General features: G+C 68.0%; 59 protein-coding genes and 1 tRNA gene (1 of these 60 only partly in view). 18 read left to right on the plus strand and 42 right to left on the minus strand.

What is annotated here, in order from left to right:
- Positions 1–175: 175 nt before the first annotated feature.
- The 3 genes from FOF45_RS03605 to FOF45_RS03615 all read right to left on the minus strand — a co-directional run bounded on the left by FOF45_RS03605 (position 176) and on the right by FOF45_RS03615 (position 2047).
- Entirely contained in the window at positions 176–394 is a 219-nt protein-coding gene (locus tag FOF45_RS03605) for an HP1242/YdcH family protein (RefSeq protein WP_158982642.1), read from the minus strand.
- Positions 395–776: 382 nt separating this feature from the next.
- Positions 777–1670, minus strand: a complete 894-nt coding sequence (locus FOF45_RS03610) for an OmpA family protein (RefSeq protein ID WP_158982643.1) — start codon at positions 1668–1670, stop codon at positions 777–779.
- Entirely contained in the window at positions 1667–2047 is a 381-nt protein-coding gene (locus FOF45_RS03615) for a DUF4398 domain-containing protein (RefSeq protein ID WP_158982644.1), read from the minus strand. The genes FOF45_RS03610 and FOF45_RS03615 overlap by 4 nt, the downstream gene beginning before the upstream one ends.
- Before the next feature lie 108 nt (positions 2048–2155).
- Here FOF45_RS03615 and FOF45_RS03620 point away from each other — a divergent pair, with 108 nt between their 5' ends.
- Positions 2156–3265 carry a PilT/PilU family type 4a pilus ATPase gene (locus tag FOF45_RS03620; protein ID WP_158982645.1) on the plus strand — a complete coding sequence of 370 codons (1110 nt, stop codon included), beginning with the start codon at positions 2156–2158 and terminating at the stop codon, positions 3263–3265.
- 79 nt (positions 3266–3344) lie between these two features.
- Here FOF45_RS03620 and maiA read toward each other — a convergent pair whose 3' ends face one another.
- The 5 genes from maiA to rplM all read right to left on the minus strand — a co-directional run bounded on the left by maiA (position 3345) and on the right by rplM (position 6239).
- Positions 3345–4013, minus strand: coding sequence for a maleylacetoacetate isomerase (gene maiA, locus FOF45_RS03625; protein ID WP_158982646.1), 669 nt, complete (start codon positions 4011–4013; stop codon positions 3345–3347).
- A 69-nt stretch (positions 4014–4082) separates the two neighbouring features.
- The gene (locus tag FOF45_RS03630; RefSeq protein WP_158982647.1) at positions 4083–5072 is read right to left on the minus strand and encodes a fumarylacetoacetate hydrolase family protein; all 990 of its coding nucleotides are present in this window, start codon (positions 5070–5072) and stop codon (positions 4083–4085) included.
- Positions 5073–5287: 215 nt separating this feature from the next.
- Positions 5288–5362 (minus strand) — tRNA-Gln (locus FOF45_RS03635).
- A gap of 27 nt (positions 5363–5389) precedes the next feature.
- Positions 5390–5782 (minus strand): 30S ribosomal protein S9, encoded by a 393-nt coding sequence (rpsI, locus tag FOF45_RS03640; protein ID WP_158982648.1) that lies wholly within the window; start codon positions 5780–5782, stop codon positions 5390–5392.
- 28 nt (positions 5783–5810) lie between these two features.
- Positions 5811–6239, minus strand: coding sequence for a 50S ribosomal protein L13 (gene rplM, locus FOF45_RS03645; RefSeq protein WP_158982649.1), 429 nt, complete (start codon positions 6237–6239; stop codon positions 5811–5813).
- Positions 6240–6321: 82 nt separating this feature from the next.
- Between rplM and FOF45_RS03650 the strand changes: the two genes are divergently transcribed.
- On the plus strand, positions 6322–7599 hold the full coding sequence (locus FOF45_RS03650) for a (Fe-S)-binding protein (RefSeq protein ID WP_158982650.1): 1278 nt from the start codon (positions 6322–6324) through the stop codon (positions 7597–7599).
- 9 nt (positions 7600–7608) lie between these two features.
- Positions 7609–8253: a 2-polyprenyl-3-methyl-6-methoxy-1,4-benzoquinone monooxygenase gene (coq7, locus tag FOF45_RS03655; RefSeq protein WP_158982651.1), complete on the plus strand. Its 645-nt coding sequence runs from the start codon at positions 7609–7611 to the stop codon at positions 8251–8253.
- Positions 8254–8317: 64 nt separating this feature from the next.
- On the opposite strand, the gene speD is transcribed toward coq7, so the two are convergent.
- A complete protein-coding gene (gene speD / locus FOF45_RS03660; protein WP_064747203.1) occupies positions 8318–9112 on the minus strand; it encodes an adenosylmethionine decarboxylase in 795 nt (264 codons plus the stop codon).
- A 216-nt stretch (positions 9113–9328) separates the two neighbouring features.
- On the opposite strand from speD, the gene crp reads away from it, so the two are divergent.
- The 3 genes from crp to FOF45_RS03675 are packed head-to-tail and all read left to right on the plus strand — an operon-like array spanning position 9329 to position 10879.
- Positions 9329–10015: a cAMP-activated global transcriptional regulator CRP gene (crp, locus tag FOF45_RS03665; protein ID WP_158982652.1), complete on the plus strand. Its 687-nt coding sequence runs from the start codon at positions 9329–9331 to the stop codon at positions 10013–10015.
- Positions 10016–10022: 7 nt separating this feature from the next.
- Positions 10023–10484: a GNAT family N-acetyltransferase gene (locus FOF45_RS03670; protein ID WP_158982653.1), complete on the plus strand. Its 462-nt coding sequence runs from the start codon at positions 10023–10025 to the stop codon at positions 10482–10484.
- A gap of 23 nt (positions 10485–10507) precedes the next feature.
- On the plus strand, positions 10508–10879 hold the full coding sequence (locus FOF45_RS03675) for a zf-TFIIB domain-containing protein (protein WP_158982654.1): 372 nt from the start codon (positions 10508–10510) through the stop codon (positions 10877–10879).
- A gap of 15 nt (positions 10880–10894) precedes the next feature.
- Here FOF45_RS03675 and FOF45_RS03680 read toward each other — a convergent pair whose 3' ends face one another.
- The 14 genes from FOF45_RS03680 to FOF45_RS03745 all read right to left on the minus strand — a co-directional run bounded on the left by FOF45_RS03680 (position 10895) and on the right by FOF45_RS03745 (position 22614).
- On the minus strand, positions 10895–11680 hold the full coding sequence (locus FOF45_RS03680) for a haloacid dehalogenase-like hydrolase (protein ID WP_158982655.1): 786 nt from the start codon (positions 11678–11680) through the stop codon (positions 10895–10897).
- A complete protein-coding gene (gene trpC / locus FOF45_RS03685; protein WP_158982656.1) occupies positions 11677–12468 on the minus strand; it encodes an indole-3-glycerol phosphate synthase TrpC in 792 nt (263 codons plus the stop codon). Before trpC ends, FOF45_RS03680 begins: the two co-directional genes overlap by 4 nt.
- 4 nt (positions 12469–12472) lie before the next feature.
- Entirely contained in the window at positions 12473–12838 is a 366-nt protein-coding gene (locus tag FOF45_RS03690; RefSeq protein WP_158982657.1) for an antibiotic biosynthesis monooxygenase family protein, read from the minus strand.
- Between the two features lies 1 nt (position 12839).
- Entirely contained in the window at positions 12840–13886 is a 1047-nt protein-coding gene (trpD, locus tag FOF45_RS03695; RefSeq protein ID WP_158982658.1) for an anthranilate phosphoribosyltransferase, read from the minus strand.
- A 39-nt stretch (positions 13887–13925) separates the two neighbouring features.
- The gene (locus FOF45_RS03700; RefSeq protein WP_158982659.1) at positions 13926–14516 is read right to left on the minus strand and encodes an anthranilate synthase component II; all 591 of its coding nucleotides are present in this window, start codon (positions 14514–14516) and stop codon (positions 13926–13928) included.
- 307 nt (positions 14517–14823) lie between these two features.
- Complete coding sequence (locus FOF45_RS03705) at positions 14824–16173, minus strand: sensor histidine kinase (RefSeq protein WP_158982660.1); 1350 nt, start codon at positions 16171–16173, stop codon at positions 14824–14826.
- Positions 16170–16844 (minus strand): response regulator transcription factor, encoded by a 675-nt coding sequence (locus tag FOF45_RS03710; protein ID WP_158982661.1) that lies wholly within the window; start codon positions 16842–16844, stop codon positions 16170–16172. The genes FOF45_RS03705 and FOF45_RS03710 overlap by 4 nt, the downstream gene beginning before the upstream one ends.
- A 146-nt stretch (positions 16845–16990) precedes the next feature.
- A complete protein-coding gene (locus tag FOF45_RS03715) occupies positions 16991–17176 on the minus strand; it encodes a hypothetical protein (RefSeq protein WP_158982662.1) in 186 nt (61 codons plus the stop codon).
- Positions 17177–17343: 167 nt separating this feature from the next.
- Positions 17344–18045 (minus strand): hypothetical protein, encoded by a 702-nt coding sequence (locus FOF45_RS03720; RefSeq protein WP_158982663.1) that lies wholly within the window; start codon positions 18043–18045, stop codon positions 17344–17346.
- Positions 18046–18244: 199 nt separating this feature from the next.
- Positions 18245–19732, minus strand: coding sequence for an anthranilate synthase component I (gene trpE / locus FOF45_RS03725; RefSeq protein WP_158982664.1), 1488 nt, complete (start codon positions 19730–19732; stop codon positions 18245–18247).
- Positions 19733–19840: 108 nt separating this feature from the next.
- Entirely contained in the window at positions 19841–20809 is a 969-nt protein-coding gene (gene yegS / locus FOF45_RS03730) for a lipid kinase YegS (protein ID WP_158982665.1), read from the minus strand.
- A gap of 231 nt (positions 20810–21040) precedes the next feature.
- Positions 21041–21514 carry a ribonuclease E activity regulator RraA gene (rraA, locus tag FOF45_RS03735; RefSeq protein ID WP_158982666.1) on the minus strand — a complete coding sequence of 158 codons (474 nt, stop codon included), beginning with the start codon at positions 21512–21514 and terminating at the stop codon, positions 21041–21043.
- Positions 21511–22185, minus strand: a complete 675-nt coding sequence (gene rpe / locus FOF45_RS03740) for a ribulose-phosphate 3-epimerase (protein ID WP_158982667.1) — start codon at positions 22183–22185, stop codon at positions 21511–21513. The genes rraA and rpe overlap by 4 nt, the downstream gene beginning before the upstream one ends.
- 93 nt (positions 22186–22278) lie before the next feature.
- Positions 22279–22614 (minus strand): J domain-containing protein, encoded by a 336-nt coding sequence (locus FOF45_RS03745; protein ID WP_158982668.1) that lies wholly within the window; start codon positions 22612–22614, stop codon positions 22279–22281.
- A gap of 159 nt (positions 22615–22773) precedes the next feature.
- On the opposite strand from FOF45_RS03745, the gene FOF45_RS03750 reads away from it, so the two are divergent.
- Together FOF45_RS03750 and FOF45_RS03755 are read left to right on the plus strand one after the other, a co-directional pair.
- Entirely contained in the window at positions 22774–23694 is a 921-nt protein-coding gene (locus FOF45_RS03750) for a phosphoribosylaminoimidazolesuccinocarboxamide synthase (protein ID WP_158982669.1), read from the plus strand.
- A 302-nt stretch (positions 23695–23996) separates the two neighbouring features.
- Positions 23997–24500 carry an Mpo1 family 2-hydroxy fatty acid dioxygenase gene (locus FOF45_RS03755; RefSeq protein ID WP_158982670.1) on the plus strand — a complete coding sequence of 168 codons (504 nt, stop codon included), beginning with the start codon at positions 23997–23999 and terminating at the stop codon, positions 24498–24500.
- A 91-nt stretch (positions 24501–24591) separates the two neighbouring features.
- On the opposite strand, the gene FOF45_RS03760 is transcribed toward FOF45_RS03755, so the two are convergent.
- The gene (locus FOF45_RS03760; RefSeq protein ID WP_158982671.1) at positions 24592–25359 is read right to left on the minus strand and encodes an oxygen-binding di-iron domain-containing protein; all 768 of its coding nucleotides are present in this window, start codon (positions 25357–25359) and stop codon (positions 24592–24594) included.
- A gap of 146 nt (positions 25360–25505) precedes the next feature.
- Between FOF45_RS03760 and FOF45_RS03765 the strand changes: the two genes are divergently transcribed.
- Complete coding sequence (locus FOF45_RS03765) at positions 25506–26393, plus strand: DMT family transporter (protein ID WP_158982672.1); 888 nt, start codon at positions 25506–25508, stop codon at positions 26391–26393.
- Here FOF45_RS03765 and FOF45_RS03770 read toward each other — a convergent pair whose 3' ends face one another.
- The 6 genes from FOF45_RS03770 to hppD form a co-directional block, all read right to left on the minus strand.
- Complete coding sequence (locus FOF45_RS03770; protein WP_158982673.1) at positions 26394–27266, minus strand: NAD-dependent epimerase/dehydratase family protein; 873 nt, start codon at positions 27264–27266, stop codon at positions 26394–26396.
- Positions 27267–27268: 2 nt separating this feature from the next.
- Complete coding sequence (nhaA, locus tag FOF45_RS03775) at positions 27269–28498, minus strand: Na+/H+ antiporter NhaA (protein WP_158982674.1); 1230 nt, start codon at positions 28496–28498, stop codon at positions 27269–27271.
- 34 nt (positions 28499–28532) lie between these two features.
- Positions 28533–29489 (minus strand): calcium/sodium antiporter, encoded by a 957-nt coding sequence (locus FOF45_RS03780; protein ID WP_158982675.1) that lies wholly within the window; start codon positions 29487–29489, stop codon positions 28533–28535.
- A 66-nt stretch (positions 29490–29555) separates the two neighbouring features.
- Positions 29556–30182 (minus strand): lectin, encoded by a 627-nt coding sequence (locus FOF45_RS03785; RefSeq protein WP_158982676.1) that lies wholly within the window; start codon positions 30180–30182, stop codon positions 29556–29558.
- Between the two features lie 86 nt (positions 30183–30268).
- Entirely contained in the window at positions 30269–31573 is a 1305-nt protein-coding gene (hmgA, locus tag FOF45_RS03790; RefSeq protein WP_158982677.1) for a homogentisate 1,2-dioxygenase, read from the minus strand.
- Between the two features lie 60 nt (positions 31574–31633).
- Positions 31634–32704, minus strand: a complete 1071-nt coding sequence (gene hppD / locus FOF45_RS03795) for a 4-hydroxyphenylpyruvate dioxygenase (protein ID WP_425481950.1) — start codon at positions 32702–32704, stop codon at positions 31634–31636.
- Positions 32705–32832: 128 nt separating this feature from the next.
- Between hppD and FOF45_RS03800 the strand changes: the two genes are divergently transcribed.
- Complete coding sequence (locus tag FOF45_RS03800; RefSeq protein ID WP_158982679.1) at positions 32833–33342, plus strand: MarR family winged helix-turn-helix transcriptional regulator; 510 nt, start codon at positions 32833–32835, stop codon at positions 33340–33342.
- 3 nt (positions 33343–33345) lie between these two features.
- On the opposite strand, the gene FOF45_RS03805 is transcribed toward FOF45_RS03800, so the two are convergent.
- From FOF45_RS03805 to FOF45_RS03820, 4 genes are all read right to left on the minus strand, one after another.
- Positions 33346–34860, minus strand: a complete 1515-nt coding sequence (locus FOF45_RS03805; RefSeq protein WP_199244423.1) for a M14 family metallopeptidase — start codon at positions 34858–34860, stop codon at positions 33346–33348.
- 137 nt (positions 34861–34997) lie between these two features.
- Entirely contained in the window at positions 34998–36500 is a 1503-nt protein-coding gene (locus FOF45_RS03810; protein ID WP_158982680.1) for a peptide MFS transporter, read from the minus strand.
- 164 nt (positions 36501–36664) lie between these two features.
- The gene (locus FOF45_RS03815) at positions 36665–37081 is read right to left on the minus strand and encodes an NUDIX domain-containing protein (protein ID WP_158982681.1); all 417 of its coding nucleotides are present in this window, start codon (positions 37079–37081) and stop codon (positions 36665–36667) included.
- 4 nt (positions 37082–37085) lie between these two features.
- Complete coding sequence (locus FOF45_RS03820) at positions 37086–37970, minus strand: tryptophan 2,3-dioxygenase (RefSeq protein ID WP_158982682.1); 885 nt, start codon at positions 37968–37970, stop codon at positions 37086–37088.
- Positions 37971–38135: 165 nt separating this feature from the next.
- On the opposite strand from FOF45_RS03820, the gene FOF45_RS03825 reads away from it, so the two are divergent.
- The 7 genes from FOF45_RS03825 (at position 38136) to FOF45_RS03855 (ending at position 46487) form a co-directional block, all read left to right on the plus strand.
- Complete coding sequence (locus tag FOF45_RS03825) at positions 38136–41390, plus strand: lamin tail domain-containing protein (RefSeq protein WP_158982683.1); 3255 nt, start codon at positions 38136–38138, stop codon at positions 41388–41390.
- Between the two features lie 325 nt (positions 41391–41715).
- The gene (gene pdhA, locus FOF45_RS03830) at positions 41716–42786 is read left to right on the plus strand and encodes a pyruvate dehydrogenase (acetyl-transferring) E1 component subunit alpha (RefSeq protein ID WP_158982684.1); all 1071 of its coding nucleotides are present in this window, start codon (positions 41716–41718) and stop codon (positions 42784–42786) included.
- Entirely contained in the window at positions 42786–43814 is a 1029-nt protein-coding gene (locus tag FOF45_RS03835; protein ID WP_158982685.1) for an alpha-ketoacid dehydrogenase subunit beta, read from the plus strand. The genes pdhA and FOF45_RS03835 overlap by 1 nt, the downstream gene beginning before the upstream one ends.
- A 3-nt stretch (positions 43815–43817) precedes the next feature.
- Positions 43818–44180, plus strand: coding sequence for an SH3 domain-containing protein (locus FOF45_RS03840; protein ID WP_158982686.1), 363 nt, complete (start codon positions 43818–43820; stop codon positions 44178–44180).
- Positions 44177–44557 (plus strand): cupin domain-containing protein, encoded by a 381-nt coding sequence (locus FOF45_RS03845; protein ID WP_158982687.1) that lies wholly within the window; start codon positions 44177–44179, stop codon positions 44555–44557. Before FOF45_RS03840 ends, FOF45_RS03845 begins: the two co-directional genes overlap by 4 nt.
- 70 nt (positions 44558–44627) lie before the next feature.
- Positions 44628–46013 carry a dihydrolipoamide acetyltransferase family protein gene (locus FOF45_RS03850; protein WP_158982688.1) on the plus strand — a complete coding sequence of 462 codons (1386 nt, stop codon included), beginning with the start codon at positions 44628–44630 and terminating at the stop codon, positions 46011–46013.
- Positions 46014–46100: 87 nt separating this feature from the next.
- Positions 46101–46487: a VOC family protein gene (locus FOF45_RS03855; protein ID WP_158982689.1), complete on the plus strand. Its 387-nt coding sequence runs from the start codon at positions 46101–46103 to the stop codon at positions 46485–46487.
- A 174-nt stretch (positions 46488–46661) separates the two neighbouring features.
- On the opposite strand, the gene FOF45_RS03860 is transcribed toward FOF45_RS03855, so the two are convergent.
- The 4 genes from FOF45_RS03860 to FOF45_RS03875 all read right to left on the minus strand — a co-directional run bounded on the left by FOF45_RS03860 (position 46662) and on the right by FOF45_RS03875 (position 50568).
- Complete coding sequence (locus tag FOF45_RS03860; RefSeq protein ID WP_158982690.1) at positions 46662–47762, minus strand: GGDEF domain-containing protein; 1101 nt, start codon at positions 47760–47762, stop codon at positions 46662–46664.
- A 109-nt stretch (positions 47763–47871) separates the two neighbouring features.
- The gene (locus FOF45_RS03865; RefSeq protein WP_158982691.1) at positions 47872–48831 is read right to left on the minus strand and encodes an MBL fold metallo-hydrolase; all 960 of its coding nucleotides are present in this window, start codon (positions 48829–48831) and stop codon (positions 47872–47874) included.
- A gap of 85 nt (positions 48832–48916) precedes the next feature.
- Positions 48917–49228, minus strand: a complete 312-nt coding sequence (locus tag FOF45_RS03870) for a hypothetical protein (RefSeq protein ID WP_158982692.1) — start codon at positions 49226–49228, stop codon at positions 48917–48919.
- Positions 49225–50568: a tryptophan--tRNA ligase gene (locus tag FOF45_RS03875; protein WP_158982693.1), complete on the minus strand. Its 1344-nt coding sequence runs from the start codon at positions 50566–50568 to the stop codon at positions 49225–49227. Before FOF45_RS03875 ends, FOF45_RS03870 begins: the two co-directional genes overlap by 4 nt.
- A gap of 107 nt (positions 50569–50675) precedes the next feature.
- Between FOF45_RS03875 and FOF45_RS03880 the strand changes: the two genes are divergently transcribed.
- On the plus strand, positions 50676–51419 hold the full coding sequence (locus tag FOF45_RS03880) for a hypothetical protein (protein ID WP_158982694.1): 744 nt from the start codon (positions 50676–50678) through the stop codon (positions 51417–51419).
- 77 nt (positions 51420–51496) lie between these two features.
- On the opposite strand, the gene FOF45_RS03885 is transcribed toward FOF45_RS03880, so the two are convergent.
- From FOF45_RS03885 to FOF45_RS03900, 4 genes are all read right to left on the minus strand, one after another.
- The gene (locus tag FOF45_RS03885; RefSeq protein ID WP_115841280.1) at positions 51497–51697 is read right to left on the minus strand and encodes a CsbD family protein; all 201 of its coding nucleotides are present in this window, start codon (positions 51695–51697) and stop codon (positions 51497–51499) included.
- Between the two features lie 214 nt (positions 51698–51911).
- Positions 51912–52064 carry an entericidin A/B family lipoprotein gene (locus tag FOF45_RS03890; RefSeq protein ID WP_158982695.1) on the minus strand — a complete coding sequence of 51 codons (153 nt, stop codon included), beginning with the start codon at positions 52062–52064 and terminating at the stop codon, positions 51912–51914.
- A 130-nt stretch (positions 52065–52194) separates the two neighbouring features.
- A complete protein-coding gene (locus tag FOF45_RS03895) occupies positions 52195–53109 on the minus strand; it encodes a DUF4097 family beta strand repeat-containing protein (RefSeq protein ID WP_158982696.1) in 915 nt (304 codons plus the stop codon).
- Between the two features lie 67 nt (positions 53110–53176).
- Positions 53177–53704, minus strand: the 3' portion of a protein-coding gene (locus tag FOF45_RS03900; protein ID WP_158982697.1) for a hypothetical protein. It continues 12 nt past the right edge of the window; 528 of the gene's 540 nt are visible here — the last part of the coding sequence; the start codon falls outside the window, past its right edge; its stop codon occupies positions 53177–53179.

The raw sequence follows: 53704 nt of genomic DNA on the forward strand, positions 1-53704 counted from the left end.
AGCCAAGGATGAGGCGCGGAAATAGGGGTTCGCGGAGGAATTCAGGATCCGCGGCAGGACGCCGGGGCCTTCGCACCGGGGCGGCTGCTGGGCGCAGCCGCCCCGGTTCCGGGAGACGCAGGCGGAGAGACCGACGAGGAAGTCGCCGCCCGCGGCGAGGAAGTCTGGGTGGGGGTCAGTGGGGTTGTGTGTCGTACATCCGGACCAGCCGGTCCTTCGCAGCCAGTTTCTCGCGCTTCATCTGCGCAAGGGTGAGGTCATCGATCGGCAACACGCCCAGCTCGGCGTCCATCACCTTCTTGTCGAGATCCTTGTGGCGCTGGTAGAGCTGGCGGAATTCCGGGTTGCTCTTCATCAGCGCTTCGATCTCGGGCTGCGGTCGTTCTTCGAACATGTAGTGCCTCCTTCAGCGGGTCGGGAAGCCCGGCCGCGAAGGCCGGACCCTTGCGGAAGGCCCCGCAGACGAAAACGCCCCGGTCGTCGGACCAGGGCGTCGTGCGGGGTCGTGGGGGATGGGCTGGTCGGAACCGGTGCCGGCATCACACAGGCCGGCCGCCAACGAACGTGGGGCGGCGGGATCCTGCGAGAGGGGCGTTGACGTCATCGACCGGGCTCATCGCCAAGCGGAAAACAGGCCGCTTGGGTATCCGACCCTACTCCTCCCTCCCCCGGTCGGCAAGGGTGATTTTGGCGAGCTGTGAGCCCCGTCGCGGACGTCGCGACGAGCGGGGACCGGCACTGGCCGGCCCCGCCCGGAGACGACGTAACTTATTGTTTTACTTCGACTGAACGACGACTTCCGTGCGATCGGCCTTGCCCGCGCGGCCGGTCACCTGGACCTTGCCCTGCGCCATGCCGCCGGCGACCAGCGCATCGCGCACAGCCTCGGCGCGACGCTGGGCGAGCTTGGCATCGGCCGCGGTCACGTCGACCTTGACGCCCGTCGCGGACGACGACGCCTGCACGTAGGCGGCGACCGTCTTCGCAGTCGATTGTGCGTCGCCGCTGAGGCTGGCCTTGCCCGCGCCGAAGCTGCCCTTGCCGAGGGTGAACACCTCGCCGCGGTTGTCGCGCTTGGACGACGGCAGCTTGCCGCCGGTGACCAGCTCGGCTTCTTCGCGGGCCAGCTTGGCCTCGCGCTCGCGCGCGGCGTTGAGGCGGGCGGCCTGTGCACCGGCCACGCCCTTCAGCGCGGTCTCCACGTCCTGCATGGCGACCGCATCGGCCTCGCTCTGCACGCGCAGGCGCTCGGCTTCCTCGGCCTGCATCTGTGCCTGCAGGCGCAAGCGCTCGGCCTCGGCGCGCGCGCGCGCGGCGTCCTGGCGACTGGCTTCGACCAGCAGTTCGCTGCGCTCGCGCTCCAGGCGATCGACCTCGCGCTGCATCGCCTGCGCGCGCGCGGTGATCTCGGCGATCTGCACGCGACGCTCGGCCACGTACAGGGCGTCGGGCCGGGCACGCCCGGAAGCCTGAGCGAGCGCATCGATGGCCTGGCGGGCCTGCAGGCGTTCGTAGGCGCCGAAGGTGTTGAGCTGGGAATCGGCCTCGAGCGTGGTCAGGCGCTGGCCGAGGCGGACCACGTCCGGGTTGTCCGCGGCGAACGCGGGCGCGACGGCGAAGGCCAGGGCCAGCGCGGCCGGAAGGAATGCGGGAAGGAGGCGACGGCTCACGGCTGGCCCTCCGTCTGCAGTCGGTTGCGCAACTCGCCGACCTCGGCCTGGCGCTGGCTCAGCTGCGCCTGGGCCAGGGCCTCGCGGCTCTTGGCGTAGGCCAGGTCCGCGTCGGCCGCGGCCGCCAGGGCCATGCGACGGGCGTCGTCCTCGTCCCCGGAGCTCATCGCGGACTGGGCGCGGGACAGCGCGTTGCGGGCCGCGTTGAGGTCCTGCAGGGCGTACTGGTCGCCGTCGGCGTCCTCGGCACGGGTCACGGCCTGGCGCGCGGCTGCCAGCTCGCCGGTCGGCGGCGGCAGGGACGCGCACGAGGAGAGTGCGGAAGCGAGAACTGCAACCAGCAGCGGAAATCGGATTTGTGCGAAGCTTGGGCGCATTGGGGAGGCCGGGCCTGAGTTGTACGCGCGGCCATTGTCGTAAAGCCGCCTGCGGGGTTGCAACGTTACCCCAAGGGCGCGCGTCGAGGTCAACAAGGGGTTTGCTGCATGGACATCGGCTATTTTCTGAAGCTGATGACGGAAAAGAACGCGTCGGACATGTTCCTGACGACCGGCGCGCCGGTGTACATCAAGGTCGAAGGCAAGCTGTATCCGCTTGGCAACACGGGCCTGCCGCCCGGCATGGTCAAGAAGATCGCCTATTCGCTGATGGACGAGGGCCAGGTTCCGCTCTTCGAGCGTGACCTCGAGCTGAACATGGCACTCGCACTGCCCGAGGCCGGCCGCTTCCGCATCAACGTGTTCAAGCAACGCGGCGAGGTCGGCATGGTGATCCGTGCGATCCGCAGCGTGATCCCATCGATCGAGGAGCTGCAGCTGCCGCAGGTGCTGAAGGACATCATCATGGCCCCGCGTGGCCTGGTGCTGATCGTCGGTTCCACCGGTTCGGGCAAGTCGACGACGCTCGCGTCGATGATCGACTACCGCAACAGCAACATCTCGGGGCACATCCTCACCATCGAGGATCCGATCGAGTACCTGCACAAGCACAAGAAGTCGATCGTGAACCAGCGCGAAGTCGGCCTGGACACGCACGCGTTCCACAACGCCCTGAAGAACGCGATGCGCGAAGCGCCCGACGTGATCCTGATCGGCGAAATCCTGGATGCGACCACGATGGAGGCGGCCATCGCCTTCGCCGAGACCGGCCACCTGTGTCTGGCGACGCTGCATTCCAACAACGCCGACCAGACGCTGGAACGCATCCTCAATTTCTTCCCGGAAGCCGCGCACAAGAACGTGCTGATGAACCTCGCGCTGAACCTGCGCGCGGTGGTCAGCCAGCGCCTGGTGGTCGGCACCGACGGTCGTCGCGTGCCTGCCGCGGAAGTGCTGATCAACACGCCGCACATCCGCGACCTGATGCGCCGCGGCCAGGTGCACGAGATCAAGCAGGCGATGGAGGAATCGCTGGAAGAAGGCATGGAGTCGTTCGACCAGTGCCTGTTCCGCCTCTACAAGGAAGGCAAGATCGACATGGAAGAGGCGCTCAAGGCCGCCGATTCGCGCGAAGGCCTGGCACTCAAGTTCCGCCTGTCCGAAGGCGCGAGCGGCGAGCACGACCCCTACGCGGACGTGTACGCGACCACGACCTGACGCTCGCCCACCGCTGAAGCTGCAAACGAACAGGCCCGCACGAAGCGGGCCTGTTTCGTTCTTGTGCGATGGTGCGCGCTCAGGTCGTTTCGGGCGCATCCGGCTGGCGCTCGGGCCGCGCCGCGTCGAAGGCCGGCAGCGCGAGGCACGCCTTCTCGATGCGCATGATCGTGGGATACGCCCCAAGGTCCACGCCGAAACGGCGCGCGTTGTAGACCTGCGGCACCAGGCAGCAGTCGGCCAGCGTCGGCGTGTCGCCTTCGCAGAACAGGCCGGTCGAAGGATGGTCGGCGAGCATCGCTTCCAGCGCGACGAAGCCTTCGTGGATCCAGTGCTGCACCCACGCGTCGCGCTCCGGCTGAGGTACGTGCCAGCTATGGCTGAAGTACTGCAGCACGCGCAGGTTGTTGAGCGGATGGATGTCGCACGCGATCGTCTGCGCGATGCCGCGCACGCGCTGACGGTCGCGCGCGGCCGCGGGCAGCAGCGGCGGCTCCGGCCAGGTTTCGTCGAGGTACTCGAGGATCGCCACCGACTGGCGCATGACGCGCTCGCCGTGCTGCAGCACCGGCACCAGTCCCTGCGGATTCACGTCGCGGAAGGATTCGGTGCGCTGTTCGCCGCCATCGCGCAGCAGGTGCACGGGCACGGTTTCGTACGGCAACGCCTTGAGGTTCAGGCCGATGCGCACGCGGTACGCCGCGCTCGAACGCCAGTACGAGTACAGCCGCAGGTGCTCAGCCGCCATCTTCCCTCTCCCCTCGCGGACGCGGTGCGTCCGGTCTGCGCGCGGCGGGATCGCCGCGCGCCTTGCCCCTCAGTTTTCCTTCGCGCGCTCGATGCGCTGCTCGATCGCGCCGAACACGTCGCTGCCATCGCGCGCGCGCATTTCGATGCGCACGGTGTCGCCGAAGCTCATGAACGGCGTGATCGGCTTGCCCTGCTCGAGCGTCTCGACCGTGCGCTTCTCTGCGAAGCACGATGCGCCCAGCGAAGTGTCCTCATTCGCCACCGTGCCGGAACCGACAATGGTGCCAGCCGACAGCGGACGCGTCTTCGCGGCGTGCGCGACGAGCTGGGCGAAATCGAACTGCATGTCCACGCCCGCTTCGGGCGCACCGAACCATTCACCGTTGATATGCGTCAGCAGCGGCAGGTGCACCTTGCTGCCCTTCCACGCATCGCCGAGTTCGTCCGGCGTCACGAACACCGGGCTCAGCGCCGAACGCGGCTTGGACTGCAGGAAGCCGAAGCCCTTGGCGAGTTCGTTTGGAATCAGATTGCGCAGCGACACGTCGTTGACCAGGCCGATCAGCTGGATGTGCGCGGCGGCCTGTTCCGGCGTGGGCGCCATCGGAACGTCGTCGGTAACGATCACGACTTCGGCCTCCAGGTCGATGCCGTAATCCTCGCTCGGCACGCGCACCGGATCGCGCGGGCCGTAGAAACCGGCGCTCACGGCCTGGTACATCAGCGGATCGGTGTAGAAGCTTTCCGGCACTTCGGCACCGCGCGCACGGCGCACGCGCTCGACGTGCGGGAGATACGCGGAGCCATCGACGAACTCGTACGCGCGCGGCAGCGGCGCGGCGAGCGCGGTCATGTCGACGTCGAACGCGTCCTGCGCGGCGCCATCGTTGAGCGCGTCGTAAAGCGCGTTCAGGCGCGGCGCGGTGTTCGACCAGTCTTCCAGCGCGCGCTGCAGCGTCTCGGCGATGCCGGTCGCGCGCACGGCGCGGCGCAGGTCACGGGAAACGACGATCAGGGTGCCGTCGCGGCCGCCTTCCTTCAGGGAACCAAGCTTCATCGAAACTCCGGAATTCAGCGCTCGCGCGCGATGGTTTCAATTGTAACGACTGCGCACGCTGCGAGGACATGGAACGTAAACGCAATGCGCGGCTGCAACCCGCCATGACGCGATCGCGGCATTGAAATGCACCGCGTCGCCGTGGACAAGCATCGTGGAATGCCTGGCGCGCGGGCAACAAAAAACCCGCCTTGCGGCGGGTTTCTTGTTTGTTCTGGCAGCCCCGGAAGGATTCGAACCTCCGAATGTCTGAGTCAGAGTCAGATGCCTTACCGCTTGGCGACGGGGCTATGGAGCAGATTGTAACCCGAAAAAGATTAGCGCTTGGAGAACTGCGTAGCGCGGCGGGCCTTGTGCAGACCGACCTTCTTACGCTCGACTTCACGCGCATCGCGGGTCATGAAGCCGGCCTTGCGCAGCTCGGACTTCAGGGTTTCGTCGTACTCGACCAGCGCGCGGGCGATGCCCAGGCGGATCGCACCGGCCTGGCCGGTGATGCCGCCGCCGGCGACGGTGACCACGACGTCGAACTTGTCGGACGACTGGGTCAGCTCGAGCGGCTGGCGCACGATCATGCGCGCGGTCTCACGACCGAAGAAGTCTTCGATCGAACGCTGGTTGATGGTGATCTTGCCGTCGCCCTTGCGCAGGAACACGCGGGCGGTGGAGGACTTGCGGCGGCCGGTGCCGTAGTTCTGCTGGAGTGCCATGGGATGTCTCTAGGAATTAGGTCCGAACTCAGAAGTCCAGCGTCTGCGGCTGCTGGGCGGCATGCGGGTGCTCGGAGCCCTTGTAGACCTTGAGCTTGCGATACATGGCGCGGCCGAGCGGATTCTTCGGCAGCATGCCCTTCACGGCGATCTCGATCACGCGCTCCGGATGGCGCTCAAGCGCCTGGGCGAGGGTCTCGGTCTTCAGGTTGCCGATGTAGCCGGTGAAGCGGTGGTACTGCTTGTCGGCCAGCTTGTTGCCGGTGACGACGATCTTCTCGGCGTTGATGACGATCAGGTAATCACCCGTATCGACGTGCGGGGTGAACACGGGCTTGTGCTTGCCACGCAGACGGCGGGCGAGTTCGGAGCACAGGCGGCCGAGGGTCTTGCCTTCGGCATTGACCACGTACCAGTCACGCTGGACGGTCTCGTTCTTGGCGGTGAAAGTCTTCATGACTGATCTGGTCTTGGTTACTCGGTCGGGTTGGTTCCGCGTCGGTTTCGGCTAGGCCGGTCCGGCGGAACTTCGCCACGCGATGTGGGAGGTGGAACGAAAGAAGCGGGATGATAACGGGGCAGCGGGGCCCGCGCAAGTCGCTGGGACGCCGCTGCTAGAATCCGGGTCCATGCCAGCCAGCACGCGTGAACCCGGACCGACCGACCCGCTGGTGGCCTTGGCCGATCGCTGCGTGCAGTGCGGCCTGTGCCTGCCGGCTTGCCCGACCTACGGGCTGGAGCGCAACGAGGCCGAATCGCCCCGCGGCCGCATCGCCCTGGCCCGCGCCTGGGCGCTGGAGACCCTGGACCCCACCGCCACCGGCGACGCCCACCTCGACCATTGCCTGGGCTGCCGCAGCTGCGAGGCGGTCTGCCCGGCGGGCGTGAAGTATGGCGCCTTGCTGGCCGCGGCACGCGAGCGCCAGCGCAAACGCCGCCCCGCCGGCTGGCGCACACGGCTCCTCGAAGGGCTGGTCACCCGGCCGGCGCTGCTCGCAGCCGCGCTGGGCCTGTATCGAACGCTCCATGCCGCCTTGCCCTCGCGCTGGAGGCCGGTGCCGCGTCCGCCGCGCGGTCCGGTTCGGCCCGCTGCGATTAACGAATCCAGCCGCGTGGCCCTTTTCACCGGCTGCGTCGCCAAGCCCTACGAAACAGGCGTACGCGATGCGGTCGTCCGCCTCTGCGGTGCGCTCGGCGTCGCGGTGGCGGAACCGAACGGTCAGGGATGCTGCGGCAGCCTCCACGCGCATGCCGGCAACAACGCTGACGCCGCGCGCCTCGCCGAACGCAATCGCACGGCCTTCGCTCGTGCGGAAACCGTGCTGACGCTCGCCAGTGGTTGCCACGAATCGGTGTCGCAATCGCTTTCCAGCTCGACGCGCACGATCGACGCCCTCGAATTCCTCGCTGAACGACTCGCCCAAGCCCCCGACACGCTACGCTGGCGCACGACCGATGAGACGATCGCGCTGCACCTGCCCTGCACCCAGCGCAACGTGGTGCGATCGGTGCCCGCGATGCGCCGCCTGCTCGCAGCCGTACCGGGCCTGCGCGTGATCGAACTCGACAGCGGATTCGGCTGCTGCGGCGCGGCCGGCCTGCAGATGATCGAAGATCCGGAGCGTGCAGCGCAGTTCCGCGAACCGCTGCTGCGCTCGCTCGATGCCAGCGGCGCGACGCGTCTACTCAGTGCGAACATCGGTTGCCGCCTCCACCTGGGCAACGGCACGACGATTCCCGTGCAGCACCCGCTGGAGTTCCTCGCCGGCTGCCTTGATCCCGAGTCTTCACCGCATCCCGGCGCGAGCGACGCGTAAACTGGGCACATGAACGCCACCCGCGAACTCACCCCGCTGGACCGTTTCCTTGCCGATACGCAGCGCGCGCTCGACACGGTATTCGGCGCACCGACCGCGGAGCGCGACAACCCGTCGGACGGCGTGGCCCAGGTCGAACTCCACGACGACGAGCGCCGCCATTCCGCCGGGCTGATGCGCATCAACCACGTCGGCGAAGTCTGCGCGCAGGCCCTGTATTGCGGCCAGGCCGCGGTCGCGCGCGATCCCGCCACGCGCGCGCACCTGCTCGAAGCCGCGCAGGAAGAGACCGACCACCTCGCCTGGTGCGCGGACCGCCTGCGCGAACTCGACAGCCGCCCCAGCCTGCTCAACCCGGTCTGGTACGCCGGCAGTTTCGCCATCGGCGCGCTCGCCGGACTGCGCGGCGATGGCTGGAACCTCGGCTTCGTGGTCGAAACCGAACGCCAGGTCGAAGCGCACATCGACGAACACCTCGACTCGCTCCCCGCCGCCGACGCGCGCAGCCGGGCGATCCTCGAAGTGATGAAGACCGACGAAGCCCGCCACGCCGACCACGCCGAAGCGGCCGGCGCGCGCATCCTGCCGCCGCCGGTACCGTCGCTGATGGCGGCCGCGTCGACGCTGATGAAGGCGGTGGCGTACCGGATCTGATCCGGATCGCCAGGCACAAAAAAGGCCGGCAATGCCGGCCTTTTTCATGCCTGTCGGGGCTCGCTCAGTCGGCGAGATTGCGACCGTGGTAGAGCTCTTCGATCTCGCGGCGCAGGCGCGCTTCGATCTTCATGCGCTCCTTGAACGAGAGGTTCTTGGCCTTTTCCTCGAACAGGTAGGTGTCGAGGTCGAACTCCTTCAGGTGCATCTTCGTGTGGAAGATGTTTTCCTGGTAGACGTTCACGTCGAGCATCTCGTAGCGCGACTTGATGTTCTTCGCCAGGTAGTCCTGGATCGAATTGATCTTGTGGTCGATGTAGTGCTTCTTGCCCTTGATGTCGCGGGTGAAACCGCGCACGCGGTAGTCCATCACCACGATGTCGGACTCGAAGCTCTCGATCAGGTAGTTCAACGCCTTCAGCGGCGAGATCACGCCGCAGGTGGCGACGTCGATGTCGGCACGGAAGGTCGCGATGCCGCTGTCCGGATGGGTTTCCGGATAGGTGTGCACCGTGATGTGCGACTTGTCCATGTGCGCGACCACGGCGTCGGAGATGATCTCCTTACCGGCGGCCTTCTTGTCGATCACCGGTTCCTCGGAGATGAGGATGGTCACCGACGCGCCCTGCGGGTCGTAGTCCTGGCGGGCGATGTTCAGGATGTTCGCGCCGATGATCTCGGCCACGTCCGTCAGGATCTGGGTCAGTCTGTCGGCGTTGTACGCCTCGTCGATGTACTCGATGTAACGACGACGCTCGTCCTCGGACGCCGCGAAGCAGACGTCGTAGATATTGAACGAGAGGGCCTTGGTGAGGTTGTTGAATCCTTGCAACCTCAGGCGAGGCAACGGCTTGACCACGGCAGTAGGTATCCCGGTAGGGCGGCGAGGGCCGGAATTATGAGGCACAAAGCCCTGCGGGGGAACGCAAGGCCCGACCAGGGCCTCTGCCCGGCCGGAGCTGAACCGGAAGCATCGTCACAGGTTAGAGTTCACGGCGTGTGACGCAGTGGGGCGGATATTTGCCCAACGCGTTACTTCGGCCTAAGCTCGCCCAATCACACAACTTTCACGCCCATGTCCGCCAATCCGGTTGCCTCCTCGCCCGTCCGCCGTACCAACAGCCCGCTGCTGCCGGACGGTGCCACCATCGAGCGCTTCCTGGCGCACTGCCACCGTCGCCGCTATCCATCGCGGACCGACGTGTTCCGCCCGGGCGACCCGGCCAGCACGCTGTACTACATCGTCTCCGGCTCGGTCAGCATCATCACCGAGGAAGAAGACGGCCGTGAGCTGGTGCTGGGCTACTTCGGCCCCGGCGAGTTCGTGGGCGAGCTGGGCCTGTTCATCGCCAGCGACCAGCGCGAAGTCATCCTGCGCACGCGCAGCACCTGCGAGCTGGCCGAGATCGGCCACGAGCGCCTCTACGACCTGCTGCTGACGCGCCTGTCGCTCGACGCGCCCAAGCTGCTGTACGCCATCGGCGCGCAGATCTCGCGGCGCCTGCTCGACACCAGTAGGAAAGCCGGCCGCCTGGCATTCCTCGACGTGACCGACCGCATCGTCCGCGCCCTGCACGACCTGGCCAAGGAGCCGGAGGCCATGAGCCATCCGCAGGGCACCCAGATCCGCGTGTCGCGCCAGGAGCTCTCGCGCCTGGTCGGCTGCTCGCGCGAAATGGCCGGTCGCGTACTCAAGAAGCTGCAGGCCGACGGCAAGCTGCACGCCCGCGGCAAGACCGTCGTCCTGTACGGCACGCGCTGAACCCCGCATGGGGCGCGTCGCGGGCACCGGCGAGGCGGCCGCGCGCATCCGGGCGGCGGAGCTGGGCGACGCAAGCGACGTCGCCTTCCTGCTCGGCGAGCTGGGCTATCCCTGCACCCGCGACGAGGCCGCCGAGCGCATCGCGGTCGTCCGCCACGATCCACGCCAGCACCTGCTGCTCGCGGAAGTCGAAGGCGACGCCTGCGGACTGGTCTCGCTCTACACCCTCTATTCGGTGGTCCACGGCTGCGAGCTGGCGCGCATCACCGGCCTGGTCGTGCTGCCGGACAGCCAGGGCCACGGCATCGGCCGGCGCCTGCTGAAGGAAGTCGAATCGATCTCGCGCCGCAGCGGCGTGCGCCGCATCGAGATCACCAGCAATTCCAGCCGCACCGGCGCGCAGGCGTTCTACCGCCGCTGCGGCTACCTCGACGACGCGATGCGCTTCATCAAGGCGCTAGGCGACTGACACCACCGACGACGGATCGTTCCATGCAGTGTCCCAAGTGCAGTTCTCCGATGGAAACGATCGGCATCCTGTCCTCGCGCTCGCAGCGCTGCACGCAGTGCGGCGGCCTGTGGCTGACGATGGGCGAGAACCGGCTGCTCAAGGCCGAGGCGGAGCGCGTCGATACTGGCGATGCCGCCGTGGGCGAGCACTACAACCACGTCGACCGGATCAAGTGCCCGGTCTGTGCCGACCGCCAGCTGGTGCGCATGGTCGACGCGCACCAGCCGCACATCTGGTTCGAGAGCTGCAGCAACTGCTTCGGCCGCTTCTACGACGCCGGCGAATTCCGCGACTACGCCGAGCACACGCTGCTGGACTTCATCCGCGATCTCGACGCGCCCGAGCGCGTCTGACCGCACACGACGGCGTTATCGCACCGGGTCGCCGCCGCGGTCCTTGCAGCCCCAGTTGAGGATCGGCGTCCCCGGCGGCAGCACGCGCCGGAACATCGCCACGCGCCGGCGTTTCGGGTTCACGACCACCGGCCTGCGCGCCGCCTTGAGCAGCGGCAGGTCGGCGCTGGAATCGGAGTACGCCACCGCGACCTGGTCGTAACCGGCGTCCCAGATCATCCGCATCTTGTTCTCGTGGTGGCAGTGCTCGACGGTGATCATGCCGCCGAGGAACGGGCCGCTGATGCTGCCGATCACCGGCAGGTCCTCATGGGCCACGAAATCCAGGATCGCGCGTGCCAGCTCCGGCGAAGCGCCGGTGGCGATGATCACGCGATCGCCCGCATCGCGATGCTTCTGCAGCACCTTCAGTGCGACCGGCAGCAACCGCGCGCGGATTTCCTTCGCGTGCGTGGTCACGTAATGGTCGATCAGCCGGTCCATGTCGCGTCGGCGATGCGTGCCGATGGTGGCGATCCACAGGTAGACCGAGATCGCGCGGCGGCGCGTCGGCAACCACGCGATCATCGGCAACAGCAGCGGCGAAACCAGCAAGGCAGCGACGACGCGCGCCCAGTCGCGGCGGATCAGCCACAGGACGAGATGGCTGCCGGAGTCGCCGTCGTAGAGCGTGTGGTCGAAATCGAACACCACCAGCGGAGCATAGGGACGCTCGTTCTTGCCTTCGCCGATCGGCGCAACCGCCGCCGCGCCGGGCAGGTGCTCGATGTTCGCGTTGGTCGGCGTTGGGTTCGCGCTCATGCCGCGAACAGCCGCTGCAACGCGGCGCCCGGCTCGTTCTCGCGCATGAACGACTCACCGACCAGGAAGGTCTGCACGCCGGCCTCGCGCATGCGCGCGACGTCGGCCTGGGTGGCGATGCCGCTCTCGGTGACCAGCGTGCGGTCGCGCGGCACCGCGTCGCGCAGCGACAGCGTGGTGTCCAGCGAGACTTCGAACGTGCGCAGGTTGCGGTTGTTCACCCCGATCAGCTCGCAATCGGTCTGCAGCGCGCGCTCGAGCTCGTCGATGTCGTGCACTTCCACCAGCACGTCCATGCCCAGCTCCATCGCGAGGTTGGCCATCTCGACCATCGGTCCGTCTTCGAGCGCGGCCACGATCAGCAGGATCGCGTCGGCGCCGATCACGCGCGCTTCGTACACTTGGTACGGATCGATGGTGAAATCCTTGCGCAGCACCGGCAGCGCGCAGGCGCCGCGCGCCTCGCCCAGGTACAGGTTGCTGCCCTGGAAGAAGTCCACGTCGGTCAGCACCGACAGGCAGGCGGCGCCGCCTTCCTCGTAGCTGCGCGCGATCTGCGCCGGATTGAAGTCCTTGCGGATCAGACCCTTCGACGGGCTGGCCTTCTTCACTTCGGCGATGACGGCTGCGTCGCCGGCCGCGTGCTTGCGCTTGATCGCATCGACGAAACCGCGCGTGGGCGGCTGCTGCAGCGCGCGCACGCGCAGGTCCGCGAGCGGACGCACGCGGCTGCGCTGTTCGATCTCCTCGGCCTTGCGCGCGAGGATGGTGTTGAGGATGTCGCTCATTGCGTCAGTTTGGGGGATTTGCAGGTGCAGGCGTAGTGGCAGGTTTCGCGTATGCGCGTTCGACTTTCGCCACGCGCAGTTCGTAGTGTTCGTACCAGTGCACGCGGCCGTGGGCGCGCGTAGCCGCGTGCTCGGCGTGCTGGCGCCAGGCGGCGATGGCCTCCTCGCTTTCCCAGTACGACACGGTGATACCGAATCCGTCCGCGCCACGCGTCGATTCCACGCCGAGGTAACCGGGCTGCTGCGCGGCCAGTTCGACCATGCGCTGCGCCGCTTCCGCGTAGCCGGCGTCGTCGTGGCCGTTGCGGCGCGAGGAGAAGATCACCGCGTAGTACGGCGGTTTCGGCAGGCGGGCGAAGGACTCGTCCATCTCAGGCCCCCACCGGTGCGCCGGCGAGTTCGCGCGTGACGGCGACGAACTCCTCCAGCTTCGCCTTCGCCGCGCCCGACGCCAGCGCCGCACGCGCGCGGTCGATGCCATCGGCGATGCTGTCGGCGACGCCGGCGGCGTAGATCGCCGCGCCGGCATTGAGCGCGACGATCTCGCGCGGCAGGCCATTCTCGTTGTTCAGTGCCTGCATCAGCAGGACTTTCGATTCGGCGGCGTCGTTGACGCGCAGGTTGCGGCTGGCGGCCATCGCGATGCCGAAGTCTTCCGGATGCACCTCGTACTCGCGCACCACGCCATCGCGCAGTTCACCGACCAGGCTGCCGGCACCGAGCGACAGCTCGTCCATGCCGTCGCGCCCCCATACCACCAGCGCGCGTTTCGCACCGAGTTCCTGCAGCACGCGCACCTGGATGCCGACGAGGTCGGGATGGAACACGCCCATCAGGATGCTCGGCGCACCGGCCGGATTGGTCAGCGGACCGAGGATGTTGAAGATCGTGCGCACGCCCATCTCGCGACGCACCGGCGCGACCACCTTCATCGCCGGATGGTGCACGGGCGCGAACATGAAGCCGATGCCGCAACGTTCGATCGACTGCGCGACCTGCCCCGGTTGCAGCTCGATCGCCGCGCCGAGGGCTTCCAGTACGTCGGCGCTGCCGGACTTGGACGACACGCTGCGGTTGCCGTGCTTTGCGACCTTCGCGCCAGCCGCGGCCACCACGAACATGCTCGCGGTGGAGATGTTGAACGTGTGCGCGCCGTCGCCACCGGTGCCGACGATGTCGACCAGATGATCGCGATCGGCGACCTCCACCGGACGCGCGAACTCGCGCAGCACCGTCGCCGCGCCGGCGATCTCGCCGACCGTTTCCTTCTTCACGCGCAGGCCGGTGAGGATCGCGGACGTCATGGTCGGCGTGACTTCGCCGCGCATGATCATGCGCATCAGATCCACCATCTCGTCGTGGAAGATCTCGCGATGCTCGATGGTGCGCTGCAGGGCTTCTTGCGGAGTGATGGGCATGGTCGTGGGGCCGGCGGGGCAGCCGCGTCGTTCTCTACTTTAGCGTTCGAGGAAGTTCTTCAGCAGCGCGTGGCCGTGCTCGGTGAGGATCGACTCGGGATGGAACTGCACGCCCTCGACCGGGTGCTCACGGTGGCGCAGACCCATGATCTCGTCGAACTCGGAGCCGCCGGCGCCGTCGTCGACCTCGGTCCAAGCCGTGATTTCCAGGCTCTCGGGCAGGGTATCGCGGGCGACGACCAGCGAGTGGTAGCGCGTGGCCTCGTAGTTGTCCGGCAGCCCGGCGAACACGCCCCTGCCCTCGTGGCGGATGCGCGAGGTCTTGCCGTGCATGATCCGCTTGGCGCGCACGACGTCGCCGCCATAGGCCTGGCCCAGGCTCTGGTGGCCCAGGCACACGCCGAACACCGGGATGCGCGGGCCGAGCTGGCGGATCACCTCGACCGACACGCCCGCTTCGTTGGGCGTGCACGGTCCCGGCGATACCACGATGCGCTCGGGCGCCAACGCCTCGATCTGCGCGACCGACAGTTCATCGTTGCGGACCACCTTCACCTCCGCCCCGAGCGCCTGCAGGTACTGCACGAGGTTGTAGGTGAAGCTGTCGTAGTTGTCGATCATCAACAGCATCGGCGGGGACTCGCAGGAAGAAGGGCCCGGACGGCGCGCGCGGGCAAGCCGCCATTATCCCGCGCGACCGGGGGTCGTTGCGTGGTGGGCGTGGATCGGGGGCGCGGGGCCGCGGATACGGCCGGGGATGGATCAGTGCGGGAAGCGGAGGTCACAGCGCGGTTCCTGTGGCGACGACGGGACGAGGCGGACGGAAGCCAGAGGCCACCATCGCCAACCCCGGTCGGCGGCAAGGAACTGCGGGAAGGGACGCACGATCATGGCCCGTACTGTAGCGGCTCCGCGCGCATGGCGCGAGCCGCGCGGCTCACGCCACCGGCAGCACCACCTGCGCGCGCAGGCCCGGTGTGCGGTCGAGGAGGAGGATGTGCCCGCCGTGGCGGTGCGCGATCGCGCGCGCCAGGCTCAGGCCGAGCCCGCTGCCCGGCGTGCCTCGATGCGATTCCAGGCGCTGGAAGCGGTCGAACACGCGCTCGCGGTCGGCCTCGGGAATGCCCGGCCCGGCGTCGTCGATCCACAGCACCGCGCCGTCCGCCGTGGCCGGCAGGGCGATCGCGACGTCGCTGCCCGCGGGGGCGTACTTGAGCGCGTTGTCGAGCAGGTTGACCAGCATCTGGAACAGCTGGTCGCGGTCGCCGCGCACCTGCACCGGATGCAGTTGCGCGTGCAGGCGGATCGCGCGCTCGCCGCCGATCGGCGTGTACAGCTCCACTGCATCGGCCACGAGTGCGGACAGATCGAGCAGCGGCCCTTCCGAGGCCGGCGGCTGCGCCTCGATGCGCGCCAGCCGCAACAGCGCACCGAACGTGTGCAGCAGCTGGTCGGTTTCCAGCACGGCCGCGTCGAGCGCGGCGCGATCGGCGGTGTCCTCGCCGGTGCGACGACGCAGGTCTTCGAGCCGATTGCGCAGTCGCGTGAGCGGCGTGCGCAGGTCGTGGGCGATGTGGTCGGTCGCGTGGCGTACGCCGCCGAGCAGCTCCTCGATGCGGTCGAGCATCGCGTTGAAGCGGCGCGCGAGCCGGTCGAACGCGTCGTTGCTGCCGTCCAGCGGAACGCGCAGGTCGAGCTCGCCACCACCGACGCGAACGGCGGTGCGGTCGAGGCTGCCCAGGCGCCGTGCCACCCAGCGCGAGGTCAGTGCACCGGCCAGCGCGCCGAGCGTTGCGGCGACCAGCAGCGCGACCAGCGCGGTGCGCAGCATCAGCGCGAGGAACCGGTCCTGAGACTGCAAGCGCAAACCGGTGAGCAGCTCACTGCCGTCGCCGAGCGGTTGCAGGTACGCAAGCACACGCGGCGAATCGCCGTTGCGTTCGAACGTCACCCAGCGCGGTCGCGGTTTCGACGGCTTCGCGACTGGCAACGACGACGCCTCGCCGAGCAGCACGTTGCCGCTCGCGCCGATCAGCGCATACACCGCGTCGGGATCGTCGGGCGCCTCGATGCGGTCACGCAGTTCGACTTCCAGTGCGGTGCGACCACCCTCGCGGTACAGCTCGACCAGCCCCGCCGCGTCGGTACGCACCAGTTCGCGCGCGTCCTGCAGCAACAGCGTGGAGACGGCGACGTACACGCCCACGCCCAGCACCACGAACGCCAGCAGGAACGACGCCATGACCGCGAGGGCCAGGCGCGTGCTGGTCGAGCGCAGCATGCTCATTCGCCGAGCCGGTATCCCGCGCCGCGCACGGTGTGCAGCAGCGGCGACTCGAAGCCGTGGTCGATCTTCTGCCGCAAGCGGCTGATGTGCACGTCGATCACGTTGGTCTGCGGATCGAAGTGGTAGTCCCACACCGCCTCCAGCAGCATGGTGCGCGTAACCACGCGACCGGCCTGGCGCATCAGGTATTCGAGCAGGCGGTACTCGCGCGGTTGCAGCTCGATGCGCTTGCCAGCGCGGCGCGCGTCGCGCGAGAGCAGGTCCAGCTCGAGGTCGCCCACCTGCAGGCGGACGGGTTCGCGCGGTTCATCGCGCGTGCGGCGCACGATGCTGTCCAGCCGCGCGCTCAGTTCGGAGTAGGCGAACGGTTTGACCAGGTAATCGTCGGCGCCCGCACGCAGGCCTTCGACACGATGGTCCACCTCGCCCAGCGCGGTCAGCAGCAGCAGCGGCGTGCGGTTGCCCGCGCCGCGCAGCGTCTGCAGCAGCACCAGCCCGTCGAGCCCGGGCAGCATGCGGTCGAGCACGACCGCGTCGAAGGTTTCGGTGGTCGCAAGGAACAGACCGGTCTTGCCGTCGCCGACGTGCTCGACGGTGTGACCGTCCTCGCGCAGTCCCTTGCCGATGAAGGCCGCGGTGTGGGGATCGTCTTCGATCAGCAGGACGCGCATGGCAACTCCCAACGTCGGAAAAAAGGATACCCCGCCGACAGGGAGATCGACGGGGTATCCGCCCGCGTTGCACGGGCTCCGGGGACAGGCTTCAGGAACAGGGTTCAGGAACGGGCTTGAGGACGCACTTCAACAGCGGACTTGGATCAGCTCTTCTTCGCGTCGGCGCTCGGGGTCTGGGTCTTGGTCTCGGCCTTCTTGCCCGCGTGCTTGTGCTTGGCGACGGTCGTCTTGGCGGGCGCGGCCGGCGGGTTGGACGACGGCGGCGCGGCCAGGGCGGCACCGGCGAACGCGGTCAGGGCAACAGCGAACAGGGACTTGCGGAGGTTCATGGGTGACTCCTGATGAGGACATCGCGGTGATGGATTCGGCGTCGGCACATCTCCGGCGCAGGATCAGAGTGCGCGCGACAGCCTCACCGGCCCCTTTCCGGCACATGAAAGATCGGTAATGTTCGCGGCGCCGCAGAAAGCGGCGCCACGTGCGCTCAGCGGCGCGCTCAGGCTGCGCCGCTGCCCCGTCGCAGCGGCACCGGCGCGGTGGCGATGCGGCTCTTCAGGTCCGACATCGTGCCGGGCAGGACCACCAGGTACGTCAGCAGCTGTTCGGCCAGTTCCAGCAGCAGTTCCGCAGTGACCTTGTCGATGGTCGCCTCGTCGTCGAACTGGCGACCGAAGGTGCCGCCCGCCGCGAGCAACTGCGCGATGTCCTGCAACGGACGCGAGAGGTCCACGTCCTGCGGGAGCGCTTCGAGCTTGCGCGTGAGCGAAAGCTCGCGCTTGTCCTCGGCCAGCATGCGCGTGGCCAGGCCGCCGATCAGATGGCGCACGGTCAATGCCGTCGCACCCCATTCGGCACGGTTGTAGAGCTTGAGCGCGGATTCGTAGCTGCGTGCCAGCGGCGCGGACAGCGCCTGCAGGTGCTCGACACCCGACATCGGTTCGCGCCCGGCGGGCTTGGGATAGCAGAACAGTCCGCCTTCCTTGCGCGTGCCATCGGCTTCGAGCAGCTGGACGAACAGCACCGCCTCCTCGCAGCGCGCGCACACCAGCTCGCTCGCGGCGAGCTGGCGCCCATGCTCCTGCCACGTTCGCGCCTCGAACACCGCCTCTTTCAGGCAGTGCGGGCAGATGACCTCGACGGTCCGCGGAAACGTATTGGAAAACCGGGATTGAACGAGGTTGTCTTGGACGAGTTGCATCGCCGCCTCCTTCCCGCTGGTTCGTGATCCCAACGAAGTACGCCGGGCCGCTGGTGCACGACGACCTCACGCCGCCAGTGAACACCGGCGTTTGTGAATAAAACGTTGTGGAGGCGCGTTCGCGGTCAACCTGCGCGCACGATCTCTGCGGCCGGCGATGAAGGCCGCGTGGAGACGATGCGGCGGACGGCGAACGCCGTCACAGTCCCTTGGCGGCCTGCGCGACCGCGCGGAACAACGCGCGCCCCTTGTTCATCGTCTCCTCCCACTCCATCGCGGGATCGGAGTCGTAGACGATGCCGGCGCCGGCCTGCACGTACAGGCGCCCGTCCTGGATCACCGCGGTGCGGATCGCGATGGCCGTATCCGCGTCGCCGCTGCGTCCTTCCTCGCCCCAGCCGATGTAGCCGATGGAACCGGCGTAGACGTTGCGCCGGATCGGTTCGAGTTCGCGGATCACTTCCAGCGCGCGGATCTTCGGCGCGCCGCTGACCGTGCCGGCGGGGAACGTCGCGCGCAGCACGTCGGCGTAGCTCAGGTCCGGCTTCAGCGTGCCGGTCACTTCGCTGACGATGTGCATGACGTGGGAATAGCGTTCGATCACGAACTGCTCGCCCACTTCCACGCTGCCCGCTTGCGACACGCGACCGACGTCGTTGCGGCCGAGGTCGATCAGCATCAGGTGTTCGGCGCGCTCCTTCGGATCGGCCAGCAGCTCGGCTTCGAGCGCGGCGTCCTGCTCCGGCGTCTCGCCGCGCGGGCGCGTGCCGGCGATCGGACGCACCGTCACGATGCCGTCCTGCAGTCGCACCAGGATTTCCGGCGAACTGCCGACGACCTGCGTGCCACCGACATCGAGGTAGTACATGTACGGCGACGGATTCAGCGCACGCAGCGCGCGATAGACATCGACAGGGCGCGCCTTGAACGGCACCGACAGGCGCTGGCTCAGCACGACCTGGAAGATGTCGCCGGCGCGGATGTACTCCTTCGATTTCTCCACCGCGTCGATGAAGCCTTCGCGGGTGAAGCCTGAGACGAAATCCGCCTCGTCGAGCACGCGGCCTTCCAGTGTCTCCGGATACCCCGGGCCGCCTTGCCGAAGGCGATGCACGAGTTCATCCAGGCGCCGGTTCGCGCGCGCCAGTGCGCGCGGCTCCGACGGATCGGCGTGCACGATCAGGTACAGCCGGCCCTTGAGATTGTCGAACACCGCCAGCTCGTCGCTCTGCATCAGCAGGATGTCGGGCGTGCCCAGTTCGTCCGGCTTGTCGCCACCGGCCAGGCGCGGCTCGATGTACTGGATGCATTCGAAACCGAACCAGCCGACGAGTCCGCCGGTGAAACCCGGCAGTCCCGGGATCTGCGGCACGCTGTGCGCGGTGCGCAGGCGCTCGACTTCGGCGAACGGATCCTCGACGAGGCGGCTCTCGACCAGTTCGCCGTCCTCGGTGACGAACAGCGTGTGGCCCGCGAAGGCGTACACGCGGCGCGCAGGCAGGCCGATGATCGAATAGCGGCCGAAGCGCTCGCCGCCTTCGACCGATTCGAACAGATAGGTATGCGGACCGTCGGCGAGCTTGAGGTAGACCGACAGCGGCGTGTCGAGGTCGCTCGGGACCTCGCGCACGACGGGAACGAGGGTGTGGCCGTCAGCGGCCTGGGACTGGAATTGTTCGGGAGACACGCGGCATGTCCTGGAAGGTCGGAAGGGAATCGGCGTTGGCGACGGGTCGCCATCGCCAGTCCGTGCCGGCCAGGAGATGCTGGTTCGCGAGGATCGGATGAACGCGGTTCATCGGCCTACTGTAGCGGCTTCGCGGGCCTCGCGCGACGCGTTGCGCCGGAGCAGCGGACAGTCGACCGGCAGGTGCATGCGCACGGCACCGGGCACGCACTCGATCGAGAAACGGCGCGCCTGCACCGGCTCACCGTCGAGGTTGAGCGTGAGCGGCTCGTCGGATTCCACCGCCAACGCGCGCAGGCGCGCGCGTTCGGCCACTCGATCCAGCGCGGCATGACGACCCTCGCGCAGCACCGTGGCGATGGTGGACGCGACCTCGCCACTGAGTTCGGGAACCACGGTGAGATCGAACAGTCCGTCGTCGACCAGCGCATCCGGGCACAGCACCTGACCGCCGCCGGCCTGCCGACCATTGCCGATACCAAGCGCGAGGAACGCGCCGTCCCGCGCGAAATCCGCGCCGCGCAGGCGCGCGGATACCGGCTCGATGCGACCCACGCGCGCGACACCGGTGATGAAATACGCCAGTCCACCGAGCAGGTTCTTCAGACCGTCGTCGGTCTCGACCGTGATGTCGGTGCCGAAGCCGCCGCTGGCGAGGTTGGCGCACCAGCGGCGCTCGCCGTCCGCATCGATGCGCAGCAGGTCGATGGGAGTTGCGCCCGTTTCGCGAACCAGGCGCAGTGCATCGGTCGGCGTCGGCGGGATTTCCGCCGCCGTCGCGAAATCGTTGGCGGTGCCCAGTGGAACGAGCGCGAGCGTGGGCGTGTCGCGCCGCGTATCCGCCGATTCCGCGAGCGCCGCGGCGACTTCGCCGAGCGTGCCGTCGCCGCCACCGGCGATCACGCAATCGCAGCCGTCCGCGATCGCTTCCTCGACGTGGCGTCGTGCATCGCCGTGTTCCCACGTCACGCGCACCTCGAGCGCGACGCCGGCGTCGCGCATCGCGCCGACCGCTTCGCGCACGCTGTCGTCGCCTGCGGACTTGCCGTTGAGGATGAGGCGCCAGTGATTCGTCATCGCCGCCGCTGTCGTGGACCAGACCGCAGGCTACGCAACGCGGACGGGAGCGATCGTGAACGGGGAACTGCGCACGCGATTGAAGAACCCTGCAGCGCGTCACACATCCGTCATCGAAAGCCCGGAGAATCAGAGTCCATTCTCAAGGACGACGGACGGAGGCGGGATTGCCTCCAAGTATCCAGCGGCAAGCCAGCGATGGCTTGCCGCTTTGCTTTGCGAATGCCGGGCTCAGCGCAGGTCGGTATCGGCGACGACCACGCCGTCTTCGTCTGCGCACAGCCAGTCGCCGGGACGGATGCGCACGCCGCCGAATTCGACGTCGACATCGCGTTCGCCCGCGCCGAGTTTCTCGGTCTTGCGCGGGCAGGTGCCCAGCGCCTTGACGCCCAGTTCGAGTGCACCGATCGCGCCGCTGTCGCGGATCGCGCCGAACACCACCACGCCGGCCCAGCCGTTCTCGGCCGCGCGTGCGGCGAGCAGGTCGCCGAGCATCGCTCGTTGCATCGAACCGCCGCCGTCGATCACCAGCACGCGGCCCTGCCCGGCTTCGTCGACCGCTTCGCGCACGCGCGAGTTGTCCTCGACCGCGCGCACCGTGCTGACGATGCCGTTGAATGCCAGTCGTCCGCCGTAGTCGCGCAACGGCAGGTCGACCACGCGAACCTGCGCGTCGTGGAGATCGCACAGGTCGCAGGTGTTCATGCGCGGGCCTTGGCCACCGCGTCCTTCATGCGGGCGATGACGTCCGCATAGTCGGGCGCGTTGAAGATGGCGGAACCGGCCACGAAGGTATCCGCGCCGGCGGCGGCGATCTCGCCGATGTTGTCGGCCTTGACGCCGCCGTCGATCTCCAGCCGGATCGGCTTGCCGCTGCGATCGATCATCGCGCGCACGCGGCGCAGTTTTTCCAGTGCGGAGGGAATGAAGCTCTGTCCGCCGAAGCCGGGATTCACCGACATCAGCAGCACCATGTCGAGGTCTTCCAGCACCCACTCCAGCACATCCACCGGCGTGGCGGGATTGAGCACCAGGCCGGCCTGGCAACCGTGCGACTTGATGAGCTGGATCGTGCGGTGCACGTGCGCGCTGGCTTCGGGATGGAAGCTGATCAACGAGGCGCCGGCCTTGGCGAAATCGGGAACGATGCGATCGACCGGCTCCACCATCAGGTGCACGTCGATCGGTGCGGTCACGCCGTGCTTGCGCAGCGCTTCGCACACCATCGGGCCGATGGTGAGGTTGGGCACGTAGTGGTTGTCCATCACGTCGAAATGGACCCAGTCGGCACCGGCCTTGAGCACGTTGTCGACCTCCTCGCCGAGCCGGGCGAAGTTGGCCGAAAGGATGGACGGGGCGATGACGGTGGATTGCATGGGCGATCTCGTGCGTGGGTCGGTATTCGCCTTCCCGCTCGGGAAGGTGGAAAGCGCAGCCGGCCGATTCGCCCGCAGGCGTCCGGCACGACCTTACCTGCTGCGACGCAGGGTCTTGATGCGGTCGTAGGCCTGGTTGATCTCGCGGGCCTTGGTTTCGGCCTGCTCGCGCAGTTCGCGCGCGGCGCCGGCGACCCGGTCCGGGTGGTACTGGGCGATCAGCCGCCGATAAGCCTGATCGACCTCGGCATCGGTGGCGTCGGAGGTCAGGCCCAGCGCGGCGTACGGATTGTCGCGGCTCAGCTTGAACCAGTCCGTGTCGAAGGCGTGGCCGATCAGCAGCCCGATCAGGGCGCCGAACAGCGGGTTCGTGCGGAACAGGGCCGCACCGGCAAAGAAGCCCAACAGCTTGCCGTACCAGCGTTTCATCGTCCTCCGCGCCGCCCCAGCGGCCCCGTGCGCCTGTTGGCGACAGTGTACCTGCACGCCGCCGCCGGCCGGCGTACACTGGCCGGCCCTGTCGCGCACGCGCGCGAGTCAAGGCGAGCGTATGGCGGGGACTCCGTGCACCCATTGGGGATTCCTGCGTTGTCCACGACCCTGCTCCAGTCCGACCTGCCCGGCCTCCACCTGCGTCATCGCGGCAAGGTCCGCGACGTCTTCGACCTGCCCGCCGATCGCCTGCCCGCCGATGCCGGCGACTGCCTGCTGATGGTGGCGACGGACCGGCTCTCGGCGTTCGACGTCGTCCTGCCCGACCCGATCCCCGGCAAGGGCGAGATGCTGTGCCAGATCAGCAACTTCTGGTTTGGCAAGACCGAGCACATCGTCCGCAACCATCTCACCGGGATAGACGTAGCCTCGGTCCTGCCCGACGGCGTGGACGCGGCGCTGTACGGCAAGCGCGCCGTGGTGACCAAGCGACTGAAGCCGGTGCCGATCGAATGCATCGCGCGCGGTTACCTGATCGGCAGCGGCTGGAAGGACTACCAGCGCACCGGCCGCGTCAGCGGCATCGCCCTGCCCGACGGCATGCGCCAGGCCGAGCAGCTGGCCGAACCGATCTTCACGCCTTCGACCAAGGCCGCGGTCGGCGACCACGACGAGAACATCGACTTCGACACGGCCGTGCGTTCGGTCGGCGCCGATCTCGCCGAACAGGTGCGCGACGCGACGCTGCGCCTGTACAAGTTCGCGCGCGACTACGCGGCGCAGCGCGGCATCATCCTCGCCGACACCAAGTTCGAATTCGGCCTCGACGCCGATGGTCGCCTGTACGTGATGGACGAGATGCTCACGCCCGACTCGTCGCGCTACTGGCCTGCCGACCAGTACGAAGTCGGCACCAGTCCGCCGAGTTACGACAAGCAGTTCGTGCGCGACTACCTGGAAACGCTGGACTGGGACAAGACGCCGCCGGGCCCGACGCTGCCGGCGCAGGTGATCGAGCGCACCCGCGCCAAGTACGCCGAGGCGCTGATGAAGCTGGCCGGGATCTCGGTGGACTGAGCGCACTTCCCCTCTCCCCTCGTGGGAGAGGGACAGGCCGCCGAAGGCGGCCAGGGAGAGGGGTGAGGAACGAAAAGCGCCCCCTCTTCCGGCGCTTCGCGCCACCTTCTCCCACGAGGGGAGAAGGGAGCAGCAACAACTCCTCTTTGCCGACGCACTCACTCCCCTCTCCCCTTGCGGGAGAGGGACAGGCCGCCGAAGGCGGCCAGGGAGAGGGGTAGGGAAGGAAGGGCAAGATCCCGCTATGCTCCGTACGTCCGCGCATTGAGCGCCGACCTTCATGCGCCTTGGGAGGGGTCGACATGAACACCGCCGCTGAAACGCAATCGTCCGCCGAACGTCCGATCGACCGCTGGTTCGCCAACTACTCCGGCGATCATCGCAACGCGGGCAACCAGCTCATCCATATCATCTGCGTTCCCGCCATCCTGTGGAGCGTGGTCGCGCTGCTGTGGTGCATCCCCTCGCCGGGCACGTGGTTCCGCGCCGGCTTCTGGGCCGGCCTGGCGATGCTCGCCACCGCGCTGTTCTACTACCGCGCCTCGCGCATGCTCGGCCTGGGCATGATCGTGGTGTACGTGCTGATGGGCCTGCTGACGCGCTGGCTGCACGACACCTACGGCACCAGCACGCTGCTGTGGCTCGCCATCGGCGTGTTCGTGGTCGCATGGATCGGCCAGTTCATCGGCCACAGCAAGCTGTTCGAAGGCAAGCGCCCGAGCTTCTTCACCGACCTCACCTACCTGCTGATCGGTCCGGCCTGGGTGTTGTCGAAGCTGTACCGCAAGCTCGGCATCCGCTACTGATCGATTGCGTGCGGATCACCGTGCGGGCCGGGCGGGCTCCACCGCCCGGCTCCACGACAGGCCGTAGCGGCGGAGCCAACCCGGCCTGCATTCAGAGCCGGTAATCCATAGGCCCGACCAGGTCCACGCCGCATTCCAGGCGCGAGAGCCAGTCGAGGAAACGCTCCATCGTCTCGCCTTTCATCGGCAGGCCGTGCTGCGGCACGATCATCGCCGGCTGCAGGTCGCGCACCATCTGCACCCACAACCGGGTGACGCGGTTGGACGCCATGTAACGTCGATGGAAGCCCTCCATGCGTTGCACGTGCGCATCGAAATCGGCGACGAACGTGTACGGCGTCTGGCTCGGCACCATCGATGCGCCGACGTCGCCGGAGAACAGGATCCGGCTGACCGGATCGAAGAAGCTGAAGTTCCCGACCGAGTGCATGAAGTGCGCTGGCAGGGCGCGGATGTGGCTGTCGCCCATCGGGATGCGCCCGCCTTCGTCGGGCAGCAGCAGGTAGCGATCGCTGCCGGCGTTGCGCAGGTAGCCCGGTACCACGTGCGGAACGAAGCGGCCCCATAGCTTCGAGCACACCACCGTCGTGTTGGTGTACAGCAGCCACTTGTCGACCGAACCGATGATGTCCGGATCCTGGTGCGAGCACAGCAGCCAGGTCACATCCGTCGGCGCCACGTACGCGCCGATCGCAAGGATCAGCGGGTTGTAGAGCAGCGCGCCGCCCGGGTCGAGCAGCGCGCTCTGGCTGCCGTGCTGGACCAGGAACTGGTTGGCCTGGACGCCGTCGTCGCCGCGCACGAGGTCGCTGAAGGCTATGCAGCGGTGGCCCGCTTGATCGAACAGTATGGTGGCCATCGCACGCCTCCCCGACAAAGCGGCCACTCTAGGCACGCGTCGCGGGCATCGCTTGAGGCAGGTCAATTCTGGTCGAAGGCGACGCAAGCGCGGACAATGGCGACCGTTCGCGCACGATCCGCGCGCCTGTGCCACGCTGCCACGACATGTCTCCCCGCGATCTAGTCCTCGTACTCCTCGTCGTGCTGGCCTGGGCCGGCAACTTCCTGACGTCGGCGATGGCGATGCGGGAAATCCCGCCGATCCTGTTCACCGCGCTGCGCTTCGCGCTGCTCGCGCTGCCGCTGGTGTGGCTGGTGAAGCGACCCGCGCCAGGACAGTGGCCGCGCCTCATCGCCGTGTGCCTGTGCATCGGCGTGCTGCATTTCGGACTGAGCTTCACCGCGCTCAAGCTCGCCGGCGATCTGTCCTCGCCCGCGATCGTGATGCAGAGCTACGTGCCGATGACGACGCTGCTGGCGTGGTGGGTGCTCGGCGAACGCTTCGCGTGGCGCACGGGGCTGGCGATCGCGGTCAGCTTCGCCGGCGTGCTCGTGCTCGGCTTCGATCCGATGGTCCTCGATCATCCGATGGCGCTGGTGCTGATGCTGGTCTCGGCGGCGTTCCTCGCGATCGGCACGGTGCTGATGAAAGGACTGCGCGGCATGGACGTGTTCAGCCAGCAGGGCTGGACCGCGATCTTCAGCGTGCTGCCGCTGCTGGCGATCAGCACGTGGCTGGAGCCGGGAGCGATCGCGCGACTGCCCGACGCGAGCTGGGTCGCCTGGAGCGGCGCGCTGTACGCGGCGTTCGTGTCCTCGCTGCTCGGTCACGGCCTGTACTACGTGCTGGTGCAGCGCTACCCGGTCGCGCAGGTGACGCCGTGGCTGCTGCTGGTACCGGTGCTCGCGATCGGCCTGGGCATCGCCTTCTGGGGCGACCGTCCCGGCCCGCGCCTGCTGCTCGGCGGCGCGATGGTGCTCGGCGGCGTGCTGCTGATCGCGCTGCGCGCGTTGAGCAAGGCGCGACCCGCGCCGCTCGCCGAAGACCTGTAGTCAGCCGTCGCTGTCGCGCGGCAGGAACATGTCTGCGCTGGGCCGGAAGGCGCGCGGCGCATAACCGAAATCGCGTTGCGCCGGCGTGGCATCGAACGCCAGATCGCTGCGCATGCGGCGCACCGCGGCTTCGCCGAGGCCGGTCGCGCGTCCGGTCAACTGCGCGGTGAAGAGGGCGAAGTTGAACACCGGCGACGGCAGTTCGACCAGCTGCGCCGGCGGCTTCAGGCACGCCAGCACGCGCGCGACCATGTCGCGATAGGTCAGCGTCTCGCCGCCCGGAAGCGCGTAGGCGTTGCCGTGCGTCGCGGTCGAAGCGACGCAACCGAACGCGGCGCTTGCCAGATCGTCCACGTGCACCGGCTGGCGCAGACCGTTGGCGTTGCGCGGCAGCGGAAAACGGCGCCAGCGCTGGGCGAGTTGCGCGATGCGCGTCAGCGTCGCATCGCGCCCGGCGCCGTAAACCAGCGTGGGGCGCAGCAGCGTGGCCGCCGCATCGCGGCGCGCAGCGGCCGCGAACACGCCTTCCTCGCCCTCGCGCAGGCGACGCGCGACGTCGCGCTCCTCGGCATCGGCCGAACCGCGCTTGACCTCGATGCTGGTGGAGCCGAAGGCGATCACGCGCGGGCAGTCGATCGTCGCGTCCGCATACCACTGCGAAAAGGCATCGAGCGGCCCGCAGCTGAAGATCGCATCGACGCGCGACGGCAACGCCGGCAACTGCCCGAGTTCGCCGCGCAGCCACTGCAGGCCGGGTTCGTCCGTGGGAGGGCGACGCGACACGGCGGTGATGCGCCAGCCGTCGCGCTGCAGCAGTCCAAGCAGGGGATAACCGATCTGTCCGGTTCCACCGAACACCAGGGCATGACGCATTCTCAATCCACCTTCGAGCGCGCGGGCAAGCTCGCGCGCAGCCACAGGAAACCCAATACCGCCGAGAGCAGCGACGCGACGAGCACGCCGAGCACGGCTTCCTCGTAGCGCGCGGGATCGCGGTAGGCCAGCGATGCGATGAACAGGCTCATCGTGAAACCGATGCCGCACATCAGGCCCAGGCCCAGCATCGCGCGCAGATCCATTCCGTCGGGGAAACGCGCCCAGCCGAACGCGCGCATCAGCAACGCCGCACCGACGATGCCGACCGGCTTGCCGACCAGCAGGCCGATCACCACGCCCAACGGCAAGGGTTGGAGCATGTCGGCCGGACTCATGCCGTGAAGCACGAGCCCCGCGTTGACGAACGCGAACAGCGGCAGGATCGCGTAGGCGACCCACGGATGCAGCGCGTGCTCCAGCGTTTCCAGCGGCGAATGCGCGCGCTCGTCGCCCGTGCCGCGCACGTGCGGAATCATCAGGCCGGTGACCACGCCGGCCAGTGTCGCGTGCACGCCCGACTTGAGCACGCACACCCACAGCACCACGCCGAGCACGAGGTAAGGCGCGAGCCGCATCACGCCGCGACGGTTGAGCAGCCACATCCCGGCGATGGCCGCACCTGCCCACGCCAGCGCAGCCGTCGACAGGCCGTGCGAATAGAACAGCGCGATGATCAGGATCGCGATCAGGTCGTCGACCACCGCAATGGTCGAGAGCAGCAGCTTCATGCCGCTTGGCACTCGCGAACCCAGCAGCGCGAGCACGCCGAGCGCGAAGGCGATGTCGGTCGCGGTCGGCACCGCCCAGCCGCGCATCGCGTCGGCATCGCCGCGATTGAACGCGACGAACAGCAGCGCCGGCGCCGCCACGCCCGCGGCGGCACAGACCATCGGCAGCAGCAGCTGCGCGCGGCTGGCGAGCTGGCCGCTCAGTGTCTCGCGCTTGATCTCCAGCGCGACGAGCAGGAAGAACACCGCCATGAGCCCGTCGTTGATCCACAGCAGCAGCGGCTTGGCGATTTCCAGCGCGCCCACGCGCAGGTGCACCGGCAGTTCGCGGAAGGCCTCGTAGGCGGACACGAGCGGCGAATTGGCCGCGACCATCGCCAGCACGGCCGCGACGATCAGCACGATGCCGCCGGCCGCTTCCAGGCGCAGGAACTCGCTCAGCGCGCGCAGTGCGCGCGGCGGAGGCGTCGTCGAGGGAGGCGATGCGTTCGGGTGACTCATCGGCCCAGTATATCGGCCGCCCGATCCGCGCCGCTTAGTGCTGCATGGTGAGGATTTCGAACGCGACCCATGCGAAGAAGGCGATCAGCAACGCCACGCCTTCGTTCTTGCTGATGTGCAGGTCTCCGCGCAGCATCGGATACAGCAGGACCGCGAACGCCGCCGCGGCCGGCAGTTCGAAACGCACGAACGATTCCGGGAACGCCAGCGGCGCGCCGATCACCGCCATGCCGCCGATCACGACGAGCAGGTTGAACAGGCTCGATCCGATCACGTGGCCGACCACGATGTCGCCATGACCCTTGCGCGCTGCGGACATCGCCGCAGCGACTTCGGGCAGTGCGGTACCGATCGCGACCGGCAGCAGGCCGGTGAGCAGCGGTGCCATGCCCAATGCCTCGCCGATCGTCGGCGCGCTGCGCACCACCATGCGCGAGCCGAAATACAGCAGCACGGCGGCGATGGCGAAGCGCAGCAGGTTGAGCCAGAGATCGGTGCTGGTATGCGCGAACGCGGCGATGGCGTCCTGCAGTTCCGGCGATTCGCGGCGCGTGCGCGCCGCGGCGAAGGCGACGACCGCGACGAACACAACCAGCAGGACCAGCCCTTCCCAGCGCGACAGGCTACCGTCCAGGCCCAGCACGACCGTCAGCGCGGTCCCCAGCAACAGAACCAGCAACAGTGGCGACAGCGCGCGCCAGCGCACCGTCAGCGGCGCGACCAGCGCCGCCGCGCCGAGCGTCAGTCCGAAGTTGGCGACGTTGCTGCCGACCGCATTGCCGAGCGCCAGCGCGGGCTGGTTGCGCACGATGGCCTGCAGGTTGACTGCGAGTTCCGGCAGCGAGGTGCCGAACGCGACCAGGATCAGGCCGGCGACGAAAGGCGATGCGCCGATGCGCTGGGCCAGGCCCGACGCGCCTTTGACGATCGAGTCGCCGCCCAGTGCCAACAGCACCAGACCCAATACGAACCAGCCAATGGCCTCGAGCATCGTGTCCCCTCCACGCCTCAGTCCGACGATTCTATGCCCGATGCCACCGCCCCGGTCCACATGGACTCAGGAGCAGCCCTCGACATAGTCCACCTGCGGTGGTTCGCCGATGCGCCAGCCGACCACGCGTCCGGCCGCATCGGTCTCGAACAGCAGCACGCCCGGGCCGTTGGCATCGGGAATGCGCAGGTAGTGGCCGCCTTCCACGTATTTGTGGTTCTGCACCTGCACGCGGCTGCCGTACAGCCGCTGGATGTCCTTCTCGCCCATGCCCACGCGGCCGCCGCCGGGTGCTTCGATGTCCGCGACGTCCACGTCCATGCGCACGAAACGCTGGTCTTCGAACATGAAGGCCAGTCGATAGCCGTCAGGCGACCGCGGCTGCGGCATCAGGTAGTAGCAGCCACCGGGCTGGTCGGGCTTGAGGCCGCCGAGTTCGCGGCCCCACGCCATGCGCACTTCTTCCTCGGTGCCACCGAATCGCGCGGGACCGAAGCCGCCGTAACCGATCGCGCCGGACGAGGGCATCGCGCCGGTGACGGGTGCGACAGGAGCGGGCGTTGCGGGCTCTGGCGATACCGTCGCCGTCGCGGCAGGCGCCGCCGCATCGGCCGGTGCCGGCACGCGAGCGGGCTCGCGCTCGCCGCACGCGGCCAGCGCCAGCAGGCAGGCTGCCGCGAATGCCCCTCTCATCGTCACGCCCCTTTCTCGCATGCGCAGGTCGGGCAGACTACTCCCGACCCGTGAACATCGCGCATACGCAGGTCACGATTGCGCGCTCAGGACACAGGTGGTGCGAAGTGCTTCTTCAGGCCTGCCCAGCACGCCTGGTAGTCGCGCTGGCGATGCGCGGCGTCGATGGCCTGCTGCGTCGGACGGATCACCGCGCGCGTCTCGAACATGAAGGCCATCGTGCCGGTGATCACGTCCGGTTTGGCGAGATCGGCGGCGCTGGCCTTCTCGAAAGTTGCCGCGTCCGGACCATGTCCCGTCATCGAGTTGTGCAGCGATGCGCCACCCGGCGCGAAACCTTCGGCCTTGGCGTCGTACACGCCGTGGATCAGGCCCATGAACTCGCTGGCGATGTTGCGGTGGAACCACGGCGGACGGAACGTGTCCTGTGCGACCAGCCAGCGTGGCGGGAAGATCACGAAATCCATGTTGCTCGTGCCCGGCGTATCGCTGGGCGAATGCAGCACCAGGAAGATCGACGGATCCGGGTGGTCGTAGCTGATCGAACCGATGGTGTTGAAGCGGCGCAGGTCGTACTTGTACGGCGCGTAGTTGCCGTGCCACGCCACCACGTCCAGCGGCGAGTGGCCGATGTCGGCACGCCAGAGGTGGCCCTGGAACTTGGCGACCAGTTCGAACGACCCGTCGATGTCCTCGTACGCCGCGTTCGGCGTGAGGAAATCGCGCGGGTTGGCCAGGCCGTTGCTGCCGATCGGGCCGAGATCGGGCAACCGCAGCATCGCGCCGAAGTTCTCGCACACGTAGCCGCGCGCCTCGCCGTCGGGCAGCGAGACCGCGAAGCGCACGCCACGCGGGATCACCGCGATTTCCTGCGGCTCGACGTCGATGACGCCCAGCTCGGTAGCGATGCGCAGGCGCCCCTGCTGCGGGACGATCAGCAGTTCGCCATCGGCGTCGTAGAAGTAGCGTCCCTGCATGTCGCGGTTGGCGGCGTACAGGTGGATGCCGATGCCGGCCTGCGCGGCGGGCGAACCGTTGCCCGCCATCGTGAACAGACCGTCGATGAAATCGACCGGCGTCGTCGGCATCGGCGTCGGACTCCAGCGCAGCTGGTCGGGCGAGACCGGTCCGTCGCCGAAGTCGTTGTGAAAACGCGGCGCGGCATACGACGCGAACGCGCCGTGCATCGCCGAGGGCCGGATGCGGTACAGCCAACTGCGACGGTTGGCATGGCGCGGCGCGGTGAACGCGGTGCCCGACAGCTGCTCCGCGTACAAGCCGTGCGCGACGCGCTGCGGCGAATTGCGCCCTTCCGGCAGCGATCCCGCCACCGCCTCGCTGGCGAATTCGTTGCCGAAACCGGTCTGATAGCCGTTGCTGTTGATCGTCATCTCGCCGTCCCTATTCCCCTCACCCCAACCCCTCTCCCGACGGGAGAGGGGCTCGATCATTTACAGCACGCCGCGACGCATCTGGTCGCGCTCGATGCTCTCGAACAACGCCTGGAAGTTGCCTTCGCCGAACCCTTCGTTGCCCTTGCGCTGGATGATCTCGAAGAAGATCGGACCGATCGCGTTCTGGGTGAATATCTGCAGCAGCTTGCGCTGGTGGGTTTCCGGATCGGCGTCGATCAGGATCTTGTTCTTGCGCAGGCGCGGCACGTCCTCGCCGTGGTTCGGCACGCGCTGGTCGATCACGTCGAAGTAGGTGTCCGGCGTGTCGAGGAACTCCACGCCCTGCGCGCGCATCGCTTCGACCGTGTCGTAGATGCTGTCGGTGAAGCAGGCGATGTGCTGGATGCCCTCGCCCTTGTAGGCGTCGAGGTATTCGTTGATCTGCGACTTCGGATCGCTCGACTCGTTGAGCGGGATGCGCACGATGCCGTCCGGTGCGGTCATCGCCTTGGACACCAGGCCGGTCTTGGCGCCCTTGATGTCGAAGTAGCGGATCTCGCGGAAGTTGAACAGGCGCTCGTAGTAGTCCGACCACTTCTGCATGTTGCCGAAGTAGAGGTTGTGCGTGAGGTGGTCGATGAAGGTCAGGCCGAATCCGGCCGGATCCTGGTCGGCGCCCTGCACTGGCAGGTAGTCGCCTTCGTAGATCGAACCCTTGTCGCCGTAGCGGTCGACGAGGTACAGCATGCAGTCGCCGATGCCCTTCACGACCGGCGCATCGACGGCCTTGCTGTCGGCCTTGTCGGCGATGGCTTCGCCGCCGTTGCTGACGACGGTGTCGAACACCTTCGCAGCCGGCTCCTTGAAACGGATCGCGAAGCCGCAGGCGCAGGGACCGTGCTTGGCGGCGAACGCCGCGGCGAAGCTGTCCGGGTCTTCGTTGACCAGGAAGTTCACGCCGCCCTGGCGATAGACCGTGATCGGCCGGCTCTTGTGGTGCAGCACGGCGGTGAAGCCGAGCTTGCGGAAATAGTCGTGCAGCAGCTCGCCCTGGCCCGCCGGAGCGGCAAACTCGACGAACTCGAAACCGTCGATGCCGAGGGGGTTCTCGAACGTGGTGACCTGCATGCCGAGGTTGGGCTGTGCATTCATGGCATTGTTCCCGAAATGGCGGCCGGTTCCGGGGTGCCCGGGCCGGCGTGTACGAAACGTTCCTTATAGTTTCAACTGAAACCATAATCAAGGCATATCGCACCATGAATGCGCGCGATCCCGGAATTTCCCGGCTGGGCCAACCCCTGACCGGTCATGCCCAGTTGGACCTGGAGCACTTCCTGCCCTACCGCCTGTCGGTGCTGAGCAATCGGGTCAGCAGCACGATCGCGCGCATCTACACCGAGCGCTTCGCGCTGAGCATCACCGAATGGCGGGTGATGGCGGTACTGGGCCGTTACCCCGGCCTGTCGGCGAACGAGGTCGCGCAGCGCACCGCGATGGACAAGGTGGCGGTGAGCCGCGCGGTCGCGCGCCTGCTCGACGCCGGTCGCCTCGACCGCGACATCCACGGCGACGATCGCCGACGCTCGGTGCTGCGCCTGTCCGATGCGGGCTACCGGATCTACGACGAGGTCGCGCCGCTGGCGCTCGCATTCGAGCGACGCCTGCTCGACGGCATCGACGACAACGAGCGCGCGGTGCTGTTCCGCCTGCTCGACAAGCTGGACGAGCTGGAGCTGCGCGCCGAAGAGGCCGAAGCGCTGCCTTGACGCTCACCCCGGATGATGGATGGCGAGTACCCGCCACGCCGGGAATTCGCTGCCCACCGCCGGCAGATCGATCCAGCCGCAGGCGAGCAGGCCGTCGTCGCTGCCCGCTTCGCACAGGTACACCGCGACCGCGCCGCGCTGCTGCTCGGTGCGCACCAGCGCCCAACCTTCGGGCAGCGCGCGTTTGTCCCGCGCCAGTTCGGTTTCGAGGTACGGCGTCGCGTTCGCTTCGAGGATCTCGCGACCGGCGGATGAGGCATGCGCGGTGATGGTCGGAATCTCCGCATCCAGCGTCGGTGCGACGGGCGGACGTTCCACCACCAGGCCGTGCCCTTCCAGGCGCGCGGCGATGGTTTCCGGCACGGCATACGCAAGCGGTCGCTGCACGATGTGCTCGCCGACGAAGCGGCCGATGTACGGCACGTTCACGCTGACCGGTTCGCCTTCCAGCGTGTACGGCTCGCGCGTGAGGATTTCGACCTGCCGATCCTCGAATGCTTCCAGTCGATAGCGCACGGCGATTTCGTCCGGCGGCATCTCGCACGCGGCGAGCAGCTCGACGATCTCCTCTCCGTGCTCGGCCGCGTAAGCGACGGTGTGGCGCAGGAACGCGTAGGTGGTGTGCACGCGATCGTAGAAATCGATGTACGCATAGGTTTCCAGCAGCAGGTCCATGCGATTGCCGAGTCCGCGATAGTTGCCGCCGAAGCGCGGATGGTGCGTGTAGGTGATCCAGCCCGCGCCCTGCCCGCCTTCGTCGCGCAGGAAGTTGCCGTACCAGAACGTGTCGATCCCCTCCTCGCTCTTCACCGCGGCGGTCACCGCGGGCAACAGTTCGTCGCGCATGTAGTCGATCGGCTCGCGTCGTCCGCTGTGGATCGTGTGCGGAATGTCGTAGGTCAGCGCATACCGATGGATCGAGCCGTTGGTGGCGTGGCAGTCGATGCACAGGTGCGGATTCCAGCGATGCATCACCTGCGCCTGCAGCTGGCGCATCTCCGGCGCGTCCTGGCGCATGTAGTCGCGGTTGAGGTTGATGCCGGCAGCGTTGACGCGTGTGCCGACGCCGCTGTCCGGGCCGAGCTGGCCGGTGAAGTGCGCGATGTCGAGCTTGCGGTTGGCCGGATCGATGCGGTCGTTGCCGTCGGCGTTGAACAGCGGGACGAGCAGCAGCGTCGCGCGGGAGAGCACGTCGCCGTGCGCGCCGTGCAGCAGGTCGCGCACGTACATCAGGCCCGCTTCCTTGCCCTCGACTTCGCCGGCGTGGATGCCGCACAGGATCAGCACGATCGGCAGACCCAGCGCGCGCGCCTCTTCCGGCGTCGCCACGCCTTCGCGCGAGAGCACCAGCAACGGCAGCTTGCGACCTTCCGGCGTCTGGCCGAAATCGGCGACGTGCAGGCGCGGGTCGCCCACTGCGATCAACCCGTCGACGAAGGCCATGACGTCCGCATGGCGCGAGGTTTCGGCGTACTGCGTGGCCTCGGCGCGCGTGAGCAGGGGCGGCGTCTGGGTCATGGCGGGGTCCGGCGGAACGGAGTGGTTACCTTAGCTCCCAACGCGGAAACGCCGCGCATGCGCCCGTCGGAAACGACGACGGCGACCCGGAGGTCGCCGTCGCCGTCATCCCTGGCCGCATGGCGGCCGGGCTCGGATCACTTCACGCCGTGCATCAGGCGCTGGACCAGCGGGGCGATCAGGAACAGCAGCACGCCCGGGATCACCAGCGCCCAGAAGCCGAAGGTGTAGCCCGACAGCGCGGACTGCACGTTCATGCCGGTCTCGCCGCTGACGTGGCTGGCGAAGATGCCCGACAGGTTGTTGCCGATGCCGGTCGAGAGGAACCAGCCACCCATGCCGAAGCCGACCAGGCGCACCGGCGCCAGCTTGGTCACCATCGACAGGCCGATCGGCGACAGGCACAGCTCGCCGATGGACTGGATCCAGTACACCGCGAACAGCGTCCAGAACGGGATCTTGCCGAACTCGTTGACCAGGCTCGACAGGGCGAACATCAGCAGCAGGAAGGCCAGGCCGTTGAAGATCAGGCCGAGGCTGAACTTGCGCGGGATCGACGGATTGTGGCGGCCCATCTTCACCCAGATCCACGCGATCAGCGGCGCCAGGGTGATGATCGCGATCGAGTTCACCGACTGGAACCAGCCCACCGGGAAGGTCCAGCCGCCGAAATCGCGGTTGACGATCTTCTCGGCGAGGAAGCTGAAGGAGCTGCCGGCCTGCTCGAAGAAGCACCAGAACAGCACGTTGAACGCGAAGATGATCAGCATCGCGATCACCATGTCGCGCTGGCGCGGCCCATTGCGGATGCCTTCGACCAGCAGCAGGACCGCCAGCGCGATGAACATCGCGGTGAGGATCCACTGCAGCGAGCTCGCGCCCAGGCTGAGCAGGAAGTAGACCACCGGGATGGACGCCACCGCGCATACGGCGGTGATCGCCAGGCGCACGCGGCTCTCGGCGCCCGCCGGCGGCAGGCCGATGCCCTTGAGCTGGCTGCGGCCGATCCAGAACCACACCAGGCTGATCAGCATGCCGACGCCCGAGGTGATGAAGACCACCTTGTAGGCCGGCATGCCCTCGGCACCGAAGACCTGCTCGGCCAGCCAGCCGGTCAGCAGCGGCGACACCATCGCGCCGAGGTTGATGCCCATGTAGAACAGGGTGAAGCCGGAGTCGCGGCGCTCGTCGCCGATCGAATACAGCTTGCCGACCATCGTCGAGATGTTCGGCTTGAACAGGCCGTTGCCGGCGATGATCGTCGCCAGTCCGAGCTTGAAGATTTCCTGGTTGGGCATGGCGATCATGAACAGGCCCGCGGCCATGATCGTCGCGCCGAGCAGGATCGATCGCTGGTAGCCGATGACCCGGTCGGCCACGTAGCCGCCGAAGATCGCTGCCGCGTACACCAGTGCGAGGTACGCGCCGTAGAGCTGGTTGGCCGGGGCCTCGCCCGTGCCGCTGCCGCCGTAGAACTGGGCGACGATGTACAGCACCAGCGCCCAGCGGATGCCGTAGAACGCGAAGCGCTCCCAGAACTCCGTCATGAAGAGCATCCACAGCGGCTTGGGATGCCCCAGGGTCTGCGGGAAGTCGGGAAGCGCGGCCGTGCCGGTCGCGGGTGTAGCGGTTCCGCTCATGCGGTATCCCCTGTATCGATCGAAGTACTGCCAAAGAAAACCCACGCCGGGCGGCACGGGACCGGGGAGATTTACCGGGTGACGTCCATCACGTCAAACCCGCGTGAAGACGCGCGAATCATGCTGCGACGCAGCATCCAGCATGAATGGGGAAGCCGGCGACCTCAGCCGCCCACAGACGCGCTCGTCAGTGCGAGTGCCAGCAGGCGCGGGAAATCCGGGTGGGCGGCGCGGAGCCGCTCCTGCGCCTCCTCCAGCGAACACCAGCGCAGCTCGGCGTGTTCGGCGAGGTTGGCCGGCTCGCCACTCCAGCGGGTCACGCGATAAAGCCGCAAACGCCACGGATCGGGTTCGGCGCCTTCGATGCACGCGAGGTAGCGCATTTCCACCGGCGCGATGCCGAGCTCTTCGCGCAGTTCGCGATGCAGCGCCTGCGGCCCGCTCTCGCCCGGTTCGACATGGCCGCCGAACACGTCCCACGCGCCAGCCAGCCAATCGCAGTCGTGGCTGCGGCGGCCGAGCAGTACGCGTCCGTTGTTGACGATCAGCGCGCCGACACAGTCGTGCACGGGCGTGCCCATCGCATCACTTGGTCGGTGGCGCGCCGTAGCTGCCGCCGGCGCCGATCATCGTGCGCACGTCGAACAGTTCCGGGAAGAAGGTCAGCTCCAGCGCCTGCTTGAGGAAACCCACGCCGCTGGAGCCGCCGGTGCCGCGCTTGAAGCCGATGATGCGCATCACCGTGCGCATGTGGCGGAAGCGCCACAGCTGGAACTGGCTTTCCAGATCGACCAGGTCCTCGCACAGGTGGTAGGCCTCCCAGTGCGCGTCGGTGTCCTCGTAGATGCGTTCGAACACCGGCAGCAGTTCCGGGTCGGCGACATGCGTGTGCGACCAGTCGCGCTCGACGTGGTGCGTCGGCACTGCGTGGCCGTGGCGCGCGAGGTAACGCAGCACTTCGTCGTAGAGGCTCGGCGCTTCCAGCACTTCGACCAGGCTCGCCTCGGCCTTGGCATCGTGCGAGAAGACCTTGACCATCGCCGCGTTCTTGTTGCCCATCAGGAATTCGATGGTGCGGTACTGCAGCGACTGGAAGCCCGACGACGGACCGAGGATCTCGCGGAACTCCATGTATTCCGACGGCGTCAGCGTCTCCAGCACCGACCACATCTCGGTGAGCTGGCGCAGGATGTTCTTGCAGCGCGCGAAGATCTTCTGGCACTCGCCCAGCCGGTCCTCGCGCAGGTTCGCGGTGGCGGCCTTGAGCTCGTGGATCATCAGCTTCATCCACAGCTCCGCGACCTGGTGCTGGACGATGAACAGCAGCTCGTCGTGGTGCGGCGGATTGGACAGGCGCTGCTGCGCCGACAACAGGGTGTCGAGCTGCAGGTAGCCGGAATAGCTCATCCGCCCCGAGAAGTCGGTGTGGATGCCGGTTTCCAGTTCGCGCTCGTTCTTCTCGACCGTCATTTCGGGCTCGTGGGTCGCCGGTTCCAGCCGGTCGGAGGGCCAAAAGGGTAGCGCATCGGCGGGCGGTCACCCGCGTGAAATACCCACGACGCAGCATCCTGCAAACTCGGCCGGCTCGCGACAGGGGCGTTGGCGGGCGAGGACGTTCCAACAACGGGGAAGACTATGGACAGGCTCAGGGGCCGCTGCGCGGCCGCGTTGTTCTCTCTTGCATTGCTGGCCGGGGCGACCACCGCCCAGGCACAGGTCGTCATCAGCCAGGTCTACGGCGGCGGTGGCGGCGGCACGGCCGTCTACGCCAACGACTACGTCGAGCTGTACAACCGCGGCGCGACGCCAGCCTCGCTGGCGGGCCTCTCGGTGCAGTACGCCAGCGCCACCGGCACCGGCAACTTCAGCGGCGTGGCGGTACTGCCGGCCGCGACCGTGCAGCCGGGCAAGTACTTCCTCGTGGCGATGAGCGGCGGCTCGGCCGGCGCGCCATTGCCGACGCCCGATGCGACCGGCCCCGCCGCCATGTCCGCCAGCGCGGGCAAGGTCGCGCTGGTGAATTCGGCTTCGGCCCTGGCCTGCAACGGCAGCAGCACGCCGTGCTCGGCCGCGCAGCTGGCGCAGATCGTCGACCTGGTCGGCTACGGCAACGCCAACTTCTTCGAGGGCGCCGGCCCCGCGCCCACGCTCAGCGCCGCCACCGCCGCGCTGCGCAACGGCAACGGCGCGAACGACACCGGCAACAACAACGCCGACTTCACCGCCGGTGCCCCGACGCCGCGCAACAGCGGCTCGACCACGCCGGAACCCGATCCGGCCACGCCGCGCACCATCGCGCAGATCCAGGGCAATGCCCTGCGCTCGCCGCACGAAGGCGAACGCGTCGTCACCGAAGGCGTCGTCACCGCGCTGAAGTTCAACAACGGCTTCTTCCTGCAGAGCATCGATCCGGACGGCGATGCGGCCACGTCGGAAGGCGTGTTCGTGTTCACCAGCAGCGCGCCGCCGGCGACCGCGACGGTGGGCAACCGCGTGCGCGTGACCGGCAAGGTCGAGGAGTTCGTCCCGGCCTCCAACGTCAACCAGCTCACCATCACCGAGATCACCGGCCCGACGGTCGAACTGCTGCAGGCCGGCGTCGCCTTGCCGGATGCGGTGGAACTGGGCACGGCAGATCTCTCACCCGCCGCGACGCCGGGCACGCTGGAGCGCCTCGAAGGCATGCGCGTCAGCGTTGCGCAGTCGCGCGTGGTCGGCCCGTCCGAGGGCCGCATCGACGAGGACGACGCCACCGCCAGCGGCGATGGCGTGTTCTACGTGACCTTGCCGGATGTCGCCACGCCGTTCCGCGAAACGGGCATCGGCGTGATGGATGCCGCGCTGGCCACGCTCCCGCCGGGCAAGAATCCGCCGCTGTTCGACACCAATCCGGAACGCCTGATGGTGCGCAGCCGTGGCCAGGTCGGCGCGTTCGCGCTGTCGGTCGATGCCGGCGCGCAGGTCGACGGACTGCTGGGCGTGCTCGATTACTTCGCCGGTACGTGGGCGCTGCTGCCCGACACGGCGACGCCGCCGACTGCGAGCGGCGGCCGCCTGCCGGAAGCCGTCGCCGACGCGAAGCACGACGAAGTCACCATCGGTGGCTTCAACCTGCTGCGCTTCTTCGACGAAGTGAACGACGGCAACGGTGCGCCGACGATCAAGCCCGAAGCGCTCGACAAGCGTCTGGGCAAGACGGCCGCGGCGATCTGCGATTTCCTCAAGACGCCCGACATCCTCGGCGTGGTCGAGGTCGAGAACCTGCGCGTGCTCGGCATGCTCGCCGACCGTCTCGACAGCAATTGCGCGGGTGCGCCGGACTACGAACCGTTCCTGGTCCAGGGCAACGATGTCGGCGGCATCAACGTCGGCTTCCTCGTCGCGCGCCGCGACAACGGCGCGGGCATCGCACGCGTGGAAGTGCTCGAAGTCGTGCAGTACGGCAAGAACGCCACGCTCGCCAATCCCGACGGCAGCACCAGCCTGCTCAACGATCGCCCGCCGCTGCTCCTGCGCGCACGAGTGCACCAGGCCAACGGTGCCAGCTATCCGGTCACGGTGATCGTCAACCACCTGCGCTCGCTCAACGACATCGACTCGGTGGCGCCGGGCAGCAACGGATGGAGCACGGACGGCGCGCGCGTACGCGCCAAGCGCGGCGCGCAGGCGGCGTATCTGGCGGGCCTGGTGCAGTCGATGCAGCAGGCGAACCCCACGGAGAAGATCGTGCTGGTCGGCGACTTCAACGCGTTCGAGTTCAACGACGGTTACGTCGACGTGCTCGGCGTGATCAAGGGCGAGCCCGCGGCCGAGGACCAGGTGCTGAGCCACGTGCCCAGCCCGCTCACCACGCCGCTGATCGACGGTTCGGAACTGATTGCCGATCCGCAGCAGCGTTACTCGTACGTGTACCAGGGCAGCGCGCAGACGCTCGACCACGTGCTGGTGAACGAAGCGGTGGTGATGGATGCGACGACGGTGCGCGTGGATCACGCGCGCATCAACTCCGGTTTCGGCCTCGACCACTACGGCGACACGACCCTGCCGCTGCGGGTGTCCGACCACGATCCGGTGCGCGTGCGCATCGCCGTGCCCGACTTCCGCAGTGCGGATCTCTCGGTCACGGCCGCGGCGACGCCGTCGTCGTTGCGCGCCGGCGAGACCGCGACGTGGGCCGCGACGGTGGCAAATGCCGGCCCGGACGCCGCCGACGCGGTTGGCGTGGCGTTCGCCTTCGACGCGACGCTCGCAGTATCGGTCGACGCTCCCTCGGGCTGGACCTGCGCCGCGCCGGCACAGGCCAACGGCACGACCACGGTCGCCTGCACGGTCGGCTCGCTGGCGGTGCAGGGCCAGGCCGTCTTCACGCTGCGCACTGTCATGCCCGCGCTGCCGAACGGGACGCCGGTGCGCATGGCAGTGGCGGCACGTTCGCAGACGCGCGATGCGGCCAACGCCGACAACGACGCCGTCGCCCAGGTCACCGTGGTGACCGCGGCCGATCTGTCGGTGCGCATCGAAGGGGGCGTGCTGCCGGTGCGTCGAGGCGCGATTGCGACCTTCCTCGTGCCGGTGCGCAACGCCGGCCCGGACGCCGCACAGACGCCGCGACTGGTGCTGGAGGGCAACGTCGCCGCCAGCGCCGCGGCCGTCGCCGCACCGAACGGCTGGAGCTGCACGCGCAGTGCGACCGCCACTGGCTTCCGCGCGCAGTGCGAGCGCAACGGCGCCATCGCGATCGGCACACAGTGGTTCGCCTTCGCCCTCGTCGTACCGGAACGTCCGCGCACCGGCACCGAGCTGGAGTTCGTCGCCACCGTGGGGTCCGACACGCCCGACCCGGACGCCGCCGACAACAGCGACCGGCTGCGCGTCGCGATCCGTCGCTGAGTTCGACCACGCGAAGGGCGCGGCTCCGGCCGCGCCCTTCCCTTTTCCGGGCCGCATTCATCCGCGATCCATACCGCTGCGTGCGGGGCGCCGCATAGCGTCTTTTCGGCAAAGTTGCATGCCGCAGCGCGCAACGGACCTTGACACGCCTTTGGGTATCATCGCCGCGACAACGCGTCGGCACGGCCATCGCAGCGGCACGAGCGGACGCCGCGGAGCCAGGCCGGATGTGTTCCGGCCCAGCCCTCCGAACAGCGGCCCGACCGGCACTGGATCCGGACAGCGGCCGGTTCGGCCCCTTGCCACTTTCAGCCAGGATCCCCCGATGACGGTCGCCGCGACCTTCGAGATCGAATACCTGCAATACCTCGGCCAGGACGGCACGCCCGTCGCCGAGCTGCCGGCCGCTTTCCGCGACCCGAAGGCACTGCTGCCGCTGTTCAAGCAGATGCTGTTCGTGCGCACCTTCGACAGCAAGGCCATTGCCCTGCAGCGCACCGGCAAGCTGGGCACCTATGCCAGCAGCCTGGGCCATGAAGCCACGCATGTCGGCATCGGCGCGTCGATGCACAAGGACGACGTGTTCGCGCCGAGCTACCGCGAATACGGCGCGCAGTTCATGCGCGGCGTGAAGCCACGCGAAGTGCTGCTGTACTGGGGCGGCGACGAACGCGGCAACGACTTCTCCGGCCCGAAGCAGGATTACTCCTGGTGCGTGCCGATCTCCACGCAGTGCCTGCACGCCGCTGGCGCCGCGCTGAAGTTCAAGCTGATGAAGCAGAAGCAGCTCGCGGTCGCGTGCTGCGGCGATGGCGGCTCGTCCAAGACCGACTTCTACGCCGCGCTCAACTCCGCCGGCGCCTACCAGTTGCCGCTGATCCTGTGCGTGGTCAACAACGGTTGGGCGATCTCGGTGCCGCGCTCGGCGCAGACCGGTGCGCGCACGCTCGCGCAGAAGGGACTGGCCGGCGGCCTGCACTGCCTGCAGGTGGACGGCAACGACCTGATCGCCGTGCTCGAAGGCATGCGCCGCGCCGCAGAGCGCGCGCGCAGCGGTGAAGGCGGCAGCGTGATCGAGTTCATGACCTATCGCCTGCACGACCACACCACCGCCGACGACGCACGCCGCTACCGCAACGAGGACGAAGTGAAGGACGCCTGGACGCGCGAACCGATCGCGCGCCTGCGCACCTACCTCACCGCGCAGGGCGTGTGGAGCGAGGCGGAAGAGAAGGCCTGGGCCGAGGAATGCGGCAAGCAGGTGGACATCGAGATCAACGCCTATCTCGAGACGCCGGTGCAGCCGGTCGAGGCGATGTTCGACTACCTCTACGCCGATCCGCCGCCGGACCTGCTGGCGCAACGCGCCTTCGCGCTCGCGCAGGAGGGCCGCTGATGAACGTCGAAGACAAGAAGAAGGTCGATGCCGCCAAGGCGGCCACGCCGACCGCGATCACGCTGATCGAAGCGATCACGCAGGCGCTCGCCTACGAGATGCGCGTCGACGACAAGGTGCTGGTGCTGGGCGAGGACGTCGGCGTCAACGGCGGCGTGTTCCGCGCCACCGCCGGGCTGCAGCAGCAGTTCGGTCCTGAGCGCGTGCTCGATACGCCGCTGGACGAAACCACCATCGCCGGCCTCACCGTCGGCCTGGCCTCGCAGGGCATGAAGCCGGTCGCCGAATCGCAGTTCGACGGCTTCGTGTATCCGATGGTCGACCACATCATCTGCCACGCCGCGCGCTTCCGTTACCGCACCCGCGGTCGCCTGACCTGCCCGATGGTGCTGCGCGTGCCGTGGGGCGGCGGCATCCGTGCGCCGGAACACCATAGCGAAGCCAACGAAGCGATCTTCACCAACGTGCCCGGCCTGCGCGTGGTGATGCCGTCCTCGCCGGCGCGCGCCTACGGCCTGCTGCTCGCCGCGATCCGCGATCCGGATCCGGTGATCTTCATGGAGCCCAAGCGCATCTACCGCCAGTACAAGGAAGTGGTTCCCGACGACGGCGAAGCGCTGCCGCTGGACGTGTGCTACGTGCTGCGCGACGGCACCGACGTGACCCTGGTGACCTGGGGCGCGCAGGTGAAGGAATCGCTGGAAGCGGCCGAGAAGCTCGCGAGCGAAGGCATCAGCGCGGAAGTCATCGACGTCGCCACGCTGCGTCCGCTCGACTTCGACACCATCGCCGAATCGGTCAGCCGCACCGGCCGCTGCGTTATCGTGCACGAAGCGCCGAAGACTGCCGGTTTCGGCGCGGAGATCGCCGCACGCCTGGCCGAGGAGTCGATGTTCGACCTGCTCGCGCCGGTCGAGCGCGTCACCGGCTACGACACGCACATCCCGCTGTTCCGCCTGGAAATGAAGTACCTGCCCAGCGTCGACCGCATCGTCGCGGCGGCCAAGCGGACCCTCGCGGCGAGCTGAGCCATGCAGCACGCGCGCGTCGTCGTCGCCCATCGCGCCCCGGATCGCCCGCCGGTCCGGGTCGCGCCCGGCGACGCGGTGCTGCTCGGCAAGCGCGACACCGACTGGCCGGAGTTCGTGTGGGCGACGATCGCCGAAGGCCATGAAGGCTGGATGCCGGTGCAGCTGTTCGACAGCGAACACGGTCCGGCCAAGGCGCTCGGCGAGTACGACACCCGCGAACTCGACGCGCAGGCCGACGAGATCCTGAAGCTGCATTACGAACTGGCGCAGTGGTGGTGGGCGGAGAACGCGCTCGGCCACCAGGGCTGGATCCCGGCGCGGGCGCTGGAGATCCTCGACGACGACGACGGCGAGGACGCATGAGCGACGCACGCAACGCCGACGATGCGGTGAATCTTCGCGACAAGCTCGCGCTGTTCTCCCAATGCTGGTCGCCGCGCGTCGTCGCGCGCATGAACGACGTCGAGTTCAAGCTGGTCAAGATGCACGGCGATTTCGTCTGGCATTCGCACGCGGACACCGACGAAGTGTTCCTCGTGGTGAAGGGCGAGATGGAGATCGGCTTCCGCGATCGCGACGTGGTGCTGCGCGAGGGCGAGATGTTCGTGATCCCGCGCGGGGTCGAACACATCACCCGTGCGCGCGAGGAATGCCACGCGCTGATCATCGAGCCGCGCGACGTGGTCAACACCGGCGAAGCCGGCGGGGAACTCACCGCACGCAACGACGTGTGGGTCTGAACATTGCCGGTCGGGCGGCGCGACGCCGTTCGACCACGAAACATCACGCATTCCAACGAGACGACACGGTATGACGACCAAGAAGACCTTCCTGCTTCCCGACCTCGGCGAGGGCCTGCCCGACGCGACCATCGTCGAGTGGTTCGTGAAGGAGGGCGACACCATCCGCCTGGACGAGAACCTGGTCTCGATGGAAACCGCCAAGGCCGTGGTCGAGGTGCCCTCGCCCGTGTCCGGCAAGGTGCTGAAGCTGTCCGGCGGTCCGGGCGACGTGATCATCACCGGCAAGATGCTGGCCGAATTCGAGATCGATCCGTCGATGCCGCAGCGCGCCGAAGGCCAGGACACCGGCCACCACCACGGTGCGGGCAGCCACGCGCCGGACGACGGCGACCAGGTCGTCGCGTCCGATGACGGCGGCACGATCAGCGATGCCGGCGAACCCGCGCCCAAGGGCGAAGCGCGCGCCGACTCGGGCACGGTGGTCGGTGCGATGCAGAGCTCCGACGCGGTGCGCAGCGAACAGGCGGTCGCGGTCGGCGGCGTGAAGGCGATGCCGGCGGTGCGCGCGCTCGCGCGCAAGCTCGGCGTCGACCTGACGCGCGTGCGCGCCACTGGCGCGGATGGCGTGGTGACGATGGACGACGTGAAGCGCGCATCGGCCGACGGTTCGGCGAAGGCCGGTGCCGCACCGGTCGCACGCGCGGCCGATCGCGCGGTCGCCGCACCCGCACCGGAGCCTGCCGCACCACAGGCACGCAGCACGCTCTCGCAGGCCGGCAAGCCGATGCGCACGCAGCCGCCGGGCGTGGCCGCGAGCGGCCAGCCGGAACAGCTCAAGGGCGTGCGCCGCAACATGGCGCGTGTGATGGCAGACGCGCACGCCAAGGTCGTGCCGACCACGCTGTGCGACGACGCCGACCTGCATGCGTGGATCGGCAAGCAGGACATCACCGCGCGTCTGGTGCGCGCGATCGTTACCGCGTGCAAGACGGTGCCCGCGCTCAATGCGTGGTTCGACGGCGAGAACCTCAGCCGCACGCTGCATCCGCAGGTCGACATCGGCATCGCCGTGGATACCGAAGACGGTCTGTTCGTGCCTGCGCTGCGCAACGCGGACATGCTGGACGGCGCCGGCGTTCGCGCGGCGATCCAGCGCCTGCGCGCACAGGTCGAGGACCGCACCATTCCCGCGACAGAACTGAGCGGCTACACGATCTCGCTGTCGAACTTCGGCATGTTCGCCGGCCGCTACGCGACGCCGGTGGTAGTGCCGCCGTGCGTGGCGATCGTCGGCGCGGGCAAGTTGAGCCACGACGTCGTCGCGGTGATGGGCGGCATCGAAGTGCATCGCCGCATGCCGATCTCGCTCACCTTCGACCATCGCGCCTGCACCGGCGGCGAAGCGGCGCGCTTCCTCAAGGCGCTGCTCGACGACATGGCGGCGCCGAACTGACGCAACATCGCGGCACGCATCGCTGCTGACAGGACCCTGTCAGCAGCGCCGATGCAGACTGCGAGCATCCCTTCGCAGGAGCACGACATGGCCCACCGTAGTCGTCTTGCCGGTTTCATCATCGACTGCAACACGGACAATCTCGACGCCGCCGCGGATTTCTGGAGCCAGGCGCTGGGCTGCAGCATCTCCAATCGCGACGCCGGCGACGACACGGTCGAGTACCAGGAGTTCGGCGACACGCCGGGCGACCTGTACATCGAAGTGCAGAAAGTCGACCACGCGTCGCGCGTGCACCTGGACATCGAAGCCGACGACATCGACGCCGAGGCGGACCGACTGGAGAAGCTCGGCGCGAAGAAGGTCGCGTTCGTGAAGCGCTGGTGGGTGATGGAAGCGCCGACGGGGCAGCGGTTCTGCGTGGTGAAGATGAAGCAGCCGGAGCTGCGGTCGACGCCTAACGAGTGGGATTGAGCCCTGCCCCTCTCCCTGGCCGCCTTCGGCGGCCTGTCCCTCTCCCGCAAGGGGAGAGGGACACACTTCATGCCGTGATGCCTCATTTCGAACTGTCGAGGCATGTGGCATTACTTCCACCTCTCCCCTTGCGGGAGAGGTCGGCGCGCGCAGCGCGCCGGGAGAGGGGGGCCCTCACCCATGCATCGGCGTGTCGTCCACCACGACGCGATTCCGTCCGCCCGCCTTCGCCCTATACAGCGCCTGATCCGCGCGATCGAACACCTGCTCGGACCAGTCGCGCGTCGGCTCGCCGGCGGCCAGACCGATCGACACCGTCAACGCGAACGGCAGCGGCGCGGCGGCGATGCGCTGGCGGATGCGTTCGGCGACCTGCACCGCCGACGAGAGCCGCGTGTCGGGCAACAGGATCAGGAACTCCTCGCCGCCGTAGCGCACCGCGACATCGCGCTCGCGGATCGATGCGGCGACCGCATCGGCGACGGCGCGCAGTGCGCGATCGCCAAGCAGGTGACCGTGGCGGTCGTTGACGTCCTTGAAGTGGTCGACGTCGAGCAGCAGCAGCGTGTATGGCGACTGTTGCAGCTGCAACATCGCCTCCGGGTTGTCGCGCAGCTGCGCCAGCGCAGCGCGGTTGAGAAGGCCGGTGAGTGCGTCGTGCGTGGCGCTGTGTTGCAGGAGATCGTTGCGGCGCTGCAGGTCCGCGCGCGCATCCTCGAGCCGCTGCGCGAATGCCTCGCGCTCCGACAGCAGGCGACGTTGTTCCATCGCATAGCGACGCAGTTCGAGCAGATGCTGCGTCTGGCGCGCGAGTACTTCCAGGCCTTCCAGTTGCGCGGCGGTCAGCGTGCGCGGCTTGTTGTCGAGCACACACACCGTGCCGAGCGCACGACCGTCGGGACTCAGCAACGGCATGCCGGCATAGAAGCGCAGCGGTTCGCCGCCGATGCGCAACGCTTCAGGACCGGCGACGCCGGACGCCGCCAGATCGTCGATCACCAGCGGACGATCCGGCTGCTGGATCGCACGTTCGCAGATCGCGTCGGTGCGCGCGGTCTCGCGCAGGTTGAGGCCGATCTGCGCCTTGAACCACTGGCGATCGCGATCGATCAGCGAGATCGCCGCGGCCGGAACGTCGCACAGCGTCATCGCCAGCCGCACGATGTCGTCGTACGCCTGTTCGGGCACGGTATCGACCACCCCGTACGCGTCCAGTGCGGCCTGGCGACGCGCCTCGTCGGGGGGTGGAAGGGCGAGTGGACGGGCGGCGGACATGGGGCTGGGCAGAAAGGCCGCTCAGGCTACTCTCCGGCCTTCGGTCAACCTGTGATGCATGCCACAGGAGCACCGATCCGGGCCGGTCGGTTCAGCCGGTCAGGGCCGCTCAGCCAACCTGAACAGGGCGTTCCGCGTGCTTCTGGCGGGCCAGCCAGATTTCCAGGCCCTGCGCGTTGAGTTCGATGTCGATCGCCAGCAGCGCGCGCGTCTCGTCCGGCGAAAGCGTGCAGCCGTGCGCCTTCGCCCGCGAAATGTACAACTCGCCGAGTGCGGCCACCAGCCACTGGTGGCGGTCGGCCTCGCCCTGCGCCTGGCGCACCAGCGCGACCATCGCGTCGATCTGTTCGACCAGATCGCGCGCGAGCCGCACGACATCGCCGACGCGGCCGTAATGGGTCAGACGCATCGCGTCCGGATTACGCGCGAGCATCGCCGCGATCGACGCCTTCAGTGGTTCGGGTTCGAACTGCACCGGCGACGTGGTCGGGATCACGAACGGCTCGCCGGCCGCGTTGTCGAACTCGCGATACGAGAGGCCGAACGTATCGCCGGTGAACCAGCTGCGGCTGCGCTCGTCCCACACGCACAGGTGGTGGCGCGCGTGACCGGGCGTGTCGATGCACAGCAGCGTGCGTCCGGCGAGGTCGATGGTGTCGCCGTCCTCCACCACGCGCACGCGCTCGGCCGGCACCGGCGCGATCTCGCCGTAACTGCGCGCGATTTCCTCTTCGCCGTATACGGCAGTAGCGCCGGCGACGAGCTTCTCCGGATCGATCATGTGCGGCGCGCCGCGCGGATGCACCGCGAGCGTGGCGTTGGGCAGCACGCGCATCAACGCACCGGCGCCGCCGGCATGGTCCAGGTGCACGTGGGTGAGGATCAGCCAGTCGACATCGGCCGGACTCAGCCTCTGCGATTGCAGCGCGGCGAGCATCGCCGGGATCGAATGCTGCGTGCCGCAATCGACGAACGCGCCACGCCCGTTCTCGACGATCAGGTACGCCGCGTCGAAATGCGGGCGCTGGAAGCCGGTGTCGATGGTGACGATGCCGTGCGCGTCGCTCATGCCGTTGCGCTCCGTTGCGGAAGGAACAGTGCCCAGTCTAGGCCGCGCGATGCCGCGAAACGATGCGGCTTTCGTAGCAGGAATTTCAGCGGTGGCGGCGCAGCCAGCGACGGCGCACGAAGAACGCCGCCGTCAGCACCGCCAGGAACACACCGTAGCCCACCGCCGTCGCCAGCACCTGCTGCCACATGCGTCCGTACACCGGGTCGGCGCTTGCGTGCGACCAGTACAGGCTCAGTACGAACGCGGTGAACGCGAGCAGTAGCGCGATGCCGTCGAACAGCTTGCGCGCCGCGTGGCGCGGATGCCGCGGGAACATCCAGAACAGCACGCCGAGAATCGCGAACCACGGCAGGAACAGGATCAGCGCCAGGTTGAGTTCGACCAGCGGGTTCATGCGTCCTCGGCGGCGAAACGCGCCAGCGCCTCGACGATATCGTCGAGTTCGACGCCGTCGTCGAGATGACCGATCACCTCATCGCCCAACCGCACCACGCCGGCTTCAGCGTTGCGCAACACCGCGGCGCCTTCCCGCTTGAGGCGGCCGATCAGCTGGCCCGCGGTACGCGCTGATTCGTGGCCTGTGCTCTGCAGCAACACGCGATCGCCGTCGACGAGCTTGAAGTAGAAGCGACCGTCGCCCTCGCGGTATTGCTTGAACGTCGGCAGTGCTTCCGCCTTCGCCGCTTTCCTGGTCGCGCCCGTCGTGACCTGCGACAGGTCGCGCAGGCCGACCGCCTCGCGCAGCGTCTTCAGCGTCGGTGCGGCGTAGGTCTCGCGCACGCGTCTTGCGCCATCGCGCAGGATCGCCTCGATGTCGGCCGGGCGCGCGATCAGTTCGTCGTAGCGCGCCCGCAGCGGCGCGATTTCGCGGTCGATGCGTTCGAACAGCGCTTGCTTCGCTTCGCCCCACGCGATGCCATCGGCGAACGCGCGGCGCATCGCGGTGGTTTCCTCGACGCTGGCGAAAGCCTGGTAGAGCTGGAACACGTTGGAGTTGTCGGCGTCCTTGGCTTCGCCGGGCGCGCGCGAATCGGTGACGATCGAGTAGATCAGCTTCTTCAGCGTCTCGCGCGGCACGAACAACGGGATCGTGTTGTCGTAGCTCTTGCTCATCTTGCGGCCATCGAGCCCGGGCAGCGTGGCGACGTTCTCGTCGATCACCGCCTCGGGCATCACGAAGAACGGCTGCGCCGCCGCATCGCCGTACAGATGATTGAAGCGTTGGCCGAAATCGCGCGCCATCTCGATGTGCTGCACCTGGTCGCGACCGACCGGCACGCGGTTGGCGTTGAACAGCAGGATGTCGGCGGCCATCAGCACCGGATACATGAACAGTCCCGCGCTCACGCCGGCATCGTCGTCCTCGCCGGCCTCGCGGTTCTTGTCCACCGCGGCCTTGTAGGCATGCGCGCGATTGAGCAGGCCCTTGCCGGCGACGCAGGTCAGGAACCAGGTCAGCTCCTGCACTTCCGGCACGTCGCTCTGGCGGTAGAACCACACCTTGTCCGGTTCCAGTCCGCAGGCCAGCCACGTCGCGGCGATCTCCAGCGTGGAGCGTTGCACGCGCGCCGGATCCTGCACCTTGATCAGGGCGTGGTAGTCGGCGAGGAAGTAGAAGCTCTCCACGCCCGGGTCGCGGCTGGCGTTCACGGCGGGGCGGATCGCGCCGACGTAGTTGCCCAGGTGCGGAGTGCCGGAGGTGGTGATGCCGGTAAGGACGCGGGTGCGGCTCATCGAAGCGTAATGCCGGGAAAACGGCCCCACAGTGTACCCGCGCCCCGCCAACCCCGCGGCCACGGCCCGTGCGTTGAACCGGACGTCCCCAGCCGAGGCCGTCCACCATGCGCACCCTGCCCTCTCTCCTTGCCCTGTCCGTCGCGTTGGCGGCCTCTACGGTCGCCGCATCGCCCCGGGTCGAACTGGCGCTGGTCGATCGTGACAGCGGCGAATGGGCCGCCCCCGTCCGCCACCGCGGCCAGACCTGGGTCGAAGGCACGCCGGGGCATCGTTACGCGGTACGCCTGACCAATGTCACCAGCGAGCGGCTCCTGGTCGTTCTGTCGGTGGACGGCGTCAACGCCATCACCGGCCAGACGGCCTCGCCTGCGCAAAGCGGTTACGTGCTCGAGCCGTGGCAGACGACGCAGGTCGATGGTTGGCGCAAGTCGATGCGCCATGTCGCGCAGTTCGTGTTCACCGACCTGCCCGACAGCTACGCCGCGCGCACCGGTCGCCCGGACAACGTCGGCGTCATCGGCATCGCCGTGTTCGAGGAAGCACGACGCTGGCGGGAGCCGCCGGCGATCGAGGAGCGTTCCGTGAGCAAGTCATCCGCGCCCATGCGGGACGAAGCGCGTGCGCAGTCGATCGGCACCGGGCATGGCGGCAGCCAGGCGTCGTCCGCGTATCGCACCGCGTTCGAGCGTGCGAGTTCGACACCGGTGGAAGTGACGCAGATGCGCTACGACGACCGCGCCTCACTGGTGGCGCGCGGCGTGATTCCGTGGCGCCGGCCGCATCGCGACGATCGTCCGCGCGCATTCCCGGCGGGGTTCGTTCCCGATCCGCCGGGTTGGGACGATTGACGATGGTGATGGTTCCCCGCGCGCGCCGGTGCAACGATGGGATTGGCGCCGGCGCGCGCACCGCTTGGGTCAACAGATCAGTTCAGGGACTTCTCGAAATCGCGGACTTCCTGCTGGGCGCGGTCGCGTTCCCAGCCGTAGCGTTCCTGCAGTTTTCCGGCGAGGTATTCGGCGTTGCCTTCGGCCACGTCGAAGTCGTCGTCGGTCAGGTCGCCCCAGCGTGCCTGGGCTTTGCCCTTCAACTGCGTCCACTTGCCGGCAATGATGTCTTTGTTCATCCGTTGCATTCCTCTGGTCGTGTCGATTGCGGTATCGATGTTTCCGCACGGACAGAGTCGCAAGCGACGCATTCGGTCGAAGTCGCGATTGTGTTAGACGCGATTTGATGTCGGTGAACGCGTCGTTCATCGCATCGCGCGTGTCGCGATCCGCGAAACGAAAAAGGCCGGATCGCTCCGGCCTTCTTCGTTCGGACTGCACTGCCCTGTTGCTTCAGCACTTGCCGTCCTTGCAATCCTCGGCCTTGGTTTCGACCTTTTCGCCAGCCTTCTGCACGTCCTTGCCGGCACCCGCCATCGTGTTGCAGGCGCTCAGGGTGCCCATCGAAAACAGGGCAAGCAGCAGCAGAGCCATCAAACGCTTCATGGAATTCTCCTCGACTCGGTGGAACCACTTGGCCACGCCGCGTGGCGTGTCGCGGATGCATCTGACGCGAGCACGCGTGAACGCGGGGTGGATGCGGTTGGGACCGATTCAGGCGAAGCGCACCGATGCCTCAGTTGAGCTGCAACGTCGCGTCGCCGGAGAAGGTCTGCAGCGTGACGTCGCCGTCGCCGTTGCCGTATCGGTGTTCGAAGTTCGAACCCGGGCCGTGTTCGGGACGGATGATCCGCGCACCCGGCGCCGTCAGGTCGCCGCTGAAGCTTTCGCCGCGCACGTTCGCCGAGAGGTTCTTCGGCAACGTCACGTTGAGGTCGCCGCTGACGGTTTCCAGCGAGATGCGGCCGTTGCTGGCCAGGCCGGTGTCGATGCGGATGTCGCCCGACACGGTCGAACCTGTGACCTTCTGCGGACGACTCTGCAGCACACCGACGTCGATGCGGCCCGACACGGTTTCCACCGAGATTTCGCCATCGAGGCGGCCGCGCAGGGTGAGATCGCCGCTCACCGTTTCGGCGCTGACGCGATTGCTGTTGATGGTCAGGTTGAGGTCGCCGCTGACGCTGTCGAAGTCGGCTTCGCGCGGCGCGGCCGCGACGACGACATCGCCGCTCACCGCGTCGATCGACAGTTCGCCCGAAGCGATGCCTTCGACGTTGACGTCGGCCGACACCACGTCGATGTCGAGGTCGGCGCGCAGCGGCACCATCAGGCGCAGGTCGGTGGGTTCGCTCTTGTCGCTGCCGAACATGCCCATGCCGCCGCGGTTCGGATACTTAACGCGCACATTGAGGTGCTCGCTGTCGCCTTCGATCTCCAGGCGCTCGACGCCGGCGCCGAGACTCCCTTCGATCTTCACTTCGGGACGATCCCAGGCCTTCACCACGACGGAGCCTTTGATGTTCTCGATCTCGACCCGGCCGCGCGGATCCAGCGGGCGCGTCTCGTTGATCGGCGTGGCCGCGAACGCGCCGTGCGCCGTCAGCAGGGCCAGGCCGAATGCGAGGCGTTGAATGTGGACGCGGGTCATGGACGTTCTCCGGAAGGGCATTGGATCGGAATGAGCGGAAGGTCGGTGGAGGAGGATGCGGACAACATCAGGCGTACGCGATGCGTTGCGCAAGTGCGAGGCGGCGTGCGTACGTCTTGCGCAGCTGTTCGAGCAGCAGGCGCGAATCGGGGTCGTGCGCCAGCGCTTCGAGGATCAGCGCGGCGTTGCGGTCGAGTTCGTCGAAGGCCGGTTGCAGTTCGGCCGGTGGGTGGCCGCTGCCGACCTCCTGGATCGCCGCCTGGTACTGCCGGGTCATGCCCTGCGCTTCGCGCTGCACGAGGCTGCCGCCGGTGCGCGTCGTCGCTGCCGTCGTCACCGTGTCGCGCGGCGACTGCACGTCGTTGTCGCTGCGCCACAGGCCGACCGTGCCGACCGCCAGCACCAGCGTCGCGGCCATCGCCACCGGCGTGAGCCAGCGCGGACGCGACGGTGCGGCGGCCTGCCGCGGCTGCGCCTGCAGTCGCTGCGCGATGCCGGGCCACAGGTCCTCGCCCGGCGGGACGTCGCGACGCATCGCACGCAGCTGCCAGCGCAGCGCGTCGGGAAGTTCGCGGGGGGTGTCGTCGTTGTGATC

This window comes from Lysobacter panacisoli (assembly GCF_009765165.1).
GTDB lineage: Bacteria > Pseudomonadota > Gammaproteobacteria > Xanthomonadales > Xanthomonadaceae > Lysobacter_J > Lysobacter_J panacisoli.

Excerpts from the sequence above, each read along its gene's own strand:
- FOF45_RS03875 (WP_158982693.1), bottom strand. The coding sequence starts at position 50,568 with ATGAGCCGCACCCGCGTCCTTACCGGCATCACCACCTCCGGCACTCCG.
- rplM (WP_158982649.1), bottom strand. The coding sequence starts at position 6,239 with ATGAAGACTTTCACCGCCAAGAACGAGACCGTCCAGCGTGACTGGTAC.
- FOF45_RS03860 (WP_158982690.1), bottom strand. The coding sequence starts at position 47,762 with ATGTCCGCCGCCCGTCCACTCGCCCTTCCACCCCCCGACGAGGCGCGT.
- FOF45_RS03675 (WP_158982654.1), top strand. The coding sequence starts at position 10,508 with ATGCAGTGTCCCAAGTGCAGTTCTCCGATGGAAACGATCGGCATCCTG.
- rraA (WP_158982666.1), bottom strand. The coding sequence starts at position 21,514 with ATGAACACCTGCGACCTGTGCGATCTCCACGACGCGCAGGTTCGCGTG.
- FOF45_RS03785 (WP_158982676.1), bottom strand. The coding sequence starts at position 30,182 with ATGAGAGGGGCATTCGCGGCAGCCTGCCTGCTGGCGCTGGCCGCGTGC.
- FOF45_RS03800 (WP_158982679.1), top strand. The coding sequence starts at position 32,833 with ATGAATGCGCGCGATCCCGGAATTTCCCGGCTGGGCCAACCCCTGACC.
- pdhA (WP_158982684.1), top strand. The coding sequence starts at position 41,716 with ATGACGGTCGCCGCGACCTTCGAGATCGAATACCTGCAATACCTCGGC.
- FOF45_RS03650 (WP_158982650.1), top strand. The coding sequence starts at position 6,322 with ATGTGGGAGGTGGAACGAAAGAAGCGGGATGATAACGGGGCAGCGGGG.
- trpD (WP_158982658.1), bottom strand. The coding sequence starts at position 13,886 with ATGCCCATCACTCCGCAAGAAGCCCTGCAGCGCACCATCGAGCATCGC.
- FOF45_RS03770 (WP_158982673.1), bottom strand. The coding sequence starts at position 27,266 with ATGCGTCATGCCCTGGTGTTCGGTGGAACCGGACAGATCGGTTATCCC.
- FOF45_RS03630 (WP_158982647.1), bottom strand. The coding sequence starts at position 5,072 with ATGAAGCTTGGTTCCCTGAAGGAAGGCGGCCGCGACGGCACCCTGATC.
- FOF45_RS03605 (WP_158982642.1), bottom strand. The coding sequence starts at position 394 with ATGTTCGAAGAACGACCGCAGCCCGAGATCGAAGCGCTGATGAAGAGC.
- FOF45_RS03765 (WP_158982672.1), top strand. The coding sequence starts at position 25,506 with ATGTCTCCCCGCGATCTAGTCCTCGTACTCCTCGTCGTGCTGGCCTGG.
- FOF45_RS03855 (WP_158982689.1), top strand. The coding sequence starts at position 46,101 with ATGGCCCACCGTAGTCGTCTTGCCGGTTTCATCATCGACTGCAACACG.
- FOF45_RS03705 (WP_158982660.1), bottom strand. The coding sequence starts at position 16,173 with ATGAGCATGCTGCGCTCGACCAGCACGCGCCTGGCCCTCGCGGTCATG.
- FOF45_RS03890 (WP_158982695.1), bottom strand. The coding sequence starts at position 52,064 with ATGAAGCGTTTGATGGCTCTGCTGCTGCTTGCCCTGTTTTCGATGGGC.
- FOF45_RS03620 (WP_158982645.1), top strand. The coding sequence starts at position 2,156 with ATGGACATCGGCTATTTTCTGAAGCTGATGACGGAAAAGAACGCGTCG.
- FOF45_RS03680 (WP_158982655.1), bottom strand. The coding sequence starts at position 11,680 with ATGAGCGCGAACCCAACGCCGACCAACGCGAACATCGAGCACCTGCCC.
- FOF45_RS03885 (WP_115841280.1), bottom strand. The coding sequence starts at position 51,697 with ATGAACAAAGACATCATTGCCGGCAAGTGGACGCAGTTGAAGGGCAAA.
- FOF45_RS03895 (WP_158982696.1), bottom strand. The coding sequence starts at position 53,109 with ATGACCCGCGTCCACATTCAACGCCTCGCATTCGGCCTGGCCCTGCTG.
- FOF45_RS03745 (WP_158982668.1), bottom strand. The coding sequence starts at position 22,614 with ATGAAACGCTGGTACGGCAAGCTGTTGGGCTTCTTTGCCGGTGCGGCC.
- hmgA (WP_158982677.1), bottom strand. The coding sequence starts at position 31,573 with ATGACGATCAACAGCAACGGCTATCAGACCGGTTTCGGCAACGAATTC.
- FOF45_RS03760 (WP_158982671.1), bottom strand. The coding sequence starts at position 25,359 with ATGGCCACCATACTGTTCGATCAAGCGGGCCACCGCTGCATAGCCTTC.
- FOF45_RS03780 (WP_158982675.1), bottom strand. The coding sequence starts at position 29,489 with ATGCTCGAGGCCATTGGCTGGTTCGTATTGGGTCTGGTGCTGTTGGCA.
- rpe (WP_158982667.1), bottom strand. The coding sequence starts at position 22,185 with ATGCAATCCACCGTCATCGCCCCGTCCATCCTTTCGGCCAACTTCGCC.
- rpsI (WP_158982648.1), bottom strand. The coding sequence starts at position 5,782 with ATGGCACTCCAGCAGAACTACGGCACCGGCCGCCGCAAGTCCTCCACC.
- crp (WP_158982652.1), top strand. The coding sequence starts at position 9,329 with ATGTCCGCCAATCCGGTTGCCTCCTCGCCCGTCCGCCGTACCAACAGC.
- FOF45_RS03690 (WP_158982657.1), bottom strand. The coding sequence starts at position 12,838 with ATGGACGAGTCCTTCGCCCGCCTGCCGAAACCGCCGTACTACGCGGTG.
- FOF45_RS03865 (WP_158982691.1), bottom strand. The coding sequence starts at position 48,831 with ATGAGCGACGCGCACGGCATCGTCACCATCGACACCGGCTTCCAGCGC.
- FOF45_RS03850 (WP_158982688.1), top strand. The coding sequence starts at position 44,628 with ATGACGACCAAGAAGACCTTCCTGCTTCCCGACCTCGGCGAGGGCCTG.
- yegS (WP_158982665.1), bottom strand. The coding sequence starts at position 20,809 with ATGACGAATCACTGGCGCCTCATCCTCAACGGCAAGTCCGCAGGCGAC.
- hppD (WP_425481950.1), bottom strand. The coding sequence starts at position 32,704 with ATGCAGGTCACCACGTTCGAGAACCCCCTCGGCATCGACGGTTTCGAG.
- FOF45_RS03880 (WP_158982694.1), top strand. The coding sequence starts at position 50,676 with ATGCGCACCCTGCCCTCTCTCCTTGCCCTGTCCGTCGCGTTGGCGGCC.
- FOF45_RS03835 (WP_158982685.1), top strand. The coding sequence starts at position 42,786 with ATGAACGTCGAAGACAAGAAGAAGGTCGATGCCGCCAAGGCGGCCACG.
- FOF45_RS03615 (WP_158982644.1), bottom strand. The coding sequence starts at position 2,047 with ATGCGCCCAAGCTTCGCACAAATCCGATTTCCGCTGCTGGTTGCAGTT.
- FOF45_RS03820 (WP_158982682.1), bottom strand. The coding sequence starts at position 37,970 with ATGACGGTCGAGAAGAACGAGCGCGAACTGGAAACCGGCATCCACACC.
- FOF45_RS03670 (WP_158982653.1), top strand. The coding sequence starts at position 10,023 with ATGGGGCGCGTCGCGGGCACCGGCGAGGCGGCCGCGCGCATCCGGGCG.
- FOF45_RS03720 (WP_158982663.1), bottom strand. The coding sequence starts at position 18,045 with ATGCAACTCGTCCAAGACAACCTCGTTCAATCCCGGTTTTCCAATACG.
- trpC (WP_158982656.1), bottom strand. The coding sequence starts at position 12,468 with ATGAGCGACATCCTCAACACCATCCTCGCGCGCAAGGCCGAGGAGATC.
- FOF45_RS03815 (WP_158982681.1), bottom strand. The coding sequence starts at position 37,081 with ATGGGCACGCCCGTGCACGACTGTGTCGGCGCGCTGATCGTCAACAAC.
- maiA (WP_158982646.1), bottom strand. The coding sequence starts at position 4,013 with ATGGCGGCTGAGCACCTGCGGCTGTACTCGTACTGGCGTTCGAGCGCG.
- FOF45_RS03715 (WP_158982662.1), bottom strand. The coding sequence starts at position 17,176 with ATGAACCTCCGCAAGTCCCTGTTCGCTGTTGCCCTGACCGCGTTCGCC.
- FOF45_RS03755 (WP_158982670.1), top strand. The coding sequence starts at position 23,997 with ATGAACACCGCCGCTGAAACGCAATCGTCCGCCGAACGTCCGATCGAC.
- FOF45_RS03805 (WP_199244423.1), bottom strand. The coding sequence starts at position 34,860 with ATGACCCAGACGCCGCCCCTGCTCACGCGCGCCGAGGCCACGCAGTAC.
- FOF45_RS03710 (WP_158982661.1), bottom strand. The coding sequence starts at position 16,844 with ATGCGCGTCCTGCTGATCGAAGACGATCCCCACACCGCGGCCTTCATC.
- FOF45_RS03870 (WP_158982692.1), bottom strand. The coding sequence starts at position 49,228 with ATGAACCCGCTGGTCGAACTCAACCTGGCGCTGATCCTGTTCCTGCCG.
- nhaA (WP_158982674.1), bottom strand. The coding sequence starts at position 28,498 with ATGAGTCACCCGAACGCATCGCCTCCCTCGACGACGCCTCCGCCGCGC.
- FOF45_RS03700 (WP_158982659.1), bottom strand. The coding sequence starts at position 14,516 with ATGCTGTTGATGATCGACAACTACGACAGCTTCACCTACAACCTCGTG.
- FOF45_RS03845 (WP_158982687.1), top strand. The coding sequence starts at position 44,177 with ATGAGCGACGCACGCAACGCCGACGATGCGGTGAATCTTCGCGACAAG.
- FOF45_RS03825 (WP_158982683.1), top strand. The coding sequence starts at position 38,136 with ATGGACAGGCTCAGGGGCCGCTGCGCGGCCGCGTTGTTCTCTCTTGCA.
- FOF45_RS03840 (WP_158982686.1), top strand. The coding sequence starts at position 43,818 with ATGCAGCACGCGCGCGTCGTCGTCGCCCATCGCGCCCCGGATCGCCCG.
- coq7 (WP_158982651.1), top strand. The coding sequence starts at position 7,609 with ATGAACGCCACCCGCGAACTCACCCCGCTGGACCGTTTCCTTGCCGAT.
- FOF45_RS03810 (WP_158982680.1), bottom strand. The coding sequence starts at position 36,500 with ATGAGCGGAACCGCTACACCCGCGACCGGCACGGCCGCGCTTCCCGAC.